The organism is Metasolibacillus sp. (assembly GCF_025291715.1).
In the GTDB taxonomy this organism is placed as follows: domain Bacteria; phylum Bacillota; class Bacilli; order Bacillales_A; family Planococcaceae; genus Metasolibacillus; species Metasolibacillus louembei.
The window spans coordinates 1-57,671 of record NZ_JAMBIZ010000016.1 but is presented as its reverse complement, the minus strand read 5'-3'; the positions used below and the strand labels follow the sequence as shown (position 1 = coordinate 57,671).

The 57,671-nt window shown below is 37.8% G+C and carries 54 protein-coding genes, 6 tRNA genes, 2 pseudogenes and 1 other annotated feature (1 of these 63 running past the window's edge); of the genes and pseudogenes, 19 read left to right on the top strand and 43 right to left on the bottom strand.

Features of this window, described 5'->3' with window-relative positions:
• On the bottom strand, window positions 1-402 hold the 5' portion of the coding sequence (locus M3Z76_RS11615; RefSeq protein ID WP_293927092.1) for a helix-turn-helix transcriptional regulator. The gene continues 456 nt to the left of window position 1, outside the view; only the first 402 of its 858 coding nucleotides appear in the window; it begins with the start codon at window positions 400-402; the stop codon falls past the left edge of the window.
• Window positions 403-557: 155 nt separating this feature from the next.
• Here M3Z76_RS11615 and M3Z76_RS11610 point away from each other — a divergent pair, with 155 nt between their 5' ends.
• From M3Z76_RS11610 to M3Z76_RS11600, 3 genes are all read left to right on the top strand, one after another.
• Entirely contained in the window at window positions 558-770 is a 213-nt protein-coding gene (locus tag M3Z76_RS11610; protein WP_293927089.1) for a hypothetical protein, read from the top strand.
• Window positions 771-874: 104 nt separating this feature from the next.
• Window positions 875-1,807 (top strand): bile acid:sodium symporter family protein, encoded by a 933-nt coding sequence (locus M3Z76_RS11605; RefSeq protein WP_293927085.1) that lies wholly within the window; start codon window positions 875-877, stop codon window positions 1,805-1,807.
• 214 nt (window positions 1,808-2,021) lie between these two features.
• Window positions 2,022-3,623: a Na/Pi cotransporter family protein gene (locus M3Z76_RS11600; protein ID WP_293927160.1), complete on the top strand. Its 1,602-nt coding sequence runs from the start codon at window positions 2,022-2,024 to the stop codon at window positions 3,621-3,623.
• A 43-nt stretch (window positions 3,624-3,666) separates the two neighbouring features.
• On the opposite strand, the gene M3Z76_RS11595 is transcribed toward M3Z76_RS11600, so the two are convergent.
• From M3Z76_RS11595 to M3Z76_RS11585, 3 genes are read right to left on the bottom strand one after another with little or no spacing between them, the layout of a single operon-like run.
• Window positions 3,667-4,536, bottom strand: a complete 870-nt coding sequence (locus M3Z76_RS11595; RefSeq protein WP_293927082.1) for a GNAT family N-acetyltransferase — start codon at window positions 4,534-4,536, stop codon at window positions 3,667-3,669.
• A 19-nt stretch (window positions 4,537-4,555) separates the two neighbouring features.
• Entirely contained in the window at window positions 4,556-5,260 is a 705-nt protein-coding gene (locus tag M3Z76_RS11590) for a tubby C-terminal domain-like protein (RefSeq protein ID WP_293927079.1), read from the bottom strand.
• Between the two features lie 34 nt (window positions 5,261-5,294).
• On the bottom strand, window positions 5,295-5,876 hold the full coding sequence (locus M3Z76_RS11585) for a hypothetical protein (protein WP_293927076.1): 582 nt from the start codon (window positions 5,874-5,876) through the stop codon (window positions 5,295-5,297).
• A 94-nt stretch (window positions 5,877-5,970) separates the two neighbouring features.
• Here M3Z76_RS11585 and M3Z76_RS11580 point away from each other — a divergent pair, with 94 nt between their 5' ends.
• The gene (locus tag M3Z76_RS11580; protein WP_293927073.1) at window positions 5,971-6,831 is read left to right on the top strand and encodes an AraC family transcriptional regulator; all 861 of its coding nucleotides are present in this window, start codon (window positions 5,971-5,973) and stop codon (window positions 6,829-6,831) included.
• Between the two features lie 108 nt (window positions 6,832-6,939).
• On the opposite strand, the gene M3Z76_RS11575 is transcribed toward M3Z76_RS11580, so the two are convergent.
• Both M3Z76_RS11575 and M3Z76_RS11570 read right to left on the bottom strand, forming a co-directional pair.
• Window positions 6,940-7,827 carry a glycine betaine ABC transporter substrate-binding protein gene (locus M3Z76_RS11575; RefSeq protein ID WP_293927065.1) on the bottom strand — a complete coding sequence of 296 codons (888 nt, stop codon included), beginning with the start codon at window positions 7,825-7,827 and terminating at the stop codon, window positions 6,940-6,942.
• 315 nt (window positions 7,828-8,142) lie between these two features.
• Window positions 8,143-8,871 (bottom strand): DUF2087 domain-containing protein, encoded by a 729-nt coding sequence (locus M3Z76_RS11570; RefSeq protein ID WP_293927062.1) that lies wholly within the window; start codon window positions 8,869-8,871, stop codon window positions 8,143-8,145.
• A gap of 190 nt (window positions 8,872-9,061) precedes the next feature.
• Between M3Z76_RS11570 and M3Z76_RS11565 the strand changes: the two genes are divergently transcribed.
• Window positions 9,062-9,382 carry a DUF4279 domain-containing protein gene (locus tag M3Z76_RS11565; protein ID WP_363319883.1) on the top strand — a complete coding sequence of 107 codons (321 nt, stop codon included), beginning with the start codon at window positions 9,062-9,064 and terminating at the stop codon, window positions 9,380-9,382.
• Window positions 9,383-9,715: 333 nt separating this feature from the next.
• Window positions 9,716-11,626: a threonine--tRNA ligase gene (gene thrS, locus M3Z76_RS11560; RefSeq protein WP_293927059.1), complete on the top strand. Its 1,911-nt coding sequence runs from the start codon at window positions 9,716-9,718 to the stop codon at window positions 11,624-11,626.
• Between the two features lie 108 nt (window positions 11,627-11,734).
• Here the strand turns inward: thrS and M3Z76_RS11555 are convergent, their stop codons facing one another.
• Both M3Z76_RS11555 and M3Z76_RS11550 read right to left on the bottom strand, forming a co-directional pair.
• Window positions 11,735-12,055: an NUDIX hydrolase gene (locus M3Z76_RS11555; protein WP_293927154.1), complete on the bottom strand. Its 321-nt coding sequence runs from the start codon at window positions 12,053-12,055 to the stop codon at window positions 11,735-11,737.
• Between the two features lie 139 nt (window positions 12,056-12,194).
• The gene (locus M3Z76_RS11550) at window positions 12,195-12,338 is read right to left on the bottom strand and encodes an NUDIX hydrolase (protein ID WP_293927056.1); all 144 of its coding nucleotides are present in this window, start codon (window positions 12,336-12,338) and stop codon (window positions 12,195-12,197) included.
• Between the two features lie 68 nt (window positions 12,339-12,406).
• Here M3Z76_RS11550 and M3Z76_RS11545 point away from each other — a divergent pair, with 68 nt between their 5' ends.
• Entirely contained in the window at window positions 12,407-12,928 is a 522-nt protein-coding gene (locus M3Z76_RS11545; protein WP_293927053.1) for an NUDIX hydrolase, read from the top strand.
• Here M3Z76_RS11545 and M3Z76_RS19775 read toward each other — a convergent pair.
• The gene (locus tag M3Z76_RS19775; RefSeq protein ID WP_363319879.1) at window positions 12,911-13,171 is read right to left on the bottom strand and encodes a RidA family protein; all 261 of its coding nucleotides are present in this window, start codon (window positions 13,169-13,171) and stop codon (window positions 12,911-12,913) included. The two genes, M3Z76_RS11545 and M3Z76_RS19775, sit on opposite strands and share 18 nt — an antisense overlap.
• A 72-nt stretch (window positions 13,172-13,243) precedes the next feature.
• On the opposite strand from M3Z76_RS19775, the gene M3Z76_RS11540 reads away from it, so the two are divergent.
• Complete coding sequence (locus M3Z76_RS11540) at window positions 13,244-13,744, top strand: RNA polymerase sigma factor (RefSeq protein WP_293927050.1); 501 nt, start codon at window positions 13,244-13,246, stop codon at window positions 13,742-13,744.
• Complete coding sequence (locus M3Z76_RS11535) at window positions 13,734-14,654, top strand: hypothetical protein (RefSeq protein WP_293927048.1); 921 nt, start codon at window positions 13,734-13,736, stop codon at window positions 14,652-14,654. Before M3Z76_RS11540 ends, M3Z76_RS11535 begins: the two co-directional genes overlap by 11 nt.
• 167 nt (window positions 14,655-14,821) lie before the next feature.
• Here the strand turns inward: M3Z76_RS11535 and M3Z76_RS11530 are convergent, their stop codons facing one another.
• From M3Z76_RS11530 to M3Z76_RS11520, 3 genes are all read right to left on the bottom strand, one after another.
• Entirely contained in the window at window positions 14,822-16,003 is a 1,182-nt protein-coding gene (locus M3Z76_RS11530; RefSeq protein ID WP_293927046.1) for an amidohydrolase, read from the bottom strand.
• 70 nt (window positions 16,004-16,073) lie between these two features.
• Window positions 16,074-17,300, bottom strand: coding sequence for a Zn-dependent hydrolase (locus tag M3Z76_RS11525; RefSeq protein ID WP_293927043.1), 1,227 nt, complete (start codon window positions 17,298-17,300; stop codon window positions 16,074-16,076).
• Between the two features lie 17 nt (window positions 17,301-17,317).
• A complete protein-coding gene (locus M3Z76_RS11520; protein WP_293927041.1) occupies window positions 17,318-18,505 on the bottom strand; it encodes a hypothetical protein in 1,188 nt (395 codons plus the stop codon).
• Window positions 18,506-18,814: 309 nt separating this feature from the next.
• Between M3Z76_RS11520 and M3Z76_RS11515 the strand changes: the two genes are divergently transcribed.
• The 3 genes from M3Z76_RS11515 to M3Z76_RS11505 all read left to right on the top strand — a co-directional run bounded on the left by M3Z76_RS11515 (window position 18,815) and on the right by M3Z76_RS11505 (window position 23,543).
• Complete coding sequence (locus M3Z76_RS11515) at window positions 18,815-19,504, top strand: hypothetical protein (RefSeq protein ID WP_293927038.1); 690 nt, start codon at window positions 18,815-18,817, stop codon at window positions 19,502-19,504.
• Window positions 19,505-19,617: 113 nt separating this feature from the next.
• Window positions 19,618-19,854 (top strand) — a binding site (T-box leader).
• A 55-nt stretch (window positions 19,855-19,909) separates the two neighbouring features.
• Window positions 19,910-22,969, top strand: coding sequence for an isoleucine--tRNA ligase (gene ileS / locus M3Z76_RS11510; RefSeq protein ID WP_293927035.1), 3,060 nt, complete (start codon window positions 19,910-19,912; stop codon window positions 22,967-22,969).
• Between the two features lie 271 nt (window positions 22,970-23,240).
• Complete coding sequence (locus tag M3Z76_RS11505) at window positions 23,241-23,543, top strand: hypothetical protein (protein WP_293927032.1); 303 nt, start codon at window positions 23,241-23,243, stop codon at window positions 23,541-23,543.
• 86 nt (window positions 23,544-23,629) lie between these two features.
• Here M3Z76_RS11505 and M3Z76_RS11500 read toward each other — a convergent pair whose 3' ends face one another.
• On the bottom strand, window positions 23,630-24,220 hold the full coding sequence (locus M3Z76_RS11500) for a YIP1 family protein (protein WP_293927029.1): 591 nt from the start codon (window positions 24,218-24,220) through the stop codon (window positions 23,630-23,632).
• 202 nt (window positions 24,221-24,422) lie between these two features.
• Here M3Z76_RS11500 and M3Z76_RS11495 point away from each other — a divergent pair, with 202 nt between their 5' ends.
• Window positions 24,423-26,672 (top strand): M28 family peptidase, encoded by a 2,250-nt coding sequence (locus M3Z76_RS11495; RefSeq protein WP_293927026.1) that lies wholly within the window; start codon window positions 24,423-24,425, stop codon window positions 26,670-26,672.
• 45 nt (window positions 26,673-26,717) lie between these two features.
• Here the strand turns inward: M3Z76_RS11495 and M3Z76_RS11490 are convergent, their stop codons facing one another.
• The 3 genes from M3Z76_RS11490 to M3Z76_RS11480 all read right to left on the bottom strand — a co-directional run bounded on the left by M3Z76_RS11490 (window position 26,718) and on the right by M3Z76_RS11480 (window position 28,752).
• Window positions 26,718-27,227 (bottom strand): YfiT family bacillithiol transferase, encoded by a 510-nt coding sequence (locus M3Z76_RS11490; RefSeq protein ID WP_293927023.1) that lies wholly within the window; start codon window positions 27,225-27,227, stop codon window positions 26,718-26,720.
• A 112-nt stretch (window positions 27,228-27,339) separates the two neighbouring features.
• Window positions 27,340-28,326: a ketoacyl-ACP synthase III gene (locus M3Z76_RS11485; RefSeq protein ID WP_293927020.1), complete on the bottom strand. Its 987-nt coding sequence runs from the start codon at window positions 28,324-28,326 to the stop codon at window positions 27,340-27,342.
• Between the two features lie 78 nt (window positions 28,327-28,404).
• Window positions 28,405-28,752: a hypothetical protein gene (locus M3Z76_RS11480; protein WP_293927018.1), complete on the bottom strand. Its 348-nt coding sequence runs from the start codon at window positions 28,750-28,752 to the stop codon at window positions 28,405-28,407.
• A gap of 182 nt (window positions 28,753-28,934) precedes the next feature.
• Here M3Z76_RS11480 and M3Z76_RS11475 point away from each other — a divergent pair, with 182 nt between their 5' ends.
• Window positions 28,935-29,432: a hypothetical protein gene (locus tag M3Z76_RS11475; RefSeq protein ID WP_293927015.1), complete on the top strand. Its 498-nt coding sequence runs from the start codon at window positions 28,935-28,937 to the stop codon at window positions 29,430-29,432.
• A 234-nt stretch (window positions 29,433-29,666) separates the two neighbouring features.
• Here the strand turns inward: M3Z76_RS11475 and M3Z76_RS11470 are convergent, their stop codons facing one another.
• A complete protein-coding gene (locus M3Z76_RS11470) occupies window positions 29,667-30,077 on the bottom strand; it encodes an SRPBCC domain-containing protein (protein ID WP_293927012.1) in 411 nt (136 codons plus the stop codon).
• A 158-nt stretch (window positions 30,078-30,235) separates the two neighbouring features.
• A complete protein-coding gene (locus M3Z76_RS11465) occupies window positions 30,236-31,081 on the bottom strand; it encodes an AraC family transcriptional regulator (protein ID WP_293927010.1) in 846 nt (281 codons plus the stop codon).
• Window positions 31,082-31,312: 231 nt separating this feature from the next.
• Here M3Z76_RS11465 and M3Z76_RS11460 point away from each other — a divergent pair, with 231 nt between their 5' ends.
• Window positions 31,313-31,519 carry a helix-turn-helix transcriptional regulator gene (locus M3Z76_RS11460; RefSeq protein ID WP_293927150.1) on the top strand — a complete coding sequence of 69 codons (207 nt, stop codon included), beginning with the start codon at window positions 31,313-31,315 and terminating at the stop codon, window positions 31,517-31,519.
• Window positions 31,520-31,588: 69 nt separating this feature from the next.
• Window positions 31,589-31,969, top strand: a complete 381-nt coding sequence (locus M3Z76_RS11455) for a hypothetical protein (RefSeq protein ID WP_293927007.1) — start codon at window positions 31,589-31,591, stop codon at window positions 31,967-31,969.
• A gap of 102 nt (window positions 31,970-32,071) precedes the next feature.
• Here the strand turns inward: M3Z76_RS11455 and M3Z76_RS11450 are convergent, their stop codons facing one another.
• Window positions 32,072-32,641: a GNAT family N-acetyltransferase gene (locus M3Z76_RS11450; RefSeq protein WP_293927004.1), complete on the bottom strand. Its 570-nt coding sequence runs from the start codon at window positions 32,639-32,641 to the stop codon at window positions 32,072-32,074.
• A gap of 722 nt (window positions 32,642-33,363) precedes the next feature.
• On the opposite strand from M3Z76_RS11450, the gene M3Z76_RS11445 reads away from it, so the two are divergent.
• On the top strand, window positions 33,364-34,632 hold the full coding sequence (locus M3Z76_RS11445; RefSeq protein ID WP_293927002.1) for a hypothetical protein: 1,269 nt from the start codon (window positions 33,364-33,366) through the stop codon (window positions 34,630-34,632).
• Between the two features lie 220 nt (window positions 34,633-34,852).
• Here M3Z76_RS11445 and M3Z76_RS11440 read toward each other — a convergent pair whose 3' ends face one another.
• From M3Z76_RS11440 to M3Z76_RS11430, 3 genes are all read right to left on the bottom strand, one after another.
• Entirely contained in the window at window positions 34,853-35,323 is a 471-nt protein-coding gene (locus M3Z76_RS11440; RefSeq protein ID WP_293926999.1) for a peptide-methionine (S)-S-oxide reductase, read from the bottom strand.
• Window positions 35,324-35,383: 60 nt separating this feature from the next.
• Window positions 35,384-35,869 (bottom strand): GyrI-like domain-containing protein, encoded by a 486-nt coding sequence (locus M3Z76_RS11435; protein ID WP_293926997.1) that lies wholly within the window; start codon window positions 35,867-35,869, stop codon window positions 35,384-35,386.
• Window positions 35,870-35,976: 107 nt separating this feature from the next.
• Window positions 35,977-36,438 carry a GyrI-like domain-containing protein gene (locus M3Z76_RS11430; protein WP_293926994.1) on the bottom strand — a complete coding sequence of 154 codons (462 nt, stop codon included), beginning with the start codon at window positions 36,436-36,438 and terminating at the stop codon, window positions 35,977-35,979.
• A gap of 233 nt (window positions 36,439-36,671) precedes the next feature.
• Between M3Z76_RS11430 and M3Z76_RS11425 the strand changes: the two are divergent.
• Window positions 36,672-36,749, top strand: a pseudogene (locus M3Z76_RS11425) (nitroreductase family protein); the annotation flags it as partial.
• Window positions 36,750-36,807: 58 nt separating this feature from the next.
• On the opposite strand, the pseudogene M3Z76_RS11420 reads toward M3Z76_RS11425, so the two are convergent.
• From M3Z76_RS11420 to M3Z76_RS11320, 21 genes and pseudogenes are all read right to left on the bottom strand, one after another.
• Window positions 36,808-37,464 (bottom strand): annotated as a pseudogene (locus M3Z76_RS11420) (TnsA endonuclease N-terminal domain-containing protein); the annotation flags it as partial.
• Between the two features lie 152 nt (window positions 37,465-37,616).
• Entirely contained in the window at window positions 37,617-39,419 is a 1,803-nt protein-coding gene (gene glmS, locus M3Z76_RS11415; protein ID WP_293926988.1) for a glutamine--fructose-6-phosphate transaminase (isomerizing), read from the bottom strand.
• A 573-nt stretch (window positions 39,420-39,992) separates the two neighbouring features.
• Window positions 39,993-40,517: a type 1 glutamine amidotransferase domain-containing protein gene (locus tag M3Z76_RS11410; RefSeq protein WP_293926986.1), complete on the bottom strand. Its 525-nt coding sequence runs from the start codon at window positions 40,515-40,517 to the stop codon at window positions 39,993-39,995.
• Between the two features lie 107 nt (window positions 40,518-40,624).
• Window positions 40,625-41,977 (bottom strand): phosphoglucosamine mutase, encoded by a 1,353-nt coding sequence (glmM, locus tag M3Z76_RS11405; RefSeq protein ID WP_293926983.1) that lies wholly within the window; start codon window positions 41,975-41,977, stop codon window positions 40,625-40,627.
• Window positions 41,978-42,072: 95 nt separating this feature from the next.
• Entirely contained in the window at window positions 42,073-43,083 is a 1,011-nt protein-coding gene (locus tag M3Z76_RS11400; RefSeq protein ID WP_293926981.1) for a CdaR family protein, read from the bottom strand.
• Window positions 43,076-43,903 (bottom strand): diadenylate cyclase CdaA, encoded by an 828-nt coding sequence (cdaA, locus tag M3Z76_RS11395; protein WP_293927147.1) that lies wholly within the window; start codon window positions 43,901-43,903, stop codon window positions 43,076-43,078. Before cdaA ends, M3Z76_RS11400 begins: the two co-directional genes overlap by 8 nt.
• Before the next feature lie 394 nt (window positions 43,904-44,297).
• Window positions 44,298-44,909, bottom strand: coding sequence for an anti-sigma factor family protein (locus tag M3Z76_RS11390; protein ID WP_293926978.1), 612 nt, complete (start codon window positions 44,907-44,909; stop codon window positions 44,298-44,300).
• 13 nt (window positions 44,910-44,922) lie between these two features.
• Window positions 44,923-45,486 (bottom strand): RNA polymerase sigma factor SigW, encoded by a 564-nt coding sequence (sigW, locus tag M3Z76_RS11385; RefSeq protein ID WP_293926976.1) that lies wholly within the window; start codon window positions 45,484-45,486, stop codon window positions 44,923-44,925.
• Window positions 45,487-45,658: 172 nt separating this feature from the next.
• Window positions 45,659-46,558, bottom strand: a complete 900-nt coding sequence (gene rocF / locus M3Z76_RS11380; RefSeq protein WP_293926973.1) for an arginase — start codon at window positions 46,556-46,558, stop codon at window positions 45,659-45,661.
• A 267-nt stretch (window positions 46,559-46,825) separates the two neighbouring features.
• Entirely contained in the window at window positions 46,826-50,785 is a 3,960-nt protein-coding gene (locus M3Z76_RS11375; RefSeq protein ID WP_293926970.1) for an InlB B-repeat-containing protein, read from the bottom strand.
• Between the two features lie 92 nt (window positions 50,786-50,877).
• Window positions 50,878-51,477 carry a TetR/AcrR family transcriptional regulator gene (locus tag M3Z76_RS11370; protein WP_293926967.1) on the bottom strand — a complete coding sequence of 200 codons (600 nt, stop codon included), beginning with the start codon at window positions 51,475-51,477 and terminating at the stop codon, window positions 50,878-50,880.
• A 92-nt stretch (window positions 51,478-51,569) separates the two neighbouring features.
• Entirely contained in the window at window positions 51,570-52,406 is an 837-nt protein-coding gene (gene ahlS, locus M3Z76_RS11365) for an AhlS family quorum-quenching N-acyl homoserine lactonase (RefSeq protein ID WP_293926964.1), read from the bottom strand.
• Window positions 52,407-52,441: 35 nt separating this feature from the next.
• The gene (locus tag M3Z76_RS11360; protein WP_293926961.1) at window positions 52,442-53,614 is read right to left on the bottom strand and encodes an iron-containing alcohol dehydrogenase; all 1,173 of its coding nucleotides are present in this window, start codon (window positions 53,612-53,614) and stop codon (window positions 52,442-52,444) included.
• Window positions 53,615-55,045: an aldehyde dehydrogenase family protein gene (locus M3Z76_RS11355; RefSeq protein ID WP_293926958.1), complete on the bottom strand. Its 1,431-nt coding sequence runs from the start codon at window positions 55,043-55,045 to the stop codon at window positions 53,615-53,617.
• 88 nt (window positions 55,046-55,133) lie between these two features.
• Window positions 55,134-56,111 carry a LacI family DNA-binding transcriptional regulator gene (locus tag M3Z76_RS11350; protein WP_293927144.1) on the bottom strand — a complete coding sequence of 326 codons (978 nt, stop codon included), beginning with the start codon at window positions 56,109-56,111 and terminating at the stop codon, window positions 55,134-55,136.
• A gap of 172 nt (window positions 56,112-56,283) precedes the next feature.
• Window positions 56,284-56,356: transfer RNA gene (locus tag M3Z76_RS11345), tRNA-Lys, on the bottom strand.
• A gap of 16 nt (window positions 56,357-56,372) precedes the next feature.
• Window positions 56,373-56,447: transfer RNA gene (locus M3Z76_RS11340), tRNA-Gln, on the bottom strand.
• Window positions 56,448-56,461: 14 nt separating this feature from the next.
• Window positions 56,462-56,545 (bottom strand) — tRNA-Tyr (locus tag M3Z76_RS11335).
• A gap of 16 nt (window positions 56,546-56,561) precedes the next feature.
• Window positions 56,562-56,637: transfer RNA gene (locus M3Z76_RS11330), tRNA-Val, on the bottom strand.
• 32 nt (window positions 56,638-56,669) lie between these two features.
• Window positions 56,670-56,744: transfer RNA gene (locus tag M3Z76_RS11325), tRNA-Glu, on the bottom strand.
• 129 nt (window positions 56,745-56,873) lie between these two features.
• Window positions 56,874-56,948, bottom strand: a tRNA-Asn gene (locus M3Z76_RS11320).
• Between the two features lie 528 nt (window positions 56,949-57,476).
• Between M3Z76_RS11320 and M3Z76_RS11315 the strand changes: the two genes are divergently transcribed.
• The coding region (locus M3Z76_RS11315) for a hypothetical protein (RefSeq protein WP_295656390.1) at window positions 57,477-57,671 on the top strand (195 nt) is incomplete at its 3' end.

Here is a 57,671-nt window from a genome sequence, read left to right as displayed (position 1 = left end):
TACACCCATTTCATAATTATATAGGTCTGAGCCACTTAAAATCCAACCTTTTACTGATTTATCCATAAATGATTCCTCCTTATTTTTCCACATAATTGACATCAGTTTGCGGTATTGCCCTGGGGGTAAATGATAATATTTTTTAAACGCCCTTGTAAAAGCCTCCTGTGATTCAAAATAATTGTGAAAGGCTATATCAATAATTTTTTCCTTCGTATATAGCAGCATTGCTGAGGCACTTGCTAAGCGACGCATTCTTATATATTCCGCAATGGACATGCCAACATATTTTTTAAAAACCCGATGAAGATGAAACTTAGAAAACCCTGCATGCTTGGCGATACGCTCAATTTCCAATGGCTCATGCAAATGCTCTTCTATATAATTAATCACTTTATGCAAAGCGGCTCCCTCCCTTCATAAATAGCATAGCAAAATCAACAATCGCTTTTTTGATTTTATTTGCTAAATAAAAAAATGATAAATTTATCAATAACAAACGAATATAACAGTGAACAGCTTTTCGCGGAAAATGTTCGATTGAAGTGAGGTGCGTTATGGACGACAAAATTATTGCCTATATCAAACAACAACATGAGCAGGGTATTTCTTTATTGCTTGGGCAATACGGTGGCTTGATGAAATCGATTATGTATAATACAGTGATGGAAATGGTACAAACATTAAACATTATCAAGGTGCTTCTTTCGTTAATCGTGACTTATATTTACAGGTGCTTGCTAATGAACAGCCTATTAGCGAAAAAATAAAAATTAATTAAAAGCATATTGCCTTATCGGAGAAATAATTCACGAAAAAATCAGAAAATTAAACACATTTTGTGGTATTATTTCTTAACGGAGGTGTATTTAATTTGAATATATTAGCGAAAGTTAGTCAATTTGCTGGAAAAACATTTGCGATTTGGGTATTAGTGTTTGCAGCATTTGCTTTTTTCCTTCCTGACCAATTTACATGGATTGCTCCATATATTTCAATTTTACTTGGAGTGATTATGTTTGGAATGGGGATGACCATTTCAGCAAGCGATTTTAAGGAAGTTGGGAAGCAGCCTGTGAAAGTAATAGTTGGGGTGTTGGCCCAATTTATCTTAATGCCATTACTTGCTTTTGCTTTAGCAAAAGGACTACAGCTAGAGCCAGAAATCGCGATTGGTGTTATTTTAGTTGGCTGTTGTCCTGGTGGTACAGCATCAAATGTTATGACTTTTTTAGCAAAAGGAAACTTAGCACTTTCAGTAGCCATTACATCTGTATCTACATTGTTAGCACCCATTGCTACACCAGCGCTGATTTATCTACTTGCAAGCGAATGGATGGAAGTATCCGCTGCTGACATGTTTATGTCTGTCATTAAAATTGTGCTTATTCCAATTATATTAGGTCTTATTGTGCAAGCATTCTTTAAGCAACAAGTACAAAAAGGGGCAGATGTGTTACCACTTATCTCTGTTATAGCAATCGTACTTATCGTTGCAGCTGTCGTTTCAACAAGCAAAGATAAAATTGTAGAGTCTGGGCTAATCATTTTTGGCGTTGTCATTTTACATAATGGTCTTGGCTATTTATTAGGTTTTTTAGTTGGCAAGCTATGTAAATTCACATATGCTGACCAAAAAGCAATGGCCATTGAAGTCGGCATGCAGAACTCAGGATTAGGTGCTGCTTTAGCAACGGCCCATTTCAGCCCATTAGCTGCTGTACCTAGCGCTATTTTCAGCTTTTGGCACAATGTTTCAGGAGCTCTTCTTGCTACCTATTGGGCAAGAAAAGCGGAGCGTAAATAAATGAATGAATGAATGAAAGCCAATGAAATTTTACATACTGTAGAATAACATTGGCTTAATTTATGTCGAATTTTTAAAGCTATTGTAAAGGTAGTGTAAATTTTTATTTAATTGATTGTAAACTGTATATACACCTAGTTAAAACTTCTGAATAATATAGACGAGCTACTATATAAAGAAAGGGTGTCATCAATTGACAATTAATATACAAGAAATGATTTTTCAATTTCTTGGAGGTCTCGGGTTATTTTTATTTGCGATAAAATATATGGGGGATGGCTTGCAAAAAGCAGCAGGTGACCGTCTACGTGATATTTTAGATAAATTCACAACAAATCCATTAATGGGTGTGCTTGTTGGGATTGCTGTCACAGTTCTTATTCAATCTAGCTCTGGGACAACTGTTATTACAGTAGGTTTAGTGAGTGCCGGCCTTATGAAGCTACGTCAAGCAATTGGCGTTATTATGGGGGCAAATATTGGAACAACTGTCACAGCATTTATTATTGGTATCGATGTTGGTGCCTACGCATACCCTATTATGGCATTAGGAGCTGTTTGTTTATTTTTCTTTAAGAAAAATACGGTTCAAAATATTGGACAAGTCCTTTTTGGGTTCGGAGGACTATTTGTTGGCTTGGAGCTAATGAGTGGTGGGATGAAGCCACTTCGCGATTGGCAGCCATTTTTAGATTTAACTGTACAAATGGCGGATATCCCAATTTTAGGAGTAGTTGTCGGAACAATTTTCACATTAATTGTACAATCATCCTCCGCAACAGTAGGTATTTTACAAGGCTTATATGCTGAAGGGCTAATTCCTTTACAAGGCGCTCTTCCTGTTTTATTTGGAGATAATATTGGAACAACAATTACCGCGATTTTAGCTGCTTTAGGTGCTTCTGTTGCAGCTAGACGAGCGGCTGCTACACATGTACTATTTAATGTTGTTGGGACCATTATTTTTATGCTTTTATTAGGGTTGTTCACAAATTATGTAGAATGGATTTCTGGGGTACTGAATTTAGATCCTAAAATGCAAATTGCGTTTGCACATGGAACTTTTAATGTAGCCAATACAATCGTTCAGCTACCATTTGTTGGTGCTTGGGCATATTTTGTAACAAAATTAATTCCTGGTGAAGATTCAATAATTGAGCACTCACCTAAATTTTTAGATAAAAACTTAATTGCAAAATCACCATCTGTTGCGCTTGGACAAGCTAAAATGGAAGTTGTTCGCATGGGTGAATATAGCATTCAAGGTTTAGAAGAAACGTTAACAATGTTAAAAACAGCGAATATGAAATCCACTGATAAAGTGGCACAATTAGAGGAAGCTATTAATAACTTAGATCGCAAATCAACAGAGTATTTGGTGGAGCTATCGAAACAACCTTTATCAAGCCACGATTCTCAAGTGCATCATGCGCTATTTGAAAATATTCGTGATATTGAACGAATTGGTGACCATGTCGAAAATATTGTGGAATTATTACAATATCGAGAGAGCAACCGTGTACGTTTAAGTGCACAGGCATTACAAGAGCTAGAGGAAATGTTTGCATACACAATGGATACGGTCAAAATGACAATTGAATGTTTAGATAAACGGGATATCAATTTAGCAAAGCAAGTGATTGATCATGAAAATGAAATTGATAATATGGAGCGCCGTTTACGTAAACTTCATATTAAGCGATTAAATGAAGGCACTTGCTCTGGTTCAGCAGGCATTGTCTTCGCAGATATCGTAAGCAACTTAGAGCGAATTGGCGATCATGCTTCAAACATAGCTGAAACGGTTCTTGCTTAAAAACAGGCTGTTGGGAAAAATCCCAACAGCTTGTTTTTTATTATTAGCAATGCCCTGTCAATGGAAACATGAAATTCCCCATCAACAACGGCTTTTTCGAGAAAACAAATAAAGCATCATCATCATTTGGCTTAGTTATTGCTGGCATGTTTTCCATTGTAAAATAGCATATAACCTTTTTCGTCGTTACCTTCACAACACTTGCCAGTATCGCTTCCATATTCGGTGCATCTAATGCAATAATATCAAAAATATGGAGCGTCCCCTCTTCCTCCTCCATTAGTACAATCGTTTCTAAATCCTCTATATAAAAGATTGCCTCCTTAAATGGAATTGTGAAATAAAACATTAACAGGTTCGCATTGTTTTCCACATCTAACATATTTGAATTAATAAAACGGTTTTGTGCAAATTTTTCGAGCAAGGCACTATCATTTTCAATCGTTAATTGCTTGAGTTTCGTATCTCTCACTTCAATAGGATTCTTCTCTAAATCTAAGCTAAACTCACTTTCATCAATGCGTGTAAAGCCAAATTTCGGATAAAAATCCAGTACCGTTTCATTTGCAAATAGAAACATAAAATCGCATTGCGCTTCATATTCATCCATAACATGCTGCATCAGTTTTCGCGATAAGCCTTGGCTGCGATAGCTTTCGTCTGTCATGACTGTGCCAATTTGAATAGCACTATATTTTTCTCCATCAATTACAACTGTCATTTTATTAATAGAAGCATTTGCAATCACTTTTCCATTGTCAATAAATGAATATGGCACATATTGCTCATTCCAGTAGCCTCGTTCATACCAAGGTCTAAAATCAAGCTCAAATATTTTCATCGCTAGCTCGTTAAAGCTCTCTCTTATGCTTTCATTATGACAGTAATCTTTAATAAATTCATAGTTTGCCAAGTACAGTTCCTCCTATGTATTACTTACTTTTAAAATAATATGCGTGCAACATAAGCGCAACGATATGTGTGGGACAGTCCTCTTGCACATCCAATACATGGACATTGCTGATTATATGATTACGCTTCATTGTTCCTACTGTACCTGGCGTACCCTGTAATGCAATAGCTGATGAAACAGTTGCTACTGAAGTAGTGAATGTTTTATCAGCAAATGTCAATTCCATCATCTCCTTTAATTTTACAGTATTCTTTATATTTATGCGTGCATATGCCTGACCAATGACCACACCATTTTTGTATATTTCCCAATGCTCTTGTGTCAACGAGCGGTTTTTAGATTTCCAGCGCACAATATAATTGTCCTTATCTAGTTGTAGCTCCAATGTTAAATACCAGTTTGAGCCTACAATATCAGCGACAATTCGCTGCCACTTCTTTTCAAAATAACGCCTTATATATCCCCGTTTAACATTCCCTTTGAATAAAGGCTTGTTAGTCAAAATGGTGGTCTGCCGCTCATAAAATGACCAGCCCGCTATATTATTAGGCTGATAATTCTCTTCCTTTTGTGCAAGCCATTTACTCAAAAAGCAAATGCATAGTGCTGCAATCAGCAAAAGAAAAGTGGAGACAAATGCAGTCATGCTAAATAATCCATAAACTAAATATCTAGCGAGAATTGCCAATTGCACTAATACAAAAAGCAAAATTAAATGGTACATGTTTTTCACCTCTAGTTATTAGAAATTTCATCCATTAATCCTCCCAATAAAAAATCGCATCCCATATTAAATATTCTCTCGGCTCTCTCAAAATCGTTGCAATATTTGCTTTAAAAGGGAGGGGCTTTTCCACATCTTCCTTATGCAAAATTGTATAATTATATTTCATAAAAAGACGCTGTAAGCCTTCATATAGCTCGTTTAAATGTGGTGGAATTAGCAGCTCCTGTGGAGTAGCTAAAAAAGTCCCTCCACCACTCAACCATTTTCCTTCTAAATAGTTATCCGATTTGTTCCCAGTGCCAATTAAAACAACAGGTGCAAGCATACTAATTTGTACAATAAGGCCCTCTTTCTCTTCTTGCACTACACTGTTTCCAAGCTCTGTTTGTATAACTGTACTCTTTTCGTATACAAACCATCGCATATACGATGCATAGCCACTCCCAAAATGCAGTGGCTCTTGCTCACAAACTATTTTCTGAGACTTCTCTAGCTCTGCTTTAATTCTCTTTAAATAGCTGAAAATGGATTGCTCATCCGTTGTATTGTAAGGAAAGATCTCTCCAATTACCTCACCTTGAATCAGCTGTTTTAATTGTCCATTTGTAAACATTTTTGAGCTCCTCTCTTCGATAATTTCCGTTGTAAAAATATCGAGTAGTGATGGTCGTTATTCGTTATGATAACTATACAAGGGAGGGAAAGCAATGCTACAGCAATTTAATCAGTTAATGGATTATATCGAGGAGCATTTAACAGAAAGCATTTCGGGTGAGACAATTTCACAAATTGTTGGATTATCCGACTATCATTTTCGCAGAATGTTTTCTTATATGGCAGACATGTCCTTGACAGAGTATATCAAAAATAGACGATTATCCTGTGCAAATAGTGAGCTGGTCAATGGCGCAAAGGTGACAGATATTGCCTTTAAATATGGCTATCAGTCTGTCGATGGATTTTCAAGAGCATTTCGTGAATGGAGTGGATTTTTGCCCTCAGAAGTAGTGAAAAATAAAATCCAAAAAACATTTCCGAAGTTTTTATTTTTTATTGATATTAAAGGAGGTATTTCAATGGAATTCAAAATTGAAAAGAAAGCAAAATTTAATTTAGTCGGTGTCACAAAAAGAGTACCAATTCAATTTGAGGGTGAAAATAATGCCATTATTGAATTAGCAAAATCAATTACAGAACACCAAAGAGCAGAGATGCATGAGCTAGGCGATTTATACCCACATCAAGTGTTAAATGCCTCTTATCATTTTGATGAAGGTCACTTAGAGGAAAAAGGAAATTTAACACATATGATTGGCTTTGCAACGACGAAGGAAAATCCATATGATGACTTAGAACAACTCACAATAAAAGAAAATACATGGGCAATCTTCCCAAATAGCGGACCATTTCCTGCTACATTACAACAAACGTATGCCAATATTTATGCTGTGTGGCTGCCATCATCAAATTATGAGCTGTTAAGCGAGCCAGTGATTTCCTTCACGCGCTACGATGACCCTGCTGACAATGTTTATAGTGAGGTGTGGGTTGCGGTGAAGGAAAAATAATCAAACAAGGTATACATGTTTTCGAATTTTTATAAATTGTGTTTGTGCCTGACACTTTAGAATGAAGTATACTAAAAAGCTGACGGGGTTACGCCCGTCAGCTTTTCATTATTTTGGCTCAAAATCTTCGATTGAATCAATGTCTACATATGCTGGAACGACTAAACCTGAACGGGCACCTGTCATATTTTCACCTAAATCAACAAAATTCCCTTCATAGCTTTCATAAAAGGCTTGATGTGTTGTTGGTAACCATGGTGCAACTGTGACATCTGCTGCATCTGTCGCAACTGCTTGGAACATAACAGCTGGATCAACTTCTGTTAATGTAACATTGTAGCCTTGTTGCGTTAATACTGTTTTGACAACATTCGATGAAGCCATTTCAGACTCCCACGGTACAGAAACAAGGCGGATTTCCTCACCGTTGCCTTGTTCAGTCCCTTCTAGCCATGAATTTACTTTATCTTCATTATTCGCTACCCAATTTTCAGCAGCTTCCTCAAAGGAAGTCTCTTCTCCTTCAGCTATAACAGCTTGCATATCCTCTAACTCCCAATGAAATGCATCTAAAATTTTATAGGCGTTGGGCATATCGTCCTCAAAGTCAAGTCTTGCTAATGTATGAATACGCTCAACCCCACCATAAACATTTTTTGGATCATCTAAAAACTTCAAATCATAGTCCTCAAACATCCAATGTGGTGTCCAACCTGTGACTACAATCGGCTTTTCATTTTTAATCGCATCATCTAAAACAGCAATCATCCCTGCTGTTGAGCTTTCTTCCATATCCCAGCCTGCTAAATTTTCATATTCGTCTAATACATTACGTGTGGATTCCATAATACCAGCACCTGGTTCAATTCCCGTAATTGTATAGTTTACTGCTTCACTTACGCTGCTAGCCTCTTGTGTGGCATCATTATTCCCACATCCGACTAATAATAGTGAAAGTGACAATACTGAAAAAATACTCGCTTTTTTAAAACGCATAAAAACCCTCCTTGAATAACTTGTTTTCAAGGATAACATATATAAAATAAAGTAACAACTCATAAATAAATATAAGTTGTTACTTACGCAGTGAATCATTTATCTCAGCAATTGCATATTATATGTATAAGGAGGTTGCATTTTGAGCTTTGTCATTTCTTTTATGACTCTTTTAATTATACTGTTCATTATTAGTGGCATTTTAAAAGTGTCATTTACTATTTTGAAATATATTGTGCTTATCGCTATATTGATTTACATAATGAAATATATTACTGCTTTTTTCTAAAAAAAAAGCAGAGAATTACCTATTCTCTACTCTTTCACCCAATAAAACGAGCCATCTGTATTTCGCTCCATAAAGCCATATTCAATTAAATAACGTCTTAATGTCACAAAGTCAGCATGTACTGTTTTTAAAATTTCATTTACTTCTTTCTCCGTATACACTTGTCCTGCTGTAAAGCGCTGCAAAATATGCTGTAAAATAATGAGCTTTCGCTTCTCCTTGCTTGGAATGGTTTCAATGCTTCCATCTAACCCTTGTTTAAAATAGTTTTGTAGCACTTTTTCGCGCTCCTGCTCCTCAATACCGTAACGCTCATCCACCTGTGTTGCCCCCTTATGAATCTTATAGTGATTTGGCTCTACCAGTAGCTGCATTAAAGCAAGAAACACCTTTGCCTGTTTCTCTTTTTCACGCAGTTTAAAGCGATGCTGGCGCACTGTCGAAATATTGTTGACACTGCTCTCTACTGCAATCTCTTTGTCTGATAAGCCCTCATAAAAATGCTGTAACATTTCCTGCTGCACCTCAGATAAACCGCTCGTTTTCTTATCCATTTGTAAAAGTGCGTGAAAAGCTGAGCCATGTACCTGCTGAATATGCTCCTGTGCCATCCCTTCAGCCGTTAAAAATCTATTTTGAAATGGATATACTTCATGTATGGCAAATGCTTGCTCGCAATGTAGGCATTGATACTGCCCTTCCGTTAATTGATAGCCTTTCATTAATGCATCAACCGTTATATTTTGAAAATCCACAACTCTCACCTCACAAAACATTTTATATTAAGTTTATTTATTTGTAAACAAAACAAAATAAAGTTTACTAAAATGAGTTATTCATAAAAAAATATCACTGTATGCTTATATTAAATTTAGTGGTAATGATGATTTCCCAATTGCTACAGTTACTGAGCAATTGAATATTCAGCCTACTGCTACATGAAAAATAGGTGATGCAATTCTTCCAAATCACCCTCATAAACGTACATATACTTGCTGGAAATATGAAACAGAACACATCGAAACACTCGATTCTGAAGATGTGTTGCGTCCTCTGTTAAATATCTTTCAAGCAAAGGCTGATATCATTAACAAGTTAAAGACTAAGCTCAATTTAGATGTTCATTTAGAGCTTGTCATTATGATGGAAGAAGGCTTTACACCAGGCTTAGTCATTTACCCTGAGTTCAGTGCATTTGCTGCTTCAATTCATGCTTTTTTAGATATTGATATGTATTGCTCATGTCCCGATGACACTGAAAAATGAAAATCCCTTATTGACAACGTTTAAATTTTGCGATAAATTGAGAACTAATTTCTAAAGAAAAGGCAATGAAAAGGATATGAGTCATTTTTGAGAAGATCGACAGGGAAGGAAATCACCGACTGAAAGTTTCCTGATTGGACAAAATGATTTACTCCCTTAGAGCTGCGCTAGGAAACTAGCGACGTTTACAGGCGTTATCTGTATCAATGAGCTACTAATGTGCAAGCATAAGTAGGAATTTGGGTGGAACCACGGGTATACAGCACATATTCGTCCCTTTTGAGGACGAATATGTGCTTTTTGTTTACCAAAATACAAAAAAGGAGAGGTAATATGTCAAATCAACAAGTAACAATTCAATTTCCAAATGGCGAGCAAAAACGCTTTGCCAAAGGTGTTACGCTAACCGATATTGCAAAGGCAATCAGCCCAAGCTTAGCGAAAAAATCGATAGTAGGCAGTGTAAACACGACGACAACCGATTTGACACGACCAATTCTAGGGGATGCCGAAATTTCGCTTTATGATGCGCTGTCAGAGCAAGGCTTACAGGTTATTCGTCATTCTGCCGCACATTTATTAGCACAGGCAGTGAAACGCTTGTATCCAGATGCCAAATTCGGAGTTGGCCCTGTCATTGAAAATGGCTTTTATTATGATATTGAAATGGCTCATACATTAGTGCCTGAGGATTTAACTATAATCGAACGTGAAATGAGGAAAATTGCGAGTGAAAACTTCACAGTCATTCGCAAGGAAGTCTCGCGTGCTGAGGCACAGCAGCTATTCGCACATGATGCCTTAAAGTTAGAGCTGCTAGAAGCAATCCCTGAAGATGAACTCGTAACAGTTTATGAGCAAGGAGAATTTTATGATTTATGTAGAGGGCCACATGTGCCATCTACAAATAAAATTCAGTATTTTAAATTGATGAATATTTCTGGTGCGTATTGGCGTGGTGATAGTAACAATCAAATGCTACAGCGTATTTATGGCGTTGCTTTTGCAACAAAGGAACAAATGCAGGATTATTTCATCTTTGTAGAGGAAGCGGAAAAACGCAACCATCGCAAGCTCGGAAAAGAGCTAGAGCTATTTATGTTTTCTGAGGAAGCACCAGGCATGCCGTTTTATTTAGCAAATGGTCAAATTATTCGCAATGAGCTAGAAAGCTTTTTACGCCAGCTACAGTCAAAATATGATTATCAAGAAGTTCGTACACCGTTAATGATGAATCAACGCTTATGGGAGCAATCAGGGCATTGGCAGCACTACAAAGAAAATATGTATTTTACACAGGTGGATGGGCAAAAATTTGCGCTAAAGCCGATGAATTGTCCAGGACATATGCTGATTTACAAAAACGACTTGCACTCTTACCGAGATTTACCGATTCGCATGGCTGAATTCGGGCAAGTGCATCGCCATGAATTCAGTGGCGCACTCAATGGCTTGCTACGTGTGCGCACATTTTGTCAGGATGATGCACATATTTTCGCAACACCCGAACAAATCGAAGACGAAATTGCACTCACTTTAAAAATCATCGACCATGTCTATAAGGTGTTTGGCTTCGAATATGAAATCGAGCTATCAACACGTCCAGATAATTATATGGGTGAGCTTGCCCTATGGGAGCAAGCAGAGAAGGCACTTGAAAATGTGCTAAAACGGTTAGGCTTTTCATTTAAAATTAATGCAGGAGATGGTGCATTTTACGGTCCGAAAATTGATATTCATATTCGTGATGCTATTAAACGTAGCCATCAATGTGCAACAGTGCAGCTCGATTTTCAAATGCCTGAGAAGTTTGATTTAACATATATTAATGCGGACAACGAAAAGGTGCGCCCTGTCATTATCCACCGCGCTGTATTCGGTTCGATTGACCGCTTCCTTGGTATTTTAATTGAACATTTCGGCGGTGCGTTCCCATTATGGCTTGCACCAAAGCAAGTTCAATTGATTGGGGTATCAGAAGCACACCAGCCATATGTACTGGAAGTGCAAAAAGCGTTGCAAGAGGCGAATATCCGTGTTTCGTTAGATAACCGCAATGAAAAGCTAGGTCGCAAGGTGCGTGATGCCCAGCTACAAAAAACCCCGTATATTCTTGTGTTGGGAGATGAAGAACAGCAACAGCAAACGGTAAGCGTGCGAGCACATAATGTATTACAAACGCTACCACTTCAACAGTTTATTGAGCAAGTTCAACGAGAGATTGGGAAGAAGCAATTGCCTTGATTCGAAACGAAGGGCTGTCTGAAAATGCGCAGACAGCCCCTGTTTTTAAGATAGTTGAGCGAATTCACCTATCTTGTGTGCGAATCATTACTTTTGTATTAGGAAATTTTATAACACTAGCTTATGCTCTTCCAACAAATCAATATTCCTTCTATTAATAATGTACTCTTGAATATGATTCCCTATATTCGCATAGAGCTGGACATTTTGTAGCTCTTCTATCGGTAGCCATTTCACTCCTATTTGATGTGGATCTGGTGTTGGAGGAAGCTTTGGTATAGAGCCCTCTTTTCGTTTACATTCAAACATCATTACTAATGTATGCGTATCACCAAACTTTTTCAAATTAAGATGTGGTGCATATTCATAGACAAAGGCTAATGGACCAACCTCTACATCCACACAGGCCTCCTCTTTTGCTTCTCTTATAACTGCTTCAAATCAATTATGCCTTGGCGTAATTGCGTCCAGATTTTTTCGAGTTTACTCGAAAAATTCCTCTTCAAAATCTGTGACATCCGCCGGAGGCTTAACTTGAATCAGCATAAGTCTCCAAACTTATGCTGATTCAAGTTAGAGATTCGTTTGGCTCTGTTCCACCTGCGGGTAAATCATAAACAATACCTCTCACTGGATGATTATATTCTGTCAATAACAGTTGATTATCTTCTATAATAATTGCTCCTACACGTACTCTCATATGAAAATGCATGTTATCTCACCCCTCTCATGTTATACTTCAATTTTATAATAACATTCTTTATATAGGAGGAGCATTCAATGGAAAAGTGGGATTTATACGATCAGTATCGCCAAAAAATCGGAAAGCAAGCTACACGTGGTGATGAGTTTGAGAAAGGTGAATTTCATAATGTCATCCATGTTTGCATTTTCAACTCAAAGGGTGAGATGCTAATTCAACAACGTCAACCTTTTAAACACGGCTGGTCAAACCTTTGGGATATTACATGTGGAGGTAGTGCTGTTGCAGGAGATACAAGTCAACAAGCCGCTTCAAGAGAGCTGCTTGAGGAGCTTGGTATTCACTACAACTTTGACCATATACGCCCACAATTCACCATTAATTTTGAGCGGGGCTTTGATGATTATTATTTGATTGAGCTGGATGTTGATTTAAGTGAATTAACGCTACAGCCAGAGGAAGTACAAGCTGTCCAATGGGCCTCTCAAGAGGAAATTTTCGATATGATAGAGAGTGGTGAATTTATCCCGTATTATAAAAGCATTATTAGCTTTCTTTTTGAAGGTAGGTATCATTACGGATCAATTCGTCAGCCTTGATTCATGGAAGATGTGTTCTGTACCTAGCGTACAAAAGACATCAATCTCTACTTTAAACTGGTAGTTGATTAATTCTGATACAACAACTAATGTCATTGTCGGCTTTATTTCGCCCAGAATTTCTGTAAACGTGGCGCGTACATCAGCTAAATAAGAGGAATCCGTGATGTAAACATTCATGTTTACTAAATTAGATAAGTCGAGGTCGTTTTCTGCAATAACTGAACTAATTTTCTTTAACACGACATATGTTTGCTATTTAGCGAGGGATTTTCTCCTTCCTTACGTCTATAGTAGTAAATGGAGGTGGGGCTGTTGTCTTTTGAGGATATTTATCAGCAATATAGCGAAGCTGTTTTTCAATACATATATTTTTTAGTTGGCCAACAAACATTGGCAGAGGATTTAATGCAAGAAACCTTTTTGAAGGCATATCACGGCATGGCACAGTTTAAGGGTGAGGCTACGTATAAAACTTGGCTGATTACTATTGCACGGAATACAACATATGACCATTTCCGCAAAAATAAATGGGTCAAATTAATTCCTTTTTTAAAGGAGCATGAAGCGCTCGATTTTACCTATGCCCCTGAGAGCTGGTTGCTTAGTAATGAGCAGAGCCGCGAGTTTTACGAAATGCTTGGACAGCTCAAATATGAATATCGCGAAGCAATTGTCTTAACAAAGCTTGAAGGATTCAGCGTAAAACAGGCAGCCGAAATTTTAAATTGGAATGAGAAAAAGGTTGAAAATGCGGTGTTACGTGGTATCAAAAAGCTCGGTGCACAATTTGGAGGTGAAGAAAATGCAAGATAATCACTTTGGCAACATTGCACGCAAACCTTTATCACCTGAGAAAAAAGAGGAAAAATGGCGAGCAATTTCAGCCGTTATTGAAAAGGAAAAGCAAAAAAATCGCCTTAGCTATTACAGTGTGTTGATTGCATTTAGTTGTCTTTTGTTCTTTTTCCTTCAAACGCTACAAGCACCGAAGCCAATCGAAGAGCAGACTGCAGCTGTCAGTGAGCTTGGCACTATTACCGAGGCAATATTTTTAAGAAATGAAAAACCGTCAAAACGATTAAACTTAGCCTCTCCTTTTTATATTGGACGCGTTGTCATTACCGAAAAAGATCTACTAAAAAAACTGGAGCAATTATTTGCCCAAACCACATTAGCGCCAATTGAGAGAGATTTATCAACATACGAATATTCTCACGATTTGTTATTGCGCTTTGCCAATGGAGAAAGTCGTTATATTAAAATTACTGCTGGTCCTTTGAACTCACCTTCTGTTGTCGTTGACATGGATTTAAAGCAACGTTATATATCTGACATCCATGATTTCTCTCTCGAGGTGGAAAATGTGCAATATGATAATACAGATTTAACTTATTATATACGGTTGCTCATTGCTTTCCCTATTGTTGCTATAACCTATTTCTTTGTCCAAAAGCGAAGAAAGAGATTGGAAGCAACTGTTGTCAAAAATAAAATGGTAGGTATTCTAGGTGCCGTGCTAGCTATGATACTTCTACTTATCATCGTATCTGGAGATAATATTTTCGGAGCAGACCACCTTGGCAGAATTGCACTTTTTTTCACAGCGTATCAAATCTTACCAGCGTACATTTTTGAGAAATGGGGAAATGTAAAAGCTGATTGGTTGGGTATCTCGCTACTCCTTGCTGCTATGTTTATAGGGATAGCAATTATGCTCATCTAATTATTCAAAAACAGAGGCTTCCTAAAACAAGCCCCTGTTTTTTTAGTTTGGTTGAGCGTTTTTTCATGTTTGATGAGCGAATTTTGCTGTTCGTTGAGCATTTTCCATGTTTGATGAGCGAATTTTGCTGTTCGTTGAGCGATTTCCTCTATTCGATGAGCGAAACGCTACTTTCCAGCTAGCAAATAAGCCCAAGCATACTGTGCGTACAGCTCTGCCCCTGTCACCAACGCATCCTCATCAATATTGAATTTGCCATGATGGTGTGCCCATTCCGTATCCTTTTCAGGATTACCACTACCAACAAGGGCAAAGCTGCCAGATGCCTCACTTAAATAGAAGCTGAAATCCTCACCGCCCATTGTTGGCTTTTCTGCGTATAAAGCTTCCTCTCCAAATGCCTCTGCTGCTACTTGCTGTACAAGCTTTGCACTCCATTCATCATTGATAACTGCCTGTGAGCCATGTGTATATTCAATTGTTGCTGTCGCTCCATACATTTGGGCAATGCTTTCCACATAGTGATGAAGCTGTGTTTCAATATGCTCCCTCGTTTCTGGATAAAAGCAGCGAATCGTTCCTTCAATTACAGCTGTTTCGGCAATAACATTGAAGCGTGTACCGACATCCATTTTGCCAATCGTAACAACAGCAGGGCTTTGTGCATCAATTGTGCGAGAAACAATCGTTTGAACATTCATTACAAAGGCAGAGGCAACAACGGCGGCATCAATACATGTATGTGGCATCGCGCCATGCCCTCCCTTGCCTTTGAATGTGATTTGAAACCAATCGCCAGCCGCAAAAGAAGGGCCTGGCTGACAGGAAATTTTATTTGTTGGCATTTGTGACCATATATGAATGCCAAATATATTATCTACATCCTGCATCGCACCTTGTTTAACCATTTCCTTTGCCCCTTGCGCCACTTCCTCGGCTGGTTGGAATAGGAAGCGTACTATACCTGTTAGCTCTTCCTTAATATCATTAAGCGCTTTCGCTGCAATTAAGAGCATTGCTGTATGCGCATCATGCCCACAAGCATGCATCTTCCCTTCTTCTTTAGAAGCATAAACTAAATTTTTGTTTAACTCCTCGACAGGTAACGCGTCCATATCTGCTCTTAATGCGACTGTTTTCCCTGCATGTCCGCCTTTTATTTCTGCAATGACACCAGTAGGCACCGTCCTACGATAAGGTATACCTAAATTTTCAAGGTACTGACACACAAAAGTAGTTGTTTTAAATTCTTCCCATGCTACTTCTGGCTCACTGTGTAAGTGCCTGCGTATTTCCGTTAATTCTTCACTATATTTTTGGATTGCTTCTTTTAATTTTGGATGAATCATTTTTCTCCTCCTCATTCATGACAAAAAGGCTGTAAGAAAAGCCTATGCATTTCTCACAACCTCCTTCTTTTTAACTTTCTGTTAGCTTCTTGGCTGCCTCATAGAAAAGATATACAGCATTTGCAATATGCGCTGAATCTGACCATTCCTCTGGACAGTGACTTAAACCATCTTTACTTGGAATAAATAGCATTGCTGTATCAATGTAATCAGAAAACACCATTGCATCGTGACCTGCGCCACTATTAATAGAGCAGTAAGGAATATCCTTTGCATCACATGCTTCTTTCAAAAGGCCAATAATCTCTTGATTCATCACTTTTGGCTTCATATATAAAGGCTGCTCAATCGCTACATCAATACCATCTTTGCTATAAGACATCACTAAGCTTTTCACCTTTTCTACCATATTTAAGACATTTTCCTCTTTGCCAGCTCGCATATCGACCGTAAATATCACTTTATTTGGTATAACATTTGCTCCGTTTGGAAATACATTAAGACGTCCTGTTGTAATCACTGCTCCAGCACCTTCATCAAGCGCGAGCTGTGGGAATTGCGCAATGATGCTCGCCGCTGCTACTAATGCATCCGCACGACCTGCCATTGGTGTTGTGCCGGCATGCCCTGCCTGACCACTAATCGTAATATTTAATTGTGTTAAGCCGACAATCGCTTCTACTACACCAATTGGGATATTTTTTTCTTCAAGCATTGGTCCTTGCTCAATATGCATTTCTAAAAATGCTTTTATTGTTTTTGGATCTCGATATGTAGGCAATGTCGTATCTAATCCGATTGTTTCCATCGCTTCAACTGTGGAAATGCCATCTCGATCCTTTAAGCTTTTAAAATCTTCTGCACTTAATAAGCCCATCATTCCTCTTGAGCCCATCAAGCCACCTGCAAATCGTGCACCCTCTTCCTCCACAAGTGCAATCACTTCTAAAGGATAGTGAGGTGTAAGTTTATTTTCTGAAAAAAGGCGTGCTACTTCCAATGCCACGACAACACCTGCTGGTCCATCATATGACCCACCATTTGGTACAGAGTCAAAATGCGAGCCAATCAAAACACTTGGTGCATCTTGCAATGTTCCCTCTAGCTTACCAAAAATATTACCTAAACCGTCCTCACGCACTTGCAAGCCATATTCTTGCATTCTCTCTTTAATATAATTTCGTGCCTGTAAATCTTCTTTACTATAAGTAAGGCGTGTTGTCCCTTTACCAGGTGTAGCTGTAAATTGACCTAATGCCTCAATATGCTTCTCAATTTGCTGTTGCACTTGATCCATTTTCTATTATTCCTTTCCTATAATAATCCGACAAAAATACCTGCTAACACAACCGACACGATCGTAACTGTTACAAATCCACCTACAAGCATCGGTGGTAGCATATGGCTTGTCAGTACTTCTCTTTCTTTTTCATCCTCTGTCAGCGATTTAATTACTTCGTTCGTAATAATATAATCTGCTGGGAATCCATATAAAGCTGTTAATGAAATCGCAAATGCCATTGGTGTACTTACTTTTAACAGCTTCCCTGCGATAAGTGAGAAAATATACATCCCGATAACACCTAAAACAATTGTGCCAACAAGCGGGTAAATAATTTCAAGCATCATACTTGGTGTTGCTTGCTTTAAACCATCAAAAATAAAGAGCATTAAACCAAGAACTGCAAAACCAAAGCCATTTGCTTTTTGTAACACTTGCTTCTCTAAGAAGCCTGCACTTGAAGCGATAACCCCAAATAATAAGCAAAGAACGAATGGGCTAATTGATACAATTGGTGCAAGCAATGTTGATACAAGATAAGCTAAATAAGCAACAAGCGCTAATCTAAAGAATTTGAAGAAATCTGTATTATATTTTTCAGGCATATTTTTAAACATTTTTAATTCTGGCTTTGGAGCACCTGATTCTTCCTTCTCCTCTTCCTTCGCTTGTAGCTCCCCACTACGATACTTTGTTAGCAGTCGCTTCCCTTCTTTTTTCAACATGATCGATGTAATTGGATAGCCTGCAAAGCCTTGCATTACATAAATAACAATCGCAAAAACTGAAAGCGATATTAAACCAGCCTCTTTCGCCCCCTCAGACATAATTAAAGCTGATACAACACCACCTACTAATGGTGGAATCCCAACAATCATTGTTTCATAGCCAAATAGCAATGTACCAATGCTAAATAAAATCGCAATAATCCCTAAAATACCTGCAATCGCAATTAAAATCGTTTTCCATTGGTTCTTTAACTCTTTCAATGATAGCAATGTACCCATGTTTGTAATCAATAAATACATCAACATCACGGCAACAACAGATGGAACTCCCGCTAACGCTACAATATCCGCAGGGAAGAATGTCCAATATCCTAATAAAAACAAAACGGCACAAATAAAAATAGATGGAACCCATGCCTTTGTTCGAACAGCAACAAAATCTCCTATAAATAAAATAGCTAACAAAATAACTAACGCTAACATCTGAGACATAATAAATTCCCTTCACTTTCTAGTAGATTAATATTCTTAAAATAATAATACAATCTAATTTTTATGTCAATTCTAATTATTCCGTAAATTCAGATTCCTATAAAATAGAAACTTTACAATTGATTACACTTACATAATGTTTATTTTATAAATTGTTAAGCATAAATTCATTGCCTTATATATGTGTTTGTTGAAACAAAAAATACGAGTAATTTGTTATTTCAAAATAATAAATTACCATTTCAACCTTTTGTCCAATATGCTACTTCAATGCGATAGAGTAGTATTTTTAAAAAAAGGAGCAAGAAAATGAATATTACAAATGCGGTATTGAAAACAAGTAAACTAAAGGAATTAAACGATTTTTATAAAAAAACATTGGGCTTCACATTACAGGATGAAACAGCAAATAGCTTTAAAATTCAATTAGGTATTAGCACGGTTGAATTCACTAATAAAAATGTGGAAGGAAATCCATACTATCACTTCGCTTGTGACATTCCTTCAAATCAATTTCATGAAGCAAAGGAATGGATTAAACAACGTATAAATCTTTTAACTGAGGATGGAGAGGATGAAATTTATTTTACTAATTTACATGCAAAATCCTTATATTTCGAAGACCCTGCTGGCAACATATTTGAATGGATAGCTAGAATGAATGATAATCCAACTAGCAGTCAACCATTTTCTTTAAATAATATACAAAAGCTATCTGAAATGAGCTTAGTTGTAAGCAATAAGATAGCCATCGCTGAAAGCTTAAAGGATTTTCACATTATTAATCGTGATAATGCTGAAGTCACAGCTGATTCTTTATCTTTTATGGGGGATCAAACAACAAAAGTATATTTATTGCTGACAAATCCAGGGCGAAGATGGTTATTTTCTAATAAAAAATCAGTCGTTTTTCCTTTAGATATCCGTTTAGACGCTAGTATTATACTTGGTGTAGACGATACAAATGAATTTTATATCCAAAAAATTTTAAATGAATAGTCCACTTTATATATTCGCTGTACCTCCTCCTTATTTTTCTATATTGCTATATTTTCAAACAGGAATTTGACAATATGTTGAAAATCCATTAAGGTAATACGTAATAAAAGCATACAAATTCGTTGATGAGAAAGAGTAATGTTTCGTATTGTTCTACAGAAAGCTGACGCTGTGATGAAAGTCAGTGTTCAATTGTTACATGAAAATCCTCTCTGAGAAGGCGCGCTGAATTTAAGTAAGCAACCCCGGGTGTCTACCGTTAAAAGGAACACGTATGATTGTACGTTGCTAAGTGCTATTGGATCGTTCAATAGAATTAGGGTGGTATCGCGAGCTAACTCGTCCCTTTACTTAGGGACGAGTTTTTTGTATGCCTTTTATACAAATCGTATAGGAGGAATAAAAATGGAAAAAGAAACATTGCAGCAAAGAGAGAAAAGAATTCTCTCGTATTGGCAAACGGAGAATGTTTTTGAAAAATCTATTGAAAATCGCAAAAATCGTGACTCATTCGTTTTTTACGAAGGTCCCCCTACAGCTAATGGGCTACCACATGTAGGGCATGCGCTAGGTCGCACAGTGAAAGATGTTGTGGCACGTTATAAAACAATGCAAGGCTTTTTAGTGGAGCGCAAAGCCGGCTGGGATACACACGGTTTACCTGTCGAGCTAGGTGTGGAGAAACAGCTCGGTATTTCAGGCAAGCAGGAAATCGAGAAATACGGCATTGAGCCATTCATACAAAAATGTAAAGAGAGCGTTTTTACGTATGAAAAAATTTGGCGCTCCTTTACAGAGCAATTAGGCTACTGGGTCGATATGGATCACCCTTATGTGACACTGGATAACAGCTATATCGAAAGTGTTTGGCACATCCTCAGCAAAGTTCACAAAGACCGATTGCTTTATAAAGGACATCGTGTCTCCCCCTATTGCCCTAGCTGTCAAACATCGTTGAGCTCGCATGAGGTGGCACAAGGCTATAAAGATGTAAAGGATTTATCCGCAACAGTTAAGTTTCGTCGTGTCGATTCGAATGAAATCTTTTTAGGCTGGACGACAACGCCTTGGACACTCCCAGCCAATGTAGCGCTTGCGATGCATCCAGATTTAACTTATGTGAAGGCACAGCTTGATGGCGAGGTTTTCATTGTAGCAAAATCGCTCGTATTCACTGTATTAGGCGAAAATGCCACAATTTTAAGTGAACATCAGGGCGCTGAATTTGCGCAAGTCGCTTACAAGCCACCGTTTGATTACATTGCTGTTGAACATGGGCATGTTGTCGTTATGGCGGAGTATGTAACAGAAACGAGCGGTACAGGGATCGTGCATATTGCACCCGCACATGGTGAGGACGATTACCAGACAGTTAAAGAGCATGGACTATCCTTTATCAACGTAGTAGATTTGCGAGGCTGTTATACAAATGAAATAACGGATTTAGCAGGTCGCTTTGTCAAGGACTGCGATGTCGATGTCATCAAGCTATTAGCAGCTTCCAATTTATTATTCCATAAAGAAAAATATGAGCATAGCTACCCGCATTGCTGGCGCTGTGATTCACCTTTGCTGTACTACGCAACAGATAGCTGGTTCATCCAAATGTCGGCATTAAAGGAGCAATTACTTGCTAATAACAACACTGTCACTTGGTACCCTGACCATATTAAAGAAGGTCGCTTCGGTAAATTCCTTGAAAATGTCGTAGATTGGAATATTAGCCGCAACCGCTATTGGGGTACGCCTTTAAATGTTTGGGTTTGTACGGATTGTGGGCATGAGGAAGCACCTGAAAGCATTGCAGCATTAAGCTTATTAGCTCAGCAGCCTTTGCCAGATGATTTGCATAAGCCATATATTGATGACGTCGTTTGCACATGCCCACAATGTCATGCAACAATGCGACGTACACCAGAGGTTATCGATGTTTGGTTTGATAGTGGCTCAATGCCTTTCGCTCAGCATCATTATCCGTTTGAGCAGGAAGCTTTCCAAAAGCAGTTCCCTGCAGATGTCGTCATTGAAGGGATTGACCAAACGCGTGGGTTCTTCTATAGCTTGCTCGCTGTATCAACGCTGTATAAAGGGCAAGCACCATATAAAAATGTCCTATCTTTGGGGCATGTATTAGATGAACATGGACAAAAGATGTCAAAAAGTAAAGGCAATGCTTTAGACCCGATCGATTTAATCAATAGCTATGGTGCCGATGCATTACGCTGGGCATTGTTAGTGGATAGCTCACCTTGGAATCCAAAGCGCTTTTCTACCAAAATCGTACAGGAGGCGAAATCTAAGCTATTAGATACGTTAGAAAACACGTTCAGCTTTTATCAGCTTTATGCAGGCATTGACCAATTTACATTTGATGCAGCACAGCAAGGCACACCAATATTATTAGACAAATGGGTGCTGGCACGGCTGCATACAACGATTGCTAAAGTGACAACACATATGGACGATTATCAATTTACACAAGGCTGTCGCGAAATCGCAAAGCTCATGGATGATGTAAGTAACTGGTATGTACGTAGATCGCGTCAACGCTTTTGGGCATCAGGCTTTTCAGAGGATAAAAGAGCGGCGTTCAACACTTTACACACCGTATTAAGCGAGGTATGTAAGCTACTTGCACCATTTACACCATTTATCGCTGAGCATATTTATATGCAGCTTCACAATGAAAGCGTGCATTTACAGGATTACCCTACCGCTGATGCAGCTTGTATCAATGTCAAGCTTGAAGAGGAAATGACGACAATCGTCAAAATCGTTGAGCTAGGTCGCAGCATTCGCAATGCGAAAAACTTAAAGGTTAAGCAGCCATTAGCTGAGCTTATCATTGCTTCAGCGCAAAACTTAAGCAACTATAATCGCATCATTCAAGAGGAATTGAACATTAAACAAATACAGTGGCTACCCTCTACAGAGGCATTTGTAGAAACCCACTTCAAGCTGAACTTTAAAACAGCTGGCGCGGCATTTGGCAAGCATGTGAATGCAGTGAAATCCTATGTAGAAACTATGGCAACTGAGGATAAAAATACGCTACTGTGTGAAGGACAATTAACAGTGCAGCTTGACGAACAAAGCTTGACGTTGGAGCATGCCCATCTATTAACAGAATCCACTGTAAAAGATGGCTATGAGCTAGCAGAGGATGGCAAATTGCAAGTATTGCTTTATACGCATTTAACGGATTCTTTAATTGCAGAAGGTCATGTTCGTGATTTCATCCGCTTCGTTCAAGACCAGCGCAAGCAGTTAAACTATCCGATTGAAAAATATATCGATATGCAAATTGCTTGCTCATCACAACAGCAAATGATTCTGCAACAATTCGAAGCATTATTACGAGCAAATATATTAGTGCAAGACATTCAATTTGTAGCATCTTTAAATAACGCATTTTGTTATACGTTTGCACAAGAGGAATTGCAAGTGAGCCTGTCGTTAAATTAAGGTTGCTAAAATGTCGATTACTCCCCTCCCATCTATGTAAAAAGGTTAGGTTATCATTCCCTAACCTTTTTCATGTTAAAATTCACCAGAACGAAGGAGGGCGTTCATGAAAAAAATATAGTTTGTTTTTCTTATAGTATTTGTTTTAATAGGATGTTCAAACAAAGAGGATACTCAACAGCAAATAAATACACTCATTCAACAAAATGAGGAATTAAAAAAGCTGTTAGAGGAAAGACCTAATATAACATCTCATGGATTAAGAGAAACATTGAATCTTTCTTTTAAAGTCATTCAAGCAATGAAAAATTCCGACTCTACTTACCTTGAAAGCATTATAAATTCTAATGTAACAGTAGATGATGAAAAACAAATTTTTATATTTGAAGATGAGTATGAGCAAAGCTTTTCAAATTTCGATTATAGCCTGTTAGAGTATCAAGCTCAATTTTCCCAAGATAACCGAATAACAGTTGCTCTTGCAGAGGTTTCTCCTCAATCCAATATCGAAATTTATTTTGAATTTATACAAGTCGGTGAAACGTATTTACTCTATTCATTTATTACTAATTAATTTACCCCCAATCTTCGCTATCCTAAACAAATATTGGCTAATTGGAAGTCCCCCTCAATTAGCCATACTCTTTCAATCCTCTACCATCAGACGATCAATGCAGAAATAAAGAAAATAAGAGGCGTTAACAAAATAACTATTACAATAATCGGAATGATTACTGTTAGTATAGCTTTCCCTATGGAAAATTGATGTGCTTCCGCTACCGTTGCTATGACAATTCCTAATGACCACATACTTGTAAGAAATGTTAATATTAAAGTCGGTAAGAAATACCAAGGTATTGGTCCAATATATGTTGGATTAATCAAAGATTCTGGTGCAGTCATTAACCAAACGCTATAAAAAGGAATTAAAATCACATAAGGCACTGAGGAAAGACTTATACTTTTAAACATTTCATTATATGTAGCTACCCCATCAAATACTCTACCAACCCTCCAATAAAGCCATGACGTAATACTATTTCCAACAAAGGCCATAATAGGTGCTAATATAATACTTCCAACTAACAACCATACTGGTGCTATGTCAAAATCGGTATCACGCAAGCTTGATAAAAATGAACCAATATAACCAACAGACAAAATAAACATCGCATAACCTGTAGATTTGTGCTCAATCATATAGCGAGCTGTTTGCTTAGGTTGTAGCCAAGTAGAGAAAAATGGATTCATACTTCATCCCCTCCTCAAAATATAGTTATTATTATAATATACGGATATTTTAGGAAATAGTTTCATAAAAGCGTTGTTTAAATAGTTCGTTTTATGTAGAATGAAATATATACCAATCCCTTATTTTGGTTATACCGTAATTATTCAACAAACAAAAAATTAGTTTATAGTACGTACATTGGACAAGGAGGATATACAAGGCATGAAAAAAATATTCAGTTTATTATTGGCTGTATCTATCACGCTTTCCGCTTCATTCGCTCTACCTACAGTAAACGCAGCCGAAAATACAGTAAATACACAAGAAATGATGACAACGATTGAAGTGCTATCTAGTTATCCACGAGGACATCACAATGAAGAAAAGGAGCTTGCAAGAAAATTTATTACAGATACATTTAAAAAATATGGTCTGACTGTCACAACCCAAACATTTGACACAGAAATTTTTGATTGGGAAAAGGCTGACAAAGGTGATAATAATCCTTTCAACACATATTCTGCTGTTAATATTGTTGGGACACTTTCACCAAATACAATAGAGAAAACAAAGGATATTTTAATCATCGGTGCGCATTATGATGGCATAAAAGATATCCAAGCAGCCAATGATAATGCCTCAGGTGTTGCTGTCATGTTAGAGCTTGCACGTTTATTACACAACGTACCTACTGACACAGAAATACGCTTTATTGCCTTTGATGTGGAGGAGGATGGCTTAATCGGATCAAGGCATTATGTTGAGCAGCTAGGAGCTGATAGCGAGAGGGTTATCGGTATGCTAAATTTTGATATGCTGGCAGCAAAAAAGGAAAAAACCGTGAAAATTTATTCTGCTGATGGACAAGAAAGCTTTTTGTCCGACCTACTAAAAAGCAAGGAAAACTATAAAGATATTCAAGTGCGTGAATATAACAGTGGTGGAACAAGCGACCATGCCTCTTTTCATCCAAAGGCAATCCCTAACTTATTTTTCTCACACCCAGCTGTTCATGGTGAATATCATAATGAAAATGACACAATTGAGCATATCAGCTCCGATATGCTTGCATATGCCGCAGATGCGGGTCAAGTGATCGCTCGAGAAATCATGAGTGATGAAACCCCATCCTATCAAGCGGTAGCACGACCTATTATTGATAATACGGTCTACCCATTGGAAAATACAGTAAGAATACCGTTCGGGTCTAAAAAAGAAGTAGAGGAAGCAACTGGCATCCACTTTAGCCAAGTACCATCTGACGATAATGTGGCAAAGTACCAAGCAAATATTCAATTATTTGATATAGAACAACCACTTACATTAACTGCTACTAGTAATTGGGGATGGTTTGGCCCTCTTAAGGTAGATTTTCATAATACAGACGTTTCATTTGAAGCATTAACTGCCATGCTGGATGAAACATTCGTAAAATCAGAGCAGGAGAATAGATGGAACAACATTTATGGAAATTCTTATTATATCGAATATGACGAGCAAGAAAATATTTTTACAATGTATATTGATTCATATGAAGCTACAGCGGAGGGCTATTCACTTGTTGATGGTGAGCTCGTTCGTATGGAATCCGCAAACGCAGCAAACGAAATTCATTTTTACAAAAAGGACGGGGAGTTAATAAAGGAGGAGGTCATAAATAAACCTTCTGACACATTGCCTGTCACAGAGCATGCAAAGCAATCGTGGGAAAAAGTAAAGCCCCTACTTTCTATAGAGGAGCTAGCAAAAATCAGCTTTATTACGATTGGCTCTGATGGTATAGGTGGCAATATGCTGATTAATATGGCAAACTACTTATCTGACCCTACAGAGCAAGTATACGAGCCACTTGAAGATTTACCAGAGGGACATGGGTATACTATATTCAATTATCTAAACGGTGTACACCTTTATTTGGATCATATCGATTTAATAAATCCGTCAGGTAATAGCTATAGCGAAAAGGATATGTCAACAAATGTCACGATGGCTAGAGCGATGAAAGCGGAAATTTTCCCTTATGAGCTTCGTCAAAATTATAATGCGGATATCAAATGGAGTGACTTTTCTAAGCTTGTCGTTGCATTACTTGTACAGAAAGCAGATTGGGCACCCGATATGATACAGCCATCATTGTTTGAGGATGCATCTAGTACATTGTATGAGCTTGGCATTCTAGAAGGCGATAGCGAAACAATGTTTGCTTCTAATGATACAATTACCCGTGAAGAGGCGGCCTTCATTCTTCATAAAGTCTATCAATATATGAATATAACAGATGCTGCTATAGATGGTCAGCTGATACTTTATAATGATGACAGCGAGATATCCGCTTGGGCAAAGGACAGCGTCTACCATATGCAGCTCACTCAAATTATGAACGGTATGGAAAATAACTTATTTTTACCTCATAACAATTATACGTTGGAGCAAGCTATCATCACGTTATTAAATTTATATGAGAAAAAGTAAAATAAAGCTGCCTGAAAAGAGCGTATCTTTTCAGGCAGCGATTTTTTATTCAGCTAATGCGATTTTTATATGTGCTAAATGATGCTCCTCATGCCAAGCTAATTTGGCTAATTTCGCAGTAAGTCGAATCTCTCCATTCACTTGATGTGTAAACACTCGATTTAATTGCTCTTCCGTTAGAGTTTTACCTAAACAAACGATGCGTTCATTAATGCCTTCCAACATTTTCAGTGAGCATTCTACAGGTAACTCTGTATCTGGTTGAACAGCCCACTTTTCCTCATCAAAGCCTGGGATTGTTGGATTGTCATCTGTTAAAGCCAGCTTCAGGCGTTGATACATGTTTAATTGGGAATCTGCAATATGATGAACAAGCTGACGCACCGTCCATGCACCTTCACGATATGTTTTCGCTAATTCCTCATCGTTTAATGTACCGACAGTTTCCCTTAGTCGAGCTGCATATGTTTCAATTTTGTTTAACCATTCTTCAATATTTTCAGCTGTTACTTTCTCAGGAACTTGCAATTGTCCAATCGGGAATTTTACATCCATTTCTAGACCTCTTTTCTTCGGTTTTTATTAAAAAAATAACCATTCACTTATTTTAATTATAAGTGAATGGTTATTAGTTTTTCAAATATTATAAAATCTTTCTACTATCTAGTTAATAGCGGAACAGCATACAAATAAATTCGTGACCGCCACCAATTGTCCAAAACAGCACTAAATCACCGCGCTTAATTTTGCCACTTTCAATGCCCTCATACATTGTAATAAACGGCGAATTTGTACCTGTATAACCATACTCATCACCTACATACACAATTTTTTCATCGGCAATTGCAAAATGCTCTTGAATGCGTTGAATATTCACTAATGCAAATTGAGAGAAGCAGCACGCCGCGACGTCCTCCATTGAATAGTGATTACGCTCTAGTAATCTTTGAATCTTTTCAAATGTATAAGGAAGCGAGACTGTGCCATCAAAAGGCTTCCAATCTACATATCCTAAAAACTCTCCCTTATTCATGTATTGAGAAAATCCGTTTGCTGGATATAAAATATTATCTTTGAAGCTTGAATCTGTTTCATATATTGCATCAATAAAGCCTGTCTCTTCATCTGTTTTTTCTAAAATTACTGCACATGCCGCATCACCGAAATTGGCTGTTGTTATTTCCTGCTCTGGATTAGCTACTAGGCTTAAATAGTCTGACCCTACAATTAATGCTCGTACTACGTGAGGGCTTGACATCATATAACGAGAGGCTTGCTCAACAGCAATCGTCATGCCGGCACAGTTTGCGTTATTATCATAAACAATACAGTCCTTTTTCCCTTGAATTGCTTGATGCACAAAAATTGCATTTGATGGGAATGTGTACTCTGGCACTTGCGAAGAGAAAATGACCATATCAATTTCATCACCAGTCAATTCGGCCTTTTTCAATACCTTTTTAGAAGCCTCAATCGCCATTGTTACACTGTTTTCATCTGCATTGTTGATACGATAATAATTTTCTCGTCCCATAATATTTAGGAAATTAGAAATATCGCGCCCTTTTTCCTGAAATTCCTCAATATATTGCGCTTTATTTAATTGATTATGTGGATGGTATACGTCTAATGCTTTAATTTTTATATACTGCATCGTCAAGCTCCTTTCATTTTTTAAAAAACTAGGCAAAAAAATAAGGCTACATACACGGTTGCAGCCTTATATTAAAAATTATACTTCTTCAATTTTAAGGTTTGTAAGGCCTACATTGCGCCCTAATCGTGCTAGTTGCATTTTTAAAACGGCACTACGATCAATTTCGATTATAATATTTTTAAAGCCTGATTCATTGTAAAGTTTAAAGCAGCCTTCTAAATGTGGAGTCATTTCTTGTGTAACAACATTTAATCCCCGACAATCAAAACGTAAATCATACTCATTTGCAGAGATTTTACCAATTTGTCGGTTATAATCATTAATAAATTCCTGTGCCTTTTCAGGTGTAAACGTACCACTCACTTTCATATTTACAACTTTACCAGCTGAATTTACTTGAATACTGTATTGTCCTTGCGACATCTTCAACACTCCTATTATCCTAATGAATTAACTATGTTGCATGACTAGTATACAATATATAGATTCCATTTAAAAGGACAAAGGTATAATTATAAAATAATTTACAAATGACTAAATACCTAATAAATAAAAACGTCAATGCGTATTAGACTATACATTTGTGTGAAAGGAGATGAATACATTTGAAGTTTAAAAATATAGGCGTGCTTTTATTAATATTATTATTGTTCATTTCTTTAGGTTTTTTATTAGTTAATAATTCATCTTCATTAGAAAAGAAATTATGCAAAGAATTGAGTCAGGATGGGGTAAATTGTACCGAGATTATATTTATCGATACCTTTAATAATTTAGTCTTCTTCAAAGATGAAATTAATTTGAGATATGCCATAGTTAATAGTGATTTAAGTCTTGTTAAGGTTGAGACAGGAATTTTGGATTTCAATGGATTCTCCGCTAATAATTCCTTGATATGGCAAGCATCCAATACATTATTGTGGGGCTTTGCGACAGAGGAAGTACAATCAATTTTAATAACAGGTGATCATGATATACAGCCAAATAAGATAAGGTATCAAGGCGTTTGGTTATGGTATCACATCTATGAAGGTGAAGTGAAATTGCCAGTTCTTCTAAATGCCTACAATAAAGAGGGAACGCTGATTTATGGAAAAGAATAAGAGGAAATTAATAACAGCTGGACACAAAAACTTTTCTAAGTATGATGAATCAATTTCATAAATCATATATTTCAAGAGTAGTGATATTCGATGTGTGAATTGCAGGAAGCTTTGAAGATTTTTCTATTAATAAAAAAATAGTAGCTACTCAGAGAATGACTTTGAGATAGCTACTTTAATATATTCCCTTTTGTACCATCAAGATTTTGAGATTAACCATTTGCTTAAGGTGTTTTACAGCCTTTCACTTATTTCTTCTAAAACTATCTCCCAATGCATTTTCATCTCTTCTCTCACATTTTCGTCAGAGAGATGCTCTTGATGAAAGCTAATTGTTGTTTTGTCACTTGCCTTTGCTATAATGCGAACTTGAATTGTAGATGGTCTTTCCCAGCCTTCTTTTTGCCAAGTTAGGCGAAGCTGTTCAAGTTGTTTAACAATCCGTATTTCTCCAGTGCCCATTTTCGTCGTATAGTGTTCACCTGGTTGAAATATTACATCGCTACTTTCCCCCAACCACAAATTCACACCTTCCTCAGAAGTAATGAACTCCCAAGCTTTCTCCTGTGAAATAGGGAAAGTTCTTCTAACCCCTATTTGAAAACCAACACCCTTCGTTTGACCAATAATACGTTCCTTCTCCATTTTTCCACCTCGCTTAATTTTTCAGAATATACGTTCGATTCAATTATAAACGGATAGATAATAATTGCGCAAATATTTCGTTATTTTATTGATAGGGTAACTGATTAAAAAGAGCAAAAGAATTTCTTCTGCTCCTAATTATGTTGCTAACAGTATATCTAGCCTTTTTTCTTAATAGCTATCCAAATCTCACTTTTCTGCTCTTTGCTAGCCAATATTTCAGGACCTTCTGCTAGCTCATAAGAGGACAACGGCAACCACTCGGAATAAATTCGCTGCCAATGCTCTTCAACCTGTATCCAATCTCCATCTATTTCAAATATTGCCCACAATAAAGAGGGAATTGCTAATGTTTCGTATGTCTCTGTTTTTTCCGTTGTGACTGCTCCAATATACTGTTCAAAAGTCGCCTTTCCTTCTACACTTTCTGAATAATTGACTGATATATGCACAATGCCATGAGGTTCACCATTAGAAATAGTCGCCAATTCCTTCAATCTACTCTCACCAACACCCGCTATCATATCTTCATAAGTAGGTGAAAGAATCTCATTGACCATCTCCACCGCATACTTCACTCCGACAACTTGAAACGACTCTTTCTTAACAATGCGATAGTTCATTTCAAAGCCTCCTCGAATAGTTAATTGAAAGGACATTCGTGGATATGCTTTCAAGTTCTGCTCTGGTTGTTTAGCCAAAGTTGGGGTAACACCATGGAAATTTTGAAATGCTCTTGAAAATGCATCTGGCGATTGATAACCATATTTTATGGCAATATCAATCACCTTTACATGCTGCTCCTTCAAGTCTAGCGCCGCTAATGTTAAGCGCCGTCTTCGAATATACTCCGCTATCGTTATTCCTGACAGCAATGAAAACAAGCGCTTAAAATGATACTCAGAGCAATAAGCCTTTTTCGCTACTTCTACTAAATCAATATGGCTCTCCAAATTTTCTTCGATGTAGTTTAACGCCTCATTCATTTCTTTTAGCATATCCACCCCTACCTTCCTTTCATCTATAACATATCAAGTAATAGTATCTTCTGCCCGTCTTTTTATGCTTATACTAGTCGGTTTAATTATCGATAAACAGAACTTTCTCAAAGCATAAGTAGAAAATCAACAAAAACAAATAAATGTAAAGTACCCTTGACACCAAACCAAATGTAAAGTAAACTTTACTTACAACTAATTGTAAAGCCAGCTTTACAAAATTGAGGTGAGGAAACCATTAGAAATCGAATTAAGGATTTACGCAAAGCTGCAAAAATGACACAAGAGGAACTAGCTGTACAGGTAGGTGTTTCGAGACAATCAATCATTGCCATCGAATCTGGAAAATATAATCCCTCACTCGAATTGGCATACAACATTTCAAAGGTTTTCAATTGTATCATCGAAGAGGTCTTTATATTAGAAGAAAGGGGAGAGGAATAATGGCTGTACAAATAGGTGGCTTGATTGGATTATATGGAGGAGCAGCTCTTGGCATATTAAGCTGGTGGCTTGGATGAACTATATGAACATATTTGGCAAAAATCTCGCTCTATTTCTTGGTTTTTCACTCTGACTTCAATCTATATCTTATTTTCTTTAGTCATATTTGGAATAGAAATTGGAGCCGCAATGACGCTAGCAATCATTTTGACTGTTCATCTGGCAAGCTGGGGGATTACAGGTATGATTTTGTCTATCAATATGAATATGACAGAGCCTTTAAAACCTTCTAGAGTTAAATTCGGCATTTCTGTTGTAGTTGTATCACTGATTACATTTTCTATCATATCTATTGTTACGGGCAATTGGTGGTTTTTAATTGCTAGCATTCCACCAAATATCATAGGGCTAATTAGTGCATTAACTCCTGACAAGAACAAAGAGAATTAAACTTAAATATGCTTTAATAATTTTCACTAGTAAAATATACAAAATACCTGTGGGATGGCAGAGAGCCCACAGGTATTTTTTTAAATGTAAGAAAATCTACTTTTACATTGAATTGATTTTATCGAGGTCTTGCTTTAATAAAGAATACATATACAAATCATCAAATTTGCCACGTGTAAACTCATAATTCCTTAGTAATCCCTCTCTGACAAAGCCTATTTTTTCTACTAGCCTTTGTGATGATAAGTTAGGTGGCTCGATTAATGCTTCTATTCGTTGCAAATGCATATGCTTAAATCCATAATTTATTATTGCTTCAACAGCCTCAGCAGCTATCCCCTTCCCCCACTGCCCTTTACTCAACTCAAATCCTATTTCCGTACGAGAATGCTGTGAAACAGTATTATGAAAACCACAACTACCAATAACAACTCCTTGCTCTTTTAACGTAATTCCCCATCTAATACCTGTTTTATTACTGTATATCGATTGATACCATGCAATTTCATCCAAAGCATTATCTAATGAGTTAAAGGGGTCTAATCCATAATATTTCATTACCTCTGCATCAGACAAATAATCCAAAATACTGTTGGCATCCTCTTTCGTAATTTCTCTTAATACTAATCTTTTAGTTTCTAGTACAGGAAACACTTCTGTATTGCTCGTCATAGTAACCTCCTTGTTCCATTAAAGTGCCTTGTTAACGTATCATTCAATATTAGAGCATTTATTTTAGTCCAGCATTTTTTTCTGCGACGATATCGTAGAAATTGACCTAAATATCAATCATTCTAAAATAATCCACAGTAGAAACCTACTGCGAACCCTATTAGTTCAGCTTACATCATATTCGGAATAAACACTTCCACAAAAAGGTAGTAGCTTAGAGCACCAATGGCTACGCCAGCAAGGATTATGAGCAGCGGTAGAAATTTAATTTGCAGAGTTTTCATAGCTTGCCCCCCTCTAATTACATCAGTTTATCTGGCTCATCTACAAACATGCCTAAAATATAACCACAGCCTTAACAATAATAGGAACTGATTTTAGAATTCTTTCTTAGATGAGAATTAAGCCGTGCATTTTTGTTGAATGCTTCTTCAGGAAACATATGTAATGAAGCATGGGCAGCTTACATAACGCCCTTATAAATATTGTTGCTATTACATTGCGGACATACTTTACATTCCATACTAACCCCTCCATATAATTCACTCAAACAATTACCAATTCGATATTAAGTATGGATTTTCCTCTTATAATGTGGACTTATTATAATTGAACAATTATAAATTATGCAAATCTCCCCATCATAAAGAGGAAAATAAGCATCAATTCCAGTATCATTATTATTGATTTGAAAATGATAAATAAACCTTGGAGGCGAACAAGTGGACAAACGAGTACAACAATTAATTGACTTTACAAAAAGTAAATTCGGATTAAACAATTATTATTTACAACAATATCATTTCTATCGGAATGTAAATATCTTCAATAAGACAATCTATACATTGTGTATGGATTGGTTTCCCAATCATACTGTTCAAGATGATGATGGTCTAAATCCAGATGGCACAGCAATTATTGAGATAAATATGGAAAACCGCAAATTTGAGCGTGTTATTTTTGTAGCAGGAAAGAACTATGCAGAAAATGGGTTGGTGTTTAATACCCCTAATACGGAAGACATTATAAAATGGATTGAGAAAGAAACAGAACTAACGTACGGGGAACAATTTCGATTGGAAAGAGAAGAGACCGGCGAGCTTCTTTTTATGGCAAACATTGATGGTATTGCCGTTTCACCACCAGGATATATTGACATTAAATTTAATCCAGAGGGGAAGCTTACCTTGTTTTCAATCAATGGCCAATTTCCTTTAAAAGAACTGATTAAAGAGGAAAAATATGCCCTTTCTCTTACTAAATTAGAACATTTGCAAAAAGAGCAATTAAAATTGATTGAATTCCCTTCCTATGAGCATAAAAAATTACATTCTATATATGCAATTGAAGAGATTTTTGTCACAAATGACAGCATAACTACGATTCCATTTGAAGTTTTTGCAGCTGAAAGTTATTTTTTAGAAATTGATCAAGCAATTTATTGGAATGAACCAATAAATATACCTTTTGAAAGAAAAGAGATTAATTGGATTAAAGATTTTACAGCAGAACAAGCATTTTCATGCGAGCCTTCTTCTGATTCCTTCCCAATTGCAGCTATAGAACAAGAGAAATGTATTATGGCAGTTACAAATTTTTTACGGCAAGAGTATCCAAACGAATCAGGCAATTGGATACTAAAGCACTTTTATCGTGATAAAGAGTATATTCAAGCTACATTGGTAGCCAATACGCAGAGCTATCGCGTATTTCAGAGAAAAATTAAAGTGATGATTGATCCAGAAAGTTGGCAAGTTGCCAATTATATGGACAACAAACCAATGCTGGAAACTTTTGATCACTTTCAAATACCTGCTCAAATAACAATCACAAAAGAAGAAGCATATGAAAAACTTACAAGCTTATTTGAACTAAAGCCTTACTATGTTTATGACTTTAAACAAAATAAATACATTTTATGCGGAAAATTAGATTGTCAGTACGGTGTGAATGCATCAAGTGGGGAAGTTATAGCGTTAGATGATTTATAATTTGTTTGATATATCGGTGTAAACAAGATAGTGTGGCTCAGATATAATCAATTCATTGTTAATTGCAATTAAGCCGAAAAACTCTATTTTTTTTGCAAAGGATATTATCGAGTTAAATAAACGTTTAAAAATCTCAAACCTATCTATATATCTAATAGTAAGTTTGAGATTTTTTATTAATCTAATTAAATTCCTATAAATCACTTTCTAATAATCGTCCTTACTTATACTTATTCAATAGCTCTTTCGGAATATGACAATAATCATCTGGACATCTAGCTAACCTATCCTGATGTTCTTCTGCGCTTCTTACATAATTGGTAAGTGGCAACACTTCAACAACGATGCGGTCATAATCATCTCTCTCACTAAGAAAATTCCTCACCTCTTCTAAATGCTCAGTTTTTTCGCTATACAGACCTGTTCTATATTTCTCGCCAACATCTTGCCCTTGTTTATTCAAGCTATATGGATCAATGATTTCAAAGAAATAGCCCATTAATTCCTTGATTGTAACAACTGTTGGGTCAAAGCCTGTTTTTACACATTCGGCATAGCCATCATACTCTCCCTCAAGTGTTTGGCTTGTACCATTCGCTCTTCCTGCCTCTGTAAAATCAACACCAGGTAATGTTTTAATAAAAGCTTGAACTCCCCATAAACAGCCACCCGCAAAATATACAATCTCCATATTAATTAACGCCCTCTTTACTTATTAGTATCCTTTCTCGCATATTTAATTAAATAAATATTACTTTTTTACAACCGGTATATAAATATCAAAATGTGGATCATTTGGATCACTATCAACATAGCAGTATTCATGTTTTATCGGCATATAAGGGTCGTAGTAATTTACATCAGCCTCTCTAAACGCAGTGTAGTCACTAGTAAATAACCATTGATGCAAATTCGTATATGTCGTTTGTATATCTTCTCCTTTGTTATGTGTCGTCTTTACATAGATTAATTCAGGCACTCGTATTTCAATCATCCCATCAGGAATTTTTTGATTCTCACTCACTTCATACACTGCGTAATGTGCGAATCCATTTTCAATTACATGATAAGATAGACCTAATTGAATAGTTGGATTTACCACATTCTCTAGCTCATCAACACGGTCTCTAATTTGTTGAATAACGTTTTTTAAACTTGGTACAATTTCGGAGAATGTCCCTTCCCATTTTAATCCTATTGCCCTATAGGCTGGTAACGTTTTAATTTCGTAGCTCACTTTATTTCCTCCCTAGCTTTTAAAATTTGTAAATTCCTTTTAACAGCTTTCGCTATCGGTTCAATGGCTCTCCTTAATCTATCAATCATCATGTATACGGGCACACGTTATTCAATAGTATCTAACAAATCTACATCTACCTTTTCAGTATCCTTCCATTCGTAAAACCTTTCTAAATGCCATTTATTTTTCAGTCTTACGTATTTATTGTCTTCAACCCACTTATGTAAGCCGTTATACGCTTCCCTTATTTCACGGTTAGAACCAGTATGTCTTAGAACAGCGTATCTTTGTGGAGGTATAGTTAGCGTCACCATATCAACTGGGACGTCCTCATATTCCTTTACTTCAACACTAACCCAGTAACCATCTTCATCGGGAGTTTGATTTTCTACAACAAATGCGCCAATTTGTGTATCTGGATTAATTACCTGTTTAATTTCACCTATACGCTTGTCTAATATGAGCGACGCTTTAGGTATTTCAACTAAGTATTGGTCACCTGAACACAAAACACGAAAACCAACTAGTTTTAATTCATCAAGTTCTTGAATCATTATTTCCTTCATTTTTCATTCCCCCTTTAAATATCGTTATAATTTCTACAAAACACTAATAAATACCTTTCCACCTTTATGGTAAATTACCAATCATTGATTTAAACAAGGCGGTAATTTTATCTAACTACAGTTTTTTGATAGTATTTGAGCTTAGTTGTTGGCTATAGAAATTTAATTTTCATTGAATTGCCAAGGCAAACGTTGGTTATATTAATACAGGAGCGATTAAATTGTAGTAAACAATGGTGGGCAATGGCAATTTTTCAGGTACACAACAAAAAATGGATGCCTTCAAAGCAGGCTATGGAACTGTATTATTCGTAAGCGTCAAATAATGCCCACCTAGTTTTTCAGGTGGGCATTATTTGACGCTTACTCTCGAATACTTTCACCTTTACTTAGTATTCGCTGCAACAGTGCCATTGCTAAATCTTCAATGTGCTGCAAACTTAAGTGTTGAAAAGCATCATATTGTTGAATATCGTAATAGTCATGAATATAACTAATATTCCGTGCCATTTCTTTAGGAATCTCTAACTCCGTCACAATGCCCCAATTAATTTGTCTTCTTTCCCAATAAACACGTTCAATCTCAAACTTCTCAATAACGCGCTCTTTTAACAGCTCGTCCTTCATTTTGATTGTTCTGGCAAGCTCAACAAATCCTTCTCCTTTATCTACAGTTAATAAAAAATCCGTTGTCATCACAACTGGCTCATGCGTTTTTGGATTAATAGGATGTTTAAGACCTAATTCATCTGCAATGACAATTGTTTCTTCCAACGGTAGTAAAGGAAATTGCTCTCGAATATCGACAATAAAATCAGAATATTCAGTTAAATAAAAGTAGTTTCGTTCCAAATCAGATAGAAACTCATGCTGCCTGTTTGTTTTAATGCCCTTTAAACGTGTGGAACGACCTTTGGAAGCAACGTCTTGAATGTTTAGCCAAGGTTTATATTCCGAACCAACACCAGAGCCCCGACCTTCTTTAATCCACTTTTCATTTTTAGATGTTCTAGTTCTTTTAGACATAAAAAACACCCCTTTGAATTAGTTTAATCCAAAGGGGTGAAACGGTGCAACTTTTTTAAAAACAGTATGACTTTTTTCAAAACGGTACATCTTTTTTTAAAACGGTATAACTTTATTTAAAATCTACATGACTTTATTCCAAATCCAAAACCCTACTCCACCGTAACACTCTTCGCCAAGTTACGTGGTTTATCCACGTCACAGCGGCGGTGTAGTGCTGCGTAGTAGCTGATTAACTGTAGTGGCACAACGCTTACTAATGGTGTTAGCAATGGGTGTACGCGTGGCAGGACAAGGCGGTCGCCTTCTTCCTCTAAGCCTTCGCTTGCGATGATGCAGGCGTGAGCTCCGCGTGCTACAACTTCCTTTACGTTACCGCGAATATTAAGGGCTACTTGCTCCTGTGTTACTAATGCAAAGACAGGTGTGCCTTCTTCGATTAAAGCGATTGTACCGTGCTTTAATTCGCCACCAGCGAAGCCTTCTGCTTGGATGTAAGAGATTTCTTTTAGCTTTAAAGCTCCTTCTAGGCTGACGCAGAAGTCTAGGTTGCGTCCAATGAAGAAGGCGTTGCGAGCGATTTTTAAGTAGTCTTCTGCAATTTGCTCCATTGCTTCTTTTGAGTCGATAATTGCTGCAATTGCTGTTGCTGCGATTGCTAGCTCTTGCTTTAGGTCGAAGTCAACGGCATTGCCGCGTGCTTTGCCTGCTACGTATGCGGCTACTGCTAATACAGCTAGCTGCGCTACATATGCTTTTGTTGAAGCTACAGCGATTTCTGGACCTGCGTGTAAAAGTAGCGTGTAATCTGCTTCACGCGATAGTGTTGAGCCTTGTACGTTTGTAATTGTAAGTGCTGGGTAGCCCATTTCCTTTACTTTCACTAATACTTGACGGCTATCTGCTGTTTCGCCAGATTGTGAAAGGAAGATGAATAAAGGCTTTTCTGAAAGCAATGGCATATTGTAGCCAAATTCACTTGAAATATGCACTTCGACAGGAATTTGAGCCATTTTTTCGAAATAGGATTTACCAACAAGACCTGAGTGATAGCTTGTGCCTGCTGCAATAATGTAAAGGCGATCTGCCGCATTTAGTGCAGTTAAAATTTCCTCATCGATTGCTAGCTCGCCGTCTACCTCATATGCTTGGATAATTTTACGCACGACATTTGGCTGTTCATCCATTTCCTTTAGCATATAGTGTGGGTACGTGCCTTTTTCAATGTCGCTCATATCTAGCTCTGCTGTGTATGGTGCGCGCTCTACGATACGACCATCTAGCTTTGAAATTTCTACGCTATCACGACGTACAACAACAATTTCTTTATCATGTAATTCAATGAATTGGTCTGTTACTTGTAGCATTGCCATCGCATCAGATGCTACGACATTGAAGTCTTCCCCAACGCCAACAAGCAATGGTGATTTATTTTTTGCTACATAAATAGTGCCTGCATCTTCATTATCTAATAGAGCTAATGCATATGAGCCATGTACTAAAGATAATGTTTTACGGAAAGCCTCTACTGTTGATAAGCCCTCTTCCTTTACGAATAGCTCGATTAACTGTACAAGCACCTCTGTATCTGTATCAGATTGCATTTGAATGCCCTTTAAATAAGCTTTTTGCAATAAATGATAGTTTTCAATAACACCATTGTGCACTAGTGTGAAGCGACCATTTGCACTTTGATGCGGGTGCGCATTGCGGCGATTTGGAACACCATGTGTTGCCCAACGTGTATGACCGATACCAACCGTCGATACAACGTCTTCATCCACTGCCTTGCGTAAATCAGCAATGCGACCTTTTTCTTTAAATACTGTGATACCCTCTTCATTGTGAACTGCAATACCAGCTGAATCATAGCCACGGTATTCTAATTTCTCTAACCCTTTTAATAAAATTTCCTTTGCATCTAAAAATCCATTATATCCAACAATTCCACACATCGTATATTTCCTCCAAGTCGTTTCGAGGACAACACTACTATTTGCAATCTAAAATCAATATTTATTTTTTATCGAGGTAAAAGGCAATACGAAATAGACTACAAATCAATGCCTTTTTTGCCTATGGCTGCTCTGTTTAACAGACGCATTGGCGGTAAGGCTTTGTAGTTTTGTACTCGTTATTTGATGCCGATTCGTTCCTCTGTACAGAAAATCGCTTTCCTGCTTTAAAACGAATATGACGACTGGGCATTGTCAATCGGGAGGTATCCGCCGAATTTTCGATAAACCTCCACCTCGTCAACTAAGGATGATGTCCGCTCTATTTCCTTAGCTCAGGCGCTATAATTGTTTTCCTTTTAAATTTATAGGGCGCACTATCTTTCCTCCTTTATGGCGCATGCAATAAGCTTTTTCATCATACAAAAAATATCACGGTTCGTCAATCGTCTGCACACTTATCTCAAATATACTAAAGTGTGGTTGTGTCAGGATTTTGAACTTTTGCCCAATCATAATTGACGAAGTTGGTTAAAAAAATCTGTAGACGATGCATCGCCTACAGATACTTTATTATAGTCCCTTTTCCTGTAAAAGGTTCACAATTTCTCGATTAAATGCTGGTAAATCTTTCGGTGTTCTACTTGTTACAAGTTGCTTTTGACAAACAAATACTTCCTCATCATGGAATTTTGCGCCTGCATATTCTAGGTCTACCTTGATGGATTTATAGCCTGTCGTATCGCGTCCCTCTAATGACTTTGCAGTAATTAATAGCTGTGGGCCGTGACAAATAGCGAACACAGGCTTCATTTCATCCATAAAATGCTTCGCAAACGCTACAACGCGATCATCATCTCGCAGCAAATCTGGGGAGAAGCCTCCAGGAATTAATAAGGCATCAAAATCGGCTGGATTCACTTCGGCTACACCGTAGTCAATTTTAACAGTAGCCTCTCCTTGCTTCCCTGTCACTGTTTTATTGCCTTCTTTATCAATGTTAATGACTGTATGCCCTGCATTTTCTAACGCTTCTTTCGGGCTCGTGTACTCACTGTCTTCAAACTTGTCCGTAATTAATGTTGCTATTTTTGCCATTTCATTACACTCCTTTGAATTTGGTACAGTTGTATATTTCCCCTTTATTGCAATATGTAAACATAAAAAATAGCTGCTGAAAAGTGTTTTCCAGCAGCTATACTCTATTATTCAGCTAAGCCCATTTCTGCACGTACAACTTCTGCAATTTTCTCTACATATGTTGTACAGTCCTCTTCTGTTGCAGCCTCAACCATTACGCGAACTAACGGCTCCGTGCCTGAAGGGCGAACTAATACACGGCCATTGCCTTGCATATCCGCTTCCACTTCAGCAATCACTGCAGCTACTTTTTCGTTTGTTGTCACCGCATGTTTGTCCGTTACACGAATGTTCACTAAGCGCTGTGGGAAAACAGTCATTTCAGATGCTAGCTCTGATAGGCGTTTCCCTGTTACTTTCATAATGTTAACAAGCTGGATTGCTGTTAATAAGCCATCACCTGTTGTATTAAAGTCTAGGAAAACAATATGACCTGATTGCTCACCACCGAAATTATAATCGTTTGCACGCATTTCCTCAACAACATAGCGATCGCCTACTGCTGTTTGCACGCTTTCCATCATATGCTCACGTAATGCTTTGTAAAAGCCCATATTGCTCATCACTGTTGACACAATTGTGCTTTTCTTTAAACGACCTTTTGCATTTAAATATTTACCAATAATAAACATAATTTGGTCGCCATCAACGATTTGTCCCTTTTCATCGACTGCGATTAAACGGTCACCATCACCATCGAAAGCAAGACCGATATCAGCACCTCGTTCTACAACGAATTCAGCCAATTTTTCTGGATGTGTAGAACCTACACCGTCGTTGATATTTAAACCGTTTGGAGAAGAGCCCATCGTTGAAATATCCGCTTCTAAATCAGCAAATAAATGTGTTGCAAGTGATGATGTTGCACCATGTGCACAATCTAATGCTACATGAATATTAACGAATTCTTCTTCCACAGTCTGTTTTAAATAAGAGATATATTTTTGACCGCCTTCGAAATAATCATTTACAGAACCGATGTCTCCACCAACTGGACGTGGTAAAGTATCCTCTGGCGCATCCAGTAAGCTTTCAATTTCTGCTTCCTGAGCATCAGATAGTTTAAAGCCATCTGAACCGAAAAACTTAATGCCATTATCAGCTACTGGATTATGTGATGCAGAAATCATAACACCCGCATTAGCATTCATAATACGTGTTAAATACGCTACACCCGGTGTACTAATAACACCTAAACGCATTACTTCCACACCAATTGACAATAGACCTGCCACTAATGCACCTTCAAGCATTTCGCCTGAGATGCGCGTATCTCGCCCAATAAGAACTTTCGGTCTACTTTCCGTATCCTTCGTTAATACATGACCGCCAGCTCGTCCTAGCTTAAATGCAAGCTCTGGTGTTAATTCGCTATTCGCCACCCCACGGACGCCATCTGTTCCGAAATATTTACCCATTACTTTTTCTCTCCTTCAACACTACATTGTTAATCCAATCGACTTGCTTACACCCGAATTTCTTTATTGTGTATGCCTCGTTGCCTATACTATAGCTATTCTTCGTCTGCATCCTCACTAGGTAAGGGAATGTCAGCCTCAGTAGATACAACTTCTTCACTTTGCTCTACTATTGTGAGATTAGCTTGAATCTTAACCGTTTCATTCGCTAGCTTCACAGAGCTTTCTAGCTTCGGAATTTTGGCCTCATAGTCGCCAGATTCAGTTAGTTTAGATAAGTCAAACTCCACAACAATTTCGTTTAATGAATCCACAATAGATTGTGGACCTGTCACTCGAACACTTTCCTGTTTTAAAGATAGCTCGTTAATCGTTACACCTTCTGGCAATTGACCTGTTTGCTTCAGTGTAAGAGGAATTTCCCGATTATATTCTTCAATTTCCACATTGATATCTACTGTTTCTGGCTGTATCGTCACATCAAGCTTGTTTAAATCACGATCCAATACCTTCACATTCGCCTGTTGGCTAAATGATTGTGTCAATCCATCCTCTGCTTTAATCGATGCTTTTACATAATTAATTTTGTCCATAACACTTTTTGCACCTGTAACAAAAACGTATTTAGGCTCAACAGTCATGTTTTTCAATACATAGCCTTCTTTAATTTGTCTATTATTGATTTCCGGCTCTACACGAAACTCCTTCGTTACCTTCTCCTCAATAACAACATTTGCAAATGGCGGATAAACTGACACGCTTAACTTTTCAGAAAAGTTTTCAGTCTGTATTGTAACTCTATGTTGGCCAATTAACAATGAATTTAAATCGACAAATACTTTATAATCTTTCGCTAGCTTCTCACGCATGACGATTTGCATAGGTCCTTCGATCCCCAAATCGACCGTTTCTGGTAAGCCTGTGACGATTAAATTTTCGTCATCATAATATACCTCAAGCTTCACATCCTCAATAATATCCGCCTGCTGTGAGCTAGGTGTATTACGGGTGGAATCATTTTCTGATTGCACGTAAAAGAACAGTGCAATCGCAAGTAATAATGCTGTAAGACGAATTAACCAATTACTATTAAATAATCTATCCATTCTTCTTCCCCCTCCAAGTCCACTTAGAGGCCTGTGTCGCTTCCTGCTCAGATCCAAACCATGCTTTGCGTAGCAACGCTTCAAATTCCTCAATCTTCAAATCACGATGCAAGTTGCCATTGACCGTAAGGCTAATTGCGCCTGTTTCCTCTGAAACGACGATGGTAATTGCATCCGTTACTTCACTTAAGCCAAGCGCTGCGCGATGTCGTGTGCCTAGCTCCTTTGAAATAAATGGACTTTCAGATAATGGTAAATAACATGCTGCTGCTGCAATTTTATCCTTTTGCATAATAACTGCACCATCATGTAGTGGTGTATTCGGTATGAAAATATTAATTAATAGCTCTGAGGATACTGTTGCATCCATTGCTATACCTGTTTCAATATATTCTGTCAAACCCGTTTCTTTTTCAATCGATATTAATGCACCGATGCGTCGTTTGGCCATGTAGCTAACTGATTTTTTCATCGCTTCAATTAGGCGTGTTTGTTCCTCCTCTTGATGATTGCCAGAGCGTTGGAATATCTTTCCTCGCCCTAATTGCTCAAGCGCCCGCCGTATTTCAGGTTGGAATATAATAACAATCCCTACAAACCCCCACTCAATTACTTGCTTTAACAAATAATCGAGCGTGCTTAAACCGAAGAGGGATGTTGCGATTTTAGCAATCACAATAACGAATATCCCTTTTAATAGCTGGACTGCTTTTGTTCCTTGAATGAGACCAAGCAGCTTATACAGTACGTACCAGACAACGACGATATCAATAAAGCCAAATATATAATTCACAGCGGTAAAATCTGCAAATTGATTCATTATTAACTGCACGTGGCATCCCCCACTTTTCTAACTGTTGCATATCAATTGTACTTTAGCCAACCTTCGTTCAGATTTCTTTGAGCGAGTGGAAGTTAATTTGCACCACCACATGCCCCTCTCATGCAGGCTTCTCTTCAAAATCTATGATATCTCCAGAGGCTTTATTTTATAAAAAGATGATATTTTAAATATTTGTTAAAACTATGCACTCCTGCGGTTATTTGTCACACAAAAGAGCTACTGAATCATGCTAAAAATAGTATAACATACTTCCGCTTATTGTCGCTTTTTCTAAAGTATTATTACGAAAAAAATGGGTGTAGATGAAATGCTTTCCTCATTTCATCTACACCCTCTATCAAACGTCTGATTTTGAAAAAAGTTGCATCAACTATTCAAACAATGCTGCGACGTCATTTGCCATTTTCTTTATTTTATACCATAGCCAATCGAATGTTTCATTTATTTCTTCGATTTGCCCTGATACGACAGCAGTAGAAGCCATATAACTGCCATTAATTACTGTAACATTCCCGTCCACTTCTCCTTCGATGATTAAGTTGCCATTTTTTACAACAACATCACCTTTAACAACTTCACCCTTGGGTACGATAACTGTTTGCCCATCAACGACTAAATTCGATTGTGTCGTTACAGAAAATTGATTATCGTTCGGATAGCTTGCCATTAAAGTTGCCCCCATCAATAGAAAGAATACGGCTGCTGCCACAATAATCGGATGTCTGCGTAACCATTTTTGAATACCTAGTGTATTTTTACGTTTCGGTAAACGATTCATTACATTCGCCTCAAAATGTGGAGGCGCTGTAATATGTGTCGCGCTTTTGACAAATGCCACTGTATCGCTGAGCTCATGCATATGCTTTTGGCAGCTTACACAGCTTTGAATATGCTTTTTCAGCTCTTGTTCATGCTCACGTGTAATATCGCCATCTAAATAATCGTGCATGTAGTCAATGTAATGTTCAGGACACGTTCTCATGCGAATTCTCCTCCTACAAATTGTTTAACTGCTTGCGAAGTGCTTCCCGACCACGATGAATACGTGTCTTTACTGTGCCAAGGGGCATATCAAGAATTTCACTAATTTCTTGTAGCGATAGCTCTTCAATGTACTTCAGTACAATGACAGAGCGATATTTGTCTGGCAATCGGCTAATCTCGTATTGAATGCGGTCCTGTAGCTCCATCTGTTCAACAGCTTCTTCTGGCAGTTGTTCATCTGCTGCAATTTGTGAATACATATCTAGGCCATCTGTCCCTGCAACTTCCGCATCCAAATAATAATCTGGCTTCTTTTTACGAATGCGGTCAATGCAAAGATTCGTGGCTATACGATATATCCACGTTGAAAATTTCCTTTTTTGATCGTATGAGTGCAGATTAATATATGCACGAACAAATGCTTCCTGTGCAATATCCTCCGCCTCTTGCTTGTTACCAAGCATTCGATAACAAACTTGATACAGCTTGTGCTGATAGAGGTTCACAATATCGGCGTATGCGTTTTGATCACCTTTAAGCACTTGCTTTATTCTCTTGTTCACTAACGCATCCATCGTGCCAATCCCTCTCTACCTTCTCAGCTGTTAATACATATACGTACACCTTCAAGAAAGGTTTCAGTTTTTCTTTTTATTATAACAAAATTTCATTAGGAAATTGTAGTAAAATGCGCAAAAGGTGCTGAGAGAGAAAAAATCCACTCTCAACACCTTTAATGGCATTGTCTTACACTAATGTTTCACCAAATAATGAACCAATTAATGCGACAGCAACGTTTGCTGTTTTATTTTTTTCATCTAGAATTGGATTTACTTCAACAAACTCTACAGAGGTAAGAATGCTTGCCTCTTGCAGCATTTCCATCGCAAGATGGCTTTCACGATACGTAATACCTCCTGCTACAGGCGTTCCAACACCTGGCGTATACAATGGGTCTAGTCCATCTAAATCTAATGATAAATGCACACCATCGACACCGCGTTCTTGTAAATAGCGAATCGCATCTTCCATAACCGCTGTCATACCTAGACGGTCAACTTCATGCATTGTGTAAACTTTAATATTTTTTTCTTTAATAAGCTCACGTTCCCCTTCATCGACAGAGCGTGCACCAATAATAATAATATTTTCTGCCTTCACTTTTGGTCCTGCATGATGAATCGATGTTAAACGCTCATGCCCAAGCCCTAAGCTTACCGCTAATGGCATTCCATGAATATTGCCAGACGGTGTGGATTCTGGTGTATTAATATCTGCATGTGCATCAAACCAAATAACACCTAAGTTTTTATATTTTTCGAGCCCAGCTAACGTCCCAATTGCGATACTATGGTCACCACCAAGTACAAGTGGAATATGGTTTTCATTTACCGCGTCCTCCACTTTTTGTGCTAGCTTTGAGCATACTTCTACTACTTCATCTAAATTCAGTAATTTTTCATTTTGTTCTTTTTTAATAGGCGCTTTTTCTACACGAATATCGCCTTCATCCTTCACTGCATATCCTAATGCCTCTAAACGCTCTACCACCCCAGCATAACGAATGGCACTTGGTCCCATATCTACACCGCGACGTCTTTGTCCATAATCTGATGGAACCCCAATAATAGCAACTGATTTATTCATATTTTGTTAAAACTCCCTTCTGTAATAGCTCTATTGTAAAACGAAATAGGCGGTTGGCTCAACTCGACAATTTTATGTATAATCATTCAATAAATTTATAAAAATCATTGGTTCAAAACACACTAAATAGCTTATAAACGTTATTATATAAGCATTTAAATATTTACATAGAAATCCAATCACATATGCATTTCAATTTTCCTACAAAAAATACTTCCCTACAACAAATAAATGTTATAGGGAAATATTTTATTAAAAGGTTCACTATCACCTTTGAAGTTGTATTATACGATATAAAAACGCTACAAATTGAGCGCGTGTTACAGATTCCTTTGGGTGAAATGCACCATTATCACCAAGTGCAATGCCTTCTCGTTCAAGTACGGCTATATAGCCCGTGCTCCAATGATCGTTGCTTACATCAATAAATGATGCAGTTCCCTCAGGTTCTAGTCCCATAACCCCAACAAGCACTTTTGCAAGTTGGGCACGCGTCATGTTCTCACTAGGCAAAAAGGCGCCGTCTTTCCCATCAATGATACCCGCTTGCTGCAATGTCAATATCGCCTCATAGTAAGTATGCTTAGGTGATACATCAGAAAAAGCAACCGCTGAACGAATCGGGTCAAGTGTAAAAGCACGTGACAATAACAACGCTACATGCTGACGACTAATCGATTCGTTTGGGCGGAATGTGCTATCCTCATACCCTTTTATAATACCTTGCGCTACCAATTCCTCAATCATTCCTCGTGCCCAATGTGACTCAATATCTGTAAGTAGCAGCTCACGCTGAATTTCTTTTGATACCTCGCTCCATTTCGCATATAACATCATATTTTCAGTGACCAATGTATCCTCCGTCCATTTGATTGTGAAAAGTGGATCTTTATACCAGCCTTCAAATCTATAATTTTCCCTTACAGGTTTAGGTAAATTATAGATTTTTGTATTCGTTAAAATTTCTATCGACTTTAACATCTCTCCACCATTTGTCTCAAATGAAATTTTTATTGGTGATGGAATGGTCTTCTCTTCAGTCGATGGCGCATTTGTAGAATCATTACTCTCAGGTGGAACTGAAGGAGTGCTACCACCAGGTGCTGGCGGAGTAATTGGCGTATTTCCCTCATTTGTTTCATTTGCTTTCCATTGTGCATACAGCGTTATATTCTCTGCTCCCATTTGCAATGATGTATTTGGTGCATAGGCTACACCACTTCCATCCGCCTGTGTGTTCCAACCAGTGAAGGTATGTCCTGTCCTCGTTAAATTTCCAATATTACCCTTCACCATTACTATAGCGTTCACTTCATACTGTTGTGGGTCTTGTGGTACGTTTCCTGCTGTTGCCCCATTTGCCTTATAGGTAATTGTATAGGTTGGATTTTTTGTCCATTGGGCATACAACGTTACATTTTTTGTTCCCATTTGGAATGTGGAATTTGGTGTATACGTTATTCCACTTCCATCTACTTTTGTATTCCAACCTACGAAGGTATACCCTAACTTCATTAAATTCCCACTATTTCCTTGCACCGTTACCATGGCGTTCACTTCATACTGTTGTGGGTCTTGCGGTACATTTCCTGTTGTTGCACCGTTTGCCTCATAAATAACCGTATACGTTGGGTTTTTTGTCCATTGCGCGTACAAGGTTATATTTTCTATTCCCATTTGGAATGTGGAATTTACCGCATAGGCTGTTCCACTCCCATTTGGTTGGGTATTCCAGCCTGTGAAGGTATATCCTGTTATCACTAGATTTCCGCTATTACTTTGCACTGTGACGGGCATTTCTTCCTCATATGTTCCATTATCAATTGGAACTGTTCCTCCTGTCGCACCATTTGGATGATATGTCACTGTATAGCGTGACTGCATCTCGTATACGCCTAAATCAATGGCCGCACCTTGAATACGCTTTTTCCCTGCAAGGTCTGTCATTATACTATGAGCATTAGAATTCCCCATATCAATTGCTGGTGAGCCTGTTTTCAAATGTAAGTTCGCCTCTGTTGGATTGACAAATATATCATCAGATGTATAAGTTTCTGAACCTATAGGATTCCCATCAGCATCAAACAATTGCCCTTTACCTACTAATGCATCAACTAAACTGTTTGTCATCTTTCCTAAATAATCTGCATAGGATGCTGTATTTGCATTTCCGATAATGATGCTATTAACAATTTTGCTATTTACAGTGCCTCCGCGAATGGCTGTTGGCCCATTTGCATATATGGTCGCATTCATTAAACTAATATCTGTAGTATCAGAGTTATATAGTGCACTTCCTGCTGCACTATTCTTCGCTTGATTGAAAGTAAATAGTGCATTTATTAATATTGGGCGTGTATTTGCCGCATTATACATGCCGCCTCCTGTACTCGCTTCATTTGCAGTAAAAGAAACATTTGTGATGGTTGGCTCGCTACCACCACCATTGTATATGCCACCACCTCCATTATCTGCTATGTTTTCAGAAAAGATGGCATCTGTTAAGGACGGACTACTTACAGAGTTGTACATACCCGCTCCAATACCACCTGAATTAGATCTCACTGTTGCTCTATTTCCCTTAAACTTAACACCTGTTAAGGTTGGGTTGCTATTGTTATTATATATTCCGCCCCCTAACGTCGTTTGATTCATATTAAATATTACATCTGTTAAGACTGGGCTACTGCCATGATTAGACATCCCGCCTCCATACCAAGTTGCTTTATTTTCCTCAAATACTACATCTGTTAAAGTTGGATTACTTGCATCCTTATTATAGATTCCTCCTCCTTGTTGGGATGCTGTATTTTCATTAAACTTTACATCTATTAGCGTCGGGCTACTGCCAATATTATAAATTCCGCCTCCATATATTGTCTGATTTCCACTAAACGTTACATTCGTTAAGGCTGGGCTACTATTACTATTATTCATCCCTCCACCTGACCAATCTGCAGTATTTTGCTCAAACACTACATCAGTTAGCTTTGGGTTACTGTTACTATTATACATTCCGCCACCTTCCACAGCTGCTTTATTTTGTTTAAATAAGGCATCCGTCAAAATAGCATCACTTTTCCCAGTATTGTAGACCCCGCCTCCATTGTTTGGTGCATTGTTGGCTGTAAATGCAGTACTTAGTAGGATTGGATTACTGTTATTGTTATAGAGGCCACCACCGTTCATGGAAACTCTATTGTTATCAAACATTACATCTGTTAATTGTGGATTACTTGAGTCATTGTACATTCCGCCACCAGAATATGCTCTATTTTCAATAAACGTCACATTCATTAAGGTTGGATTACTTTCATAATTGTATATTCCTCCGCCATATCGGTAGGCAATATTTGCAGTAAATACTACATTTCTGAGAGTTGGGCTATTTCCACTATTGTACATGCCTCCTCCGTGCATATGCTGGTTTTGTGTAGCATGATTAGGATTCCCTGCTGTAATGATGACGCCATCAAGTATAGCTGTTTCGTTCAAGTGTAAGTTATCTGGATGATAAAATACATGATAAGCATTTCCTCCACTTGGAAGTGCACCACTTAACATCGTTTTATTATTTTGAAAATCCCGCTGTGTTAATGTTTTTTCATCCCCCGCAAATCCTCCATAAATCGCTACACCATTTTTCATTTTAAAATGTGCAGTACGAGGATCACTGTCATTATCTCGTTTGGTCGGTGTATACGTTCCCGCAGCAACCCAAATTTGGTCACCTACTACCGCCTTTTCTAAAGCCTTTTGTAAGTCTTTTACAGCATCGTCCCAGCTTGTGCCGTTATGATTGTCGTCACCGTTATTAGCATCGACAAAAATTATATTATTTTCAAGTAATATATGAGTATGCAAAGGTGCAATACGAATCAAATGCTTGCTAATCGTCACTTGTTCTTTTACTCGGAACCAGATAGCATGCTCTCCTTGCTCTGCGATGACTTGAGGTGTTGTTATACTAATCGCTTCCCATGATATACCTTCATCCTTGGACCATTCCACTTGTATACTAGCACTGTCAGCTGAAGTCGTTGTGAGGTGAATTGTGACTGGGCTTGTTGCAATATTCCCTTCCTGATAAGGCTGCCCATCCACCGTTAATAGTACATTCAAAGTTAGGTTCGTTTCTGCTACTACAGGGATACTGCCAAATACCGTATATAAACTAAGCAATAAAATGACTAATAATGCAATTGTCTGTTTCCTTATCTTTTTCATAAATACCCTCCTTTTAACAATAAATATTATATTACTTAAAAGTAATATTCAACTATAAAAAAAGAAAATACATATTTTCTTTTTTTAAATGATTAGCCTTCTCTATTTCGGATGCCCTCCAACAATAAATCGGCGATATCATTCGCTATTTCCTCTGGCCTTTTTTGTTTTGTTAATATTTTCGTAAATGTTAGTCGCTCAATAATACCAACTAAGCTTTCTGCTACCATGGAAGTATCAATGTCTTTACGAAAATAACCTGCCCTAACCTCATAATCAAGATTGTCTCGAATTTGCTCGACAATTTGTGCCTTAATTGCATCTGCTTTTGCTGATAAATAAAAGCCAATCCGCGTTAAATATGGATTTTTATCTAAAAAGGCTAGGATTTCCTTTAAATTATGCGTAACCCGTGCTTTAACTGTTATAAATTCCAATTCGGGTTGCAAACGACTTTGCTTTATAAATGCCATTAATCGCGTATGGAATAAGCTTTCTAACTCCTCAAAAATTGCTTCCTTATTTTTAAAGTATAAATAAAATGTAGGCTGGCTTAATGAGGCCCCTTTCACTATGGCACTTACCTTTGTTTCATGATAGCCATTTTGTGCAAACTCCCTTGCAGCTACTTCCAGTAATAGCGCACGGCTTTCTTCACCGCTCGCTCCTTTAGGTCTTCCTCTTTCTCCCATAGCAATGCCTCCTTATATACCTATTATAGAACGAAAAAAAGAGCTTTCAAGTAGTCATGGTTACTTGATAAGCTCCTTAAAATTGTAAAAATCTATTCGTAATAGCCCTCTGTTGATTTTATAAAGTTTTTAAATTGATTGGAGTCATGCCCAAACCATACTTCTGAATTGTTTTCTGTCGCAAATTTGCGAATGCGCTCCACTGTCGAATTATAGCCTACAGAATCATAAATAATGCCTGGAGGCTTGACCGGTGGACCATAGCTTTCAGCCGTATACACCGCATCAGAGGCTAATAAAACATTGCCATGTCCTGGTAGCTCAATATGCAAGCCTAGCATTCCATAGGCATGTCCTGGACCAAAGTTGATAATTTTAATGCCTTCTACAAGCTGCACTTCTTTTTCATGTGGCTTAATCGTGCGCCAGCGCAGTTGATTTTGAATCCAGGCCATGACATCGCCCCAAATATATGCACCCATATTGCGTGTCATCGCAAATTGCTTCATGACATTCGATAGCTCTGAATCATGCACGATAATTTCGGCATTCGTAAATAATTCGAGGCAGCCAGCATGGTCTAAATGTAAATGTGAGGCAATGACATATTTAATATCTGCTGGTCGTACTTTCAATTGTTCTAAACGATTAATCAAATAACATTCTTCACTTGCAAATGTAGGGAAGGCTTTTTGTACCCCTTCAGGCCAACGCCCATCCTCCCCCATCCCATCAGGGTTACAACCAGTATCAAACAGGATTTTCCCTTCTGGATGGTCAATTAATACAGCGTAAATCGGAAATTCTACAAACTCTGCTGGCGGATTTGGATTATCAATTGTTGCTGGGTTATGCATGGCAATCATATAATTTTTGTCCATCTTCATCGTTCCTGTGTCTAATACATATAACTTTTTGTTATTACACATTTTTCTATCCCCTTTGCTGTTTGATTAATTTCTATTTATTTGAAAGTAACAGCATCATATGCTGCCTTATAAATAGCGAAAATATCCTCTTTTTCTAATGGCATTGGACTACGTGCAAGTATGCGCGTTTGCTTTGTTGCATCCTCCGTTAAGCTCATCAGCGCATTTTCTCCAACCTCAAAACCTTTCAAGCTAGAAGGAATACCAACATCTTCAACGAGGCGCTGCAATTCCTCCACACATTTATGCGACGCCTCCTCCTGTGACAAATAGCTGCTATTAAAGCCCATTGCATTATAAATATCCTTCATGCGCTTTTCACAGGATGAACGAATATACCCCATCACATAAGGTAACAGCACAGCATTAGAATCACCATGCGCAATATGGAACTGTCCACCTAATGGATAGGCAAGTGCATGTACTCCGGCAACCCCTGCATTGAAAAATGCTAATCCCGCTAAATAACTGCCATAGCTCATTGCGATGCGCGCCTCTTTATTTTGCCCATCCTTCACAGCTGTTCGTAGCGAGCCACTAATTAGTTGGATTGCTTGTAGCGCTAATGCATCTGAAACAGGGCTGGCATTGCGTGAAATATATGCCTCGACAGCATGTGTGAGAGCATCTACACCTGTAGCAGCCGTCACTTTTGGTGGCAATGACATCGTCAGCTCTGGATCGACGATGGCTACATCTGCAAGTAAGTAGTCGTGTGTCACTACATCCTTTGTCGCCTCTAATGATAAAACAGCAATATTCGTCACTTCAGAGCCGGTGCCTGATGTTGTAGGAATTAATATTGTTGGTAGCCCTTTATGCAGAAGCTTGCGTGTTGCAGTTAAATTTAAATAATCTTTGACATCACCTTCATGTACAGTAATAATCCCGGCTAATTTAGCTAAATCAAGTGCGCTTCCTCCACCTAAGCCAATGACCATATCGCTTTGATGCTCCCGCGCATAGGCTACAAGCTCCTCTGCTACCGCTAATGGTGGCTCTGGCACAACCTTTGTATAGACATTAATCGTTAAATTGAGCGCTTCTAATGGGGCTATAATTTTTTGTGTTAAGCCCATTTCATGTAAAAAGGGATCTGTCACAAGCAATATGTTTTGTCCTCGTAAACGCTGTACTTCTTCTGATAAATAATTTAGAGAGCCCCAGCCTGTATAGCTTAAAGGGGCAAATGTGATTTTTTCAGCCATTTATAGCCCTCCTTCTTGATTCCAAATAACAAGCTTTGTTTCGGTCATTTCATGAATAGCATATTTGACGCCTTCTTTTCCTGTCCCGCTTTGTTTAACGCCACCATATGGCATTTGGTCAACGCGATATGTTGGAATATCATTAATGACTACACCACCGACTTCAAGCTGTTTAGAGGCAGTAAATGCTGTTGCAATATCCTTCGTAAAAATACCTGCCTGCAAGCCATAATCTGAATCGTTGATTGCCTTAATCCCCTCCTCTATGGATGAAATTTTATTGATGCTAACAATCGGTGCAAACACTTCCTCACAGCTTACTTTAGAGCTCGGATTGACATTCGCTAAAATTGTAGGTAGCAATACGCCATCTTTAACTGTCCCACCGTATAGAAGATTTGCACCTTCTGCTACTGCTTCATTAATCCAATGCAATGCTCGCTGCTGCTCTTTTTCATGAATCATCGCTGAAATATCGGTTGTTTCTTCCAATGGAGAGCCTATATGCAAGCCTTTCGTTTTCTCTACCATCTCTGCAACAAATGTCTCAAATACATCCTCTACAACATAAATACGCTGTAGCGAAATGCACACTTGACCTTGATTTGAAAATGCACCTGTCACACATTTATTGACAACATGCGGAATGTTAACACCTTGATCTACAATCAAGCCTGAATTCGAGCCTAGCTCAAGCGCTACACGTTTTAACCCTGCCTTTGCTTTAATTCGAATGCCGACTGCTGGACTTCCTGTAAACGTTATCATTTTTATCTTTTCATTTTCCACCAGCGCATCGCCAACGATGCCACCGCTTCCTAGCACTACATTAAATGCCCCTTTAGGCAACACTGTTTGCTCAATAATTTCTGCTAAAAACAACGCTGACAGTGGTGTTTGTGACGCAGGCTTTAAAACAATCGTATTACCAGCTGCAATAGCTGGTCCAACTTTATGTGCCACTAAATTTTGTGGAAAGTTGAATGGCGTAATCGCTGCTATAATGCCTAGTGGTTGTTCTAGCGTATAAGCAAAGCGGTTTTGTCCTGTTTTTGCCGCATCCATTGGAATCATCTCACCAACTAAACGCTTTGCCTCATCACCTGCAAAGCGATATGTTTCAACCGTGCGATCAATTTCACCTAGCGCATACTTTAATGGCTTGGAGCTTTCCTGGGAAATAATTGTTGCTGCCTCTAACCGCTTTACTGCGAAAGCCTCAGCAATTGAATAAAGAATGTTGGCTCTTTCTAGTGCTGTTAAATTCGCCATTGCTTGTTGTGCATTTTCAGCAGCATCAACAGCAGCTGCGATATCCTCCTTTGCTGCTTGCGGTATTTGCGCAATCGTTTCCTTTGTATATGGCGATTTTAGTTCAGTATAACTTGCAGTAGAAACCCACTCGCCATTGATATACATTTTTTTTTGCAACTTAAGCACCCTTTCATTATTTAGAATTTTCAGTTATGAATACGTAACCATTTTATTATAAAAAAACACGCATTGATTAATACGTATTTTATTTTACAGTCTTTCTATTAAAGAGTTTAACAGATTCCGTAATACGCACGCAAGAATTTTTTTTATTTTCAATCATTTCTGTAAGCTTAGTTATGGCGATTAACCCTAAATTTTTTTCTGTTGCATGCCCTACTGTCGTCAATTGAATTTGTTCATATGCGGCTAGTTCCACATTATCGATACCGATAACACTTATATCTTCCGGCACACGAATATTTCGTTTTAGCAATTCATCAATGACATTTAATGCAATCGAGTCAGAAGCACCAATAATAGCCGTTGGTACAGTCGGTTGCTGTAATAAATAATCAATTCCTTGGCTAATACTTGTACGCGTTGTATTCGAATGATATATATATTCCTCTGGTATCGTTTCCCCTAACACACGTAGCGCCCCTTTAAAACGATTTGCGTATGTGCTAACAGTTAAATGACCGCCTACATAGGCAATATGTTTATGCCCTACCGTTTGTAATGTTTGTGCTGCGATATAGCCTGCCTGTTCATTATCGATTTCAACAAAGTTTTCATTCGATTGATGCTTACGATTAAATGTAATAAAAGGGATATCCAATCTCTTGAGTTTTTCAAAAAAAGGATCCTCATACAAAATACAAGATAAAATAATTCCGTCCACTTTTCGTTCTAAAATTTTCGAATAGGCATGCTCCAATTCCTCATCCTGAACAAATTGCACGTCTACTTTATACCCTTTACTGTTAGCATATTTGACAATAGCAGCCGTCGTATCCGAGAAAAAAGGATTATGTAATGGCCCAGATAATAAGGCAATTGTATTTGTTCGACTTGTTACAAGCAATCTCGCCTGTTCATTTGGAATGTAATTTAATTGCTCAATAGCTTTCAACACTTTATTAACTGTTGATGCTTTTACTAGGTCTGGAGTATTCAAAACACGTGAAACTGTCGTCTGTGATACACCAGCCAATTTTGCAACATCTTTTGATGATACGATAGCTCATTCACCTCTACAAACTAAAATAACAAAAAAATCTATAATTAGTTTAACATATTTTTCAACAAATACTGCTGTGTTTATAAACACTGAAGAAGGATACTTTAATATCCTATTTCACAAAAAAGGAGTACCTAAAAGTTTTATCTTTTAGATACTCCTTACATAATGATGAGCCATGAAGGACTCGAACCTTCGACCCTCTGATTAAAAGTCAGATGCTCTACCGACTGAGCTAATGGCTCAAAAAAATAAAAAAAATGGCTGGGGTACTAGGATTCGAACCTAGGCATGACGGAATCAAAATCCGTTGCCTTACCGCTTGGCTATACCCCAATCATTTTAAAAGATGGTGGAGGGGGACGGATTCGAACCGCCGAACCCTAAGGAGCGGATTTACAGTCCGCCGCGTTTAGCCACTTCGCTACCCCTCCGGCATAACACTTGAAATGGTGGAGGATGACGGGTTCGAACCGCCGACCCCCTGCTTGTAAGGCAGGTGCTCTCCCAGCTGAGCTAATCCTCCATAATTGAGTGCTATACAATATAAATTTAAAATGGTGACCCGTACGGGATTCGAACCCGTGTTACCGCCGTGAAAGGGCGGTGTCTTAACCACTTGACCAACGGGCCATTACCTCAAACAAGACAAGTATTATAATAGCATGTTTTTTTAATTTGTACAAGCCTTTTTTGAAAAAATAATTTTTTATTTAAACAATACTAATATAATGTTGTCATTTCCATTAATAAGCAAAAAAATGGCTCCGAAGGCAGGACTCGAACCTGCGACCAACCGGTTAACAGCCGGTTGCTCTACCACTGAGCTACTTCGGAACGTTACTATTTACTTATGCACTTCGTCATCTGCTACTAAGTACATTAATTATTATATCAAGCATTTTAATTATTACAAGCACTTTTTTAAATAAACAAAACTTTATCTATTATCTCATTTAACGCTCTTCTTAAGTGTGGCTATTTAAATAAAATTTAATCAAAAGAGTGTTCTTATTATTACATATGAGAGCAGCTTAAAGGACATGATTCGCCCATTTTAACCAGCGGTGCATCCTGTTGTGAAGCTATACTCAACTACCATCAGCGCCCTCAACACAGCACAGCAGGGGGAAGAAAATTATTTTACCTTTAAAAAATAATCGCTAAGATCATTCCTCATAATTTAACATATAGAATGCTTGAACATTTAGTGTTTATGGCAAAGTCTATCGGCAAGTTTTTGTATTCTATCAGCAGCTTTATCTGTTCTATCAGTAACTTTGATACTTCTATCGGCAAACTACGAAGCTTCGTTCTACTCTCATAAGATTTTTCAACCATATTTTGTATTATAGGAGACTTTAAATGAGAGCTATCAAAAATAATTCGCCTATTTTGGGTAGAAATTCGCCCGATTATGCATTGAACTCGCCCGTAAAACAACTTATTTGGCCCAATTTAATTAGCGGGGGATTTTATATGCACAAAAAAACCACTGAATATTCAGTGGTCTCATTGTTGCGAAGCGATGTCCTACTCTCACAGGGGGAAACCCCCAAC

Bases quoted from the DNA above. Each gene is read 5' to 3' on its own strand.
- M3Z76_RS11440 (WP_293926999.1), bottom strand. From the start codon at position 35,323: ATGGAGATTGTATATTTTGCGGGTGGCTGTTTATGGGGAGTTCAAGCT.
- M3Z76_RS11450 (WP_293927004.1), bottom strand. From the start codon at position 32,641: ATGACGAGCAATACAGAAGTGTTTCCTGTACTAGAAACTAAAAGATTA.
- M3Z76_RS11515 (WP_293927038.1), top strand. From the start codon at position 18,815: ATGAATATTACAAATGCGGTATTGAAAACAAGTAAACTAAAGGAATTA.
- thrS (WP_293927059.1), top strand. From the start codon at position 9,716: ATGTCAAATCAACAAGTAACAATTCAATTTCCAAATGGCGAGCAAAAA.
- M3Z76_RS11545 (WP_293927053.1), top strand. From the start codon at position 12,407: ATGGAAAAGTGGGATTTATACGATCAGTATCGCCAAAAAATCGGAAAG.
- M3Z76_RS11360 (WP_293926961.1), bottom strand. From the start codon at position 53,614: ATGGCTGAAAAAATCACATTTGCCCCTTTAAGCTATACAGGCTGGGGC.
- M3Z76_RS11485 (WP_293927020.1), bottom strand. From the start codon at position 28,326: ATGCAGTATATAAAAATTAAAGCATTAGACGTATACCATCCACATAAT.
- glmM (WP_293926983.1), bottom strand. From the start codon at position 41,977: ATGGGTAAATATTTCGGAACAGATGGCGTCCGTGGGGTGGCGAATAGC.
- M3Z76_RS11580 (WP_293927073.1), top strand. From the start codon at position 5,971: ATGCTACAGCAATTTAATCAGTTAATGGATTATATCGAGGAGCATTTA.
- M3Z76_RS11520 (WP_293927041.1), bottom strand. From the start codon at position 18,505: ATGTCTCAGATGTTAGCGTTAGTTATTTTGTTAGCTATTTTATTTATA.
- M3Z76_RS11585 (WP_293927076.1), bottom strand. From the start codon at position 5,876: ATGTTTACAAATGGACAATTAAAACAGCTGATTCAAGGTGAGGTAATT.
- ahlS (WP_293926964.1), bottom strand. From the start codon at position 52,406: ATGTGTAATAACAAAAAGTTATATGTATTAGACACAGGAACGATGAAG.
- M3Z76_RS11530 (WP_293927046.1), bottom strand. From the start codon at position 16,003: ATGATTCATCCAAAATTAAAAGAAGCAATCCAAAAATATAGTGAAGAA.
- M3Z76_RS11535 (WP_293927048.1), top strand. From the start codon at position 13,734: ATGCAAGATAATCACTTTGGCAACATTGCACGCAAACCTTTATCACCT.
- M3Z76_RS11590 (WP_293927079.1), bottom strand. From the start codon at position 5,260: ATGTACCATTTAATTTTGCTTTTTGTATTAGTGCAATTGGCAATTCTC.
- M3Z76_RS11575 (WP_293927065.1), bottom strand. From the start codon at position 7,827: ATGCGTTTTAAAAAAGCGAGTATTTTTTCAGTATTGTCACTTTCACTA.
- M3Z76_RS11480 (WP_293927018.1), bottom strand. From the start codon at position 28,752: ATGTCGCAAGGACAATACAGTATTCAAGTAAATTCAGCTGGTAAAGTT.
- M3Z76_RS11370 (WP_293926967.1), bottom strand. From the start codon at position 51,477: ATGGGAGAAAGAGGAAGACCTAAAGGAGCGAGCGGTGAAGAAAGCCGT.
- M3Z76_RS11470 (WP_293927012.1), bottom strand. From the start codon at position 30,077: ATGGAGAAGGAACGTATTATTGGTCAAACGAAGGGTGTTGGTTTTCAA.
- cdaA (WP_293927147.1), bottom strand. From the start codon at position 43,903: ATGAATCAATTTGCAGATTTTACCGCTGTGAATTATATATTTGGCTTT.
- rocF (WP_293926973.1), bottom strand. From the start codon at position 46,558: ATGAATAAATCAGTTGCTATTATTGGGGTTCCATCAGATTATGGACAA.
- M3Z76_RS11610 (WP_293927089.1), top strand. From the start codon at position 558: ATGGACGACAAAATTATTGCCTATATCAAACAACAACATGAGCAGGGT.
- sigW (WP_293926976.1), bottom strand. From the start codon at position 45,486: ATGGATGCGTTAGTGAACAAGAGAATAAAGCAAGTGCTTAAAGGTGAT.
- M3Z76_RS11390 (WP_293926978.1), bottom strand. From the start codon at position 44,909: ATGAGAACGTGTCCTGAACATTACATTGACTACATGCACGATTATTTA.
- M3Z76_RS11430 (WP_293926994.1), bottom strand. From the start codon at position 36,438: ATGAAGGAAATAATGATTCAAGAACTTGATGAATTAAAACTAGTTGGT.
- glmS (WP_293926988.1), bottom strand. From the start codon at position 39,419: ATGTGTGGAATTGTTGGATATAATGGATTTTTAGATGCAAAGGAAATT.
- M3Z76_RS11525 (WP_293927043.1), bottom strand. From the start codon at position 17,300: ATGGATCAAGTGCAACAGCAAATTGAGAAGCATATTGAGGCATTAGGT.
- M3Z76_RS11410 (WP_293926986.1), bottom strand. From the start codon at position 40,517: ATGGCAAAAATAGCAACATTAATTACGGACAAGTTTGAAGACAGTGAG.
- M3Z76_RS11550 (WP_293927056.1), bottom strand. From the start codon at position 12,338: ATGCATTTTCATATGAGAGTACGTGTAGGAGCAATTATTATAGAAGAT.
- M3Z76_RS11600 (WP_293927160.1), top strand. From the start codon at position 2,022: ATGATTTTTCAATTTCTTGGAGGTCTCGGGTTATTTTTATTTGCGATA.
- M3Z76_RS11500 (WP_293927029.1), bottom strand. From the start codon at position 24,220: ATGAATCCATTTTTCTCTACTTGGCTACAACCTAAGCAAACAGCTCGC.
- M3Z76_RS11400 (WP_293926981.1), bottom strand. From the start codon at position 43,083: ATGGATAGATTATTTAATAGTAATTGGTTAATTCGTCTTACAGCATTA.
- ileS (WP_293927035.1), top strand. From the start codon at position 19,910: ATGGAAAAAGAAACATTGCAGCAAAGAGAGAAAAGAATTCTCTCGTAT.
- M3Z76_RS11490 (WP_293927023.1), bottom strand. From the start codon at position 27,227: ATGGATGTAAAATTCCCGATTGGACAATTGCAAGTTCCTGAGAAAGTA.
- M3Z76_RS11495 (WP_293927026.1), top strand. From the start codon at position 24,423: ATGAAAAAAATATTCAGTTTATTATTGGCTGTATCTATCACGCTTTCC.
- M3Z76_RS11375 (WP_293926970.1), bottom strand. From the start codon at position 50,785: ATGAAAAAGATAAGGAAACAGACAATTGCATTATTAGTCATTTTATTG.